Consider the following 55,491-nt stretch of genomic DNA (forward strand, 5'->3'; position numbering starts at 1 on the left):
ATTTGCTGGAATCCTCCAGGTCAAAACCACCACCAAACAAACCGCCGAGTCCTCCTTCTCCGCCAGCTTCCTCCTCCTCTGTAACGAGCACTGTCTTCAGGTTGCTGCATAGGCCGTTTTGCAGCTTAGTAAGACCTTCAACCATTTCAACAAGCTGCTCATGAACGTCGAGCGGGTCGGACAGCTGCTTCTCATGGTCATTATAGCTGCTCTCCGCCACATGATTCAGTATCCAGTTTCGGACCTTCTCAGCCTCTACCGCCTTAGCCTCAAGTATCATTGCCACATTCCACTGAATCTTGGCGGAAGCATCCAATATGTTCAGAAAAGCTTGTTCTCTGCTCATGACATCATTCCCCGCTTCTGTCGTTTCACTCTTCTTCTTGGCCCTTCAGTTCTTTGATCACAAGGCCCAAGTTTTCAGCCATTGCTTCCTGAAGATCAGCGATGGCGTTTAAATAAGAAACCACGCTTTTGTTAATGCGACCGGTATTATCCAGAATACCGGGTGCACCTGCAAAAGCGGGCTCGGCATCAGGGATGGCGTGCACGATTTGCGCCATACGTACCGCGACCTGGCGCTCGGCATCGATCACCCTCGCCATCTGCTGATGGGAGTGGGACATATGGACAATCATCTCCGTAATTTTCTGCTCCACCCTTGCTCCTCCTCTTCAATAGCTTTCCTTTTTGACCGGAACAGGGGCCCCCATCCGGTACCTCGCTTTAACATATGCCGAGTTGGATATGTGCGTTCCAGAAGAGCCGGCTACAAGTCTTCGCTGCGCAGCATCGGAGGAGGGAGAATGGGTAGTCCTATCGGAATATCCTGTACCTCCTCATAAGATATCAATTCCGGTCTAGGCTGCAGCCCCCATGAGCGGCAGGTATAGAGGGATACTATTTCTCGTCTTGTTCCCCGATCGATTTGATACATACGCCCATTCGTGCTGTGAACAACCTCTCCGTCTTGCAGCCTGCTTGCTGTGTCTGATGCAGATAAACGCTTGTCTTGGAGGGAGCGAGCGGGTCCGGAAGGAAGCTGGAGTAAATCCACGACCGACAGACGAGGCGGAGCTTGCTTTTGTCCATCGTTTGCCGTCCAAGTTCCATCAAGGGGGTGGCGTACGCCGTTCTCTAACCAATACATTTTTCCAGAGCCTGCCTGAACCCATGTATGGGTTGGAAAAAAGTCCGCTGCTCTTCGTCCTTTCAGAGGATCCGCACCGGATGCATGCAAGTCGGACATTTGCCGGTACAGCTCCTGCAACTCTCCCCATTTCTCCGAATAAAACTTCTCGTTTCGGGAATTGACTGCAGCGAACCCCTGCTCCCCCAGGCCTTTCATGGTCATGCTGCCGTAATGATGAACGAAAGTATCTCCGGCAATAACCATCATTTTTGCTTGTAAACGGAGGCGGGCAATCCAGTCGTCATCCTCAAAATTTCCAATTTCATACCCTTCGTCAAAATACCCCACCTGTTCGAATGTGTTGCGCGGCAGCAATAAACAAAACCCAACAAGCCGATTCGTCATCCGCCACTTTTCGGCATCTGCCTTATTATAGGCTGCGGCAAAGGAAGGCATATCCGTTACGTCTTCATAGGGCACATCGATTTGCTGCTCCCCGCTGATGTAATTCGTCACCGGGCCGACGGCCGCAGCTCCCGGGAAATGCCGGAGACAGTTCAGCATTTGGTCAAGCCACCGCTCCGTAACCAGTACATCATTGTTCAGCAGTACGATCGTACGCCCTTTCGCCATCAATAGCCCAGTATTGATTGCCCGTGCAAACCCTAGGTTTTGCGGATGTATCGCCAGCCTGACGGGCCCGCGGCGAAGCCGCAATAAATCCGCCGTACCGTCCGTCGAGCCGTTGTCCACCACGATGATTTCATAGGGGGGAGCGGTATGGGCTTCTATACTTTCTAAACATTGCTGCAGCAGGTCTTTCCTGTTATAGGTTGGGATAATAATGCTGGTTCCGTCAAAATCCTTCCCGAACGATTGCCTTCCCGCCTCCATACCGCGGGCATAGCCGGCTTCAAACCCGCGGTTGTAATCGAGAAGCCTGCGTTCCTCCCGCTCCGGGGTTAGGACTGCAGGGCGATTTTTACGTTTTTTTAGCGTCCTGCTTATTCTGGTCACCAATGATTTACACCTCCTGAACAGGCTGCAGCATCGCTTTGCCTATAATAAGTTGGTTGGCCAAATGGCCGAAATCTATGGCTACCTTGCCGTATTTTTCTGCAATCTGCGTGCAAAGGATAACTGCCGGTATGCCGGCAGCCACAAGGGCCAGGTCAAAGGATTTGCCCTGGGCCAGTTCCAAAATACGAGGAATGTCCTTTACCCCTTGAACCGGGGAGATGTAGCTTGTCGTTTCAAACCCTCGCTGCTGCAGCATCTTGGTGAGTTCAGCTGCATTATTACCTATAGCCAGTATGCAGCGGCCTTTAAGGAGCTTTCCTAAATATCCTTCCTCACTCAGTTCGTAGTTGATCGTGGATGTCGTTAACCGAAGACCCCGGTAATCGATTCCAAAGTGGCGAAGCACAGGAAATAGCAATCCCTGAAAAGAGGGGTGGCGTGATTGCGGGATTCCTACAATGTTCGCCGAACGAATGGCTGCCGCTAATGCCTCGCGAGAGGAGTGATCTGGAATGTTCACGCCGGAATGCGGCAGGAACGCCCCCCATTGCTTAACCTTCTCAGTGGGAAGAATGGTATCATGGGCTAAGGTAAGCATTTCACCGTCTCCAAGCCGAACGACCGAAAGCGGGCGCCCACTCTGAAGAGCCTGCTCGATTTCCCCATAAACCTCACCAGCCGAAAGCAAGGGATATAGCGAACCGGAGACGGCTTGAAAACCGGCAGCGATCACATCATCCACCGTCACCTCAGGCAGTATCATCCTCTGGGGAATGAGCCTTCCCAGCTTCGCCTCGCCCCCTTCAAAATAGCCCTCCCGGTATCCATCCTCATAAGCGGCGGCTGTCATTTTCTCGCTTGATGCTGTCTCAGCTGCACGATTCGCCGGTAGGTTTATGGCGGTTACTGCGTCAGAATCTGGAGAAACGGCTTTTTCAAGCGAATCCTCTGACTGTGTTTCCATCAAGGATGAATCGGCCATCGATGGCGAGGGTTTGCCCCCAAGAAGGGTTTTCCCACCAGATGAGCCGTTTGTCAGCCGTCCGCGGCCAAAACGGCGGCGTAAACGAATAGGCCGGCCATCCCGACGCAGCCTTCCAACCCGAGACCGGCGACCGCTGATCCCGCCTTTCGTTTTTCGTTTATACCGTCTTAAGTTGCCTGCCTTGGACATTACTGCCGCTTGGCGCGAACTCCGGGTCGAGCGGTTCTTTTTCGAGAGATGCTTCATATTTTCCCTCCCTCTGAATAACAACTGCCCGGGCCTAGCGGAAAGGAGAGCGGCCCAGGCAGATATATGCATAACTCAGTGACTTTTTGAGCAGGTATCTATTTATGAAAGCTGTTAGGGAAGTACCCCTTTCATATGAATCCCGGCCTCATGCAACGATTCGAGCGTCCCGGCATCTCCCCACCACAGCTTGAGAACATCATATTCAAGCTTTCCTTCTTTGGCATATTTATTGTTCACATCGGTAATCTCAAGCTCTCCGCGGGCGGAGCGGCTAATGCCGCGAATGACCTCAAAGACAGCATCATCGTACATATATATCCCGGTCACAGAATATTTCGACTTGGGCTTTTTCGGCTTTTCTTCGATATAGGCGATCAGTTCAGGGTCGTCATGGTCGAAAACCGGAACACCGTATCTTCTAGGATCGTCAACCGGCTTCAGCATCACCCGCGCACTGCCCGGAGGCTGCTGCTTGAATTTCTCTACATATGGGGTCAAGTCGTCTAAAAATAAATTGTCCCCGAGCAATACGACGAACTTCTCACCTGGACTGATAAAGCCTCCGGCAAGATCCAATGCTTCGGCGATCCCGCCTGCAGATTCTTGTATGCGGTAAGTGAGCTTCACGCCAAAGTTCTCACCGCTCCCGAGAAAATCTGTATATAAACCAGCTGATTGCTTGCCGATGACCATGAGAATGTCGGTGATTCCGGCTTGGCGCAGCCGTTCTATGCCGTAACAGACCATCGGATGACTCCCGACAGGAAGCAGATGCTTGTTGATCAATCGGGTCAGCGGGTATAGACGTGTTCCGGTGCCTCCCGCCAAAATCACACCTTTCATGAACTCTCCTCCCAAGTAAAATGCTGATATCTACATAAAAATCCAGGGATCAACTCCCCATTTCTCTATAAATTTGTTTCGGTTATCCTCAATAAGGCCATTCCAGCCTTCTGGATGGTTAGCTTTGAAGCTTGCGCTTCCCGCATGATATACCAGCGTATCCCCGCAAATCAGCAGCCGATAGCCGGACAGTCTCGCTCGGTAGCAAAAATCATCGTCTTCGTAATGCCCCGGTGAATAACGTTCATCCATAAGTCCAACCCTGCTCATCACCTCACGCTTAAAAAGCAAACACATGCCGACAAGCCGCTGAACATCCTGCCATTTTTCCGGATTGGACCGATTGAATTGTTCAGCAGCCTGCTCAAAGCTGTCTCCTCCCCCGTAAGGAATTTCAATCTGCTGGCGCCCGCTTGCATAATTCGTTACCGGGCCGACCAAACCAATCTCGTTTGCGCTCCCAAGCGCTAACAGCATATTAGACAGCCATCTAGGGGAAACGATGACATCGTTGTTCAAGAGCAGCAGCTGATCTCCGGAAGCAACCGACAGCCCTCGGTTGACGGCGAATGGAAAACCTTCGTTTTGTGGAAGGGCGACAAATATGAGCCGCTCACGAAGGCAGTACTGTGCGGTATTATCCGTCGAACCGTTGTCAACCACAATGATCTCATACGGCACCTCCGTATGGCGCCTGATGGCTTCGATACAGGGAGCGAGCAGGTGAACCCCGTTATAAGTAGGAATAATAATGCTGGTCAAACCGACTACGCTCAAAGGGCATTCCTCACTTTCGCCAATTCGCTGCGGGGGAGCGTCGTGTATCGCAGCCGGACGCCCTCCATCTTCATGACTTCGCCTAAAGCCTCTACATGGTCGCCGAGTATCAGCCCGGCTACCGCATTTCCCGTTCCGGTATTCCCGCCGCGTATCCGGTTTTTGCGGACCACATCCACCGAATGCGGCGCATTCACCGACAACCCGGAGGCAAGTGCCAGCGCCTGGGCCTTAGGAGGAACGATCAGTGCGTGCGGGCTCAATACGGTTAGAGCCCGGCGTGATAGGGCATGAGGTACGGCTGTCAGCGAGTTGGCCTTGAGATCAGGTCTACCCAGTGCCAGGTTCAAAAACGATTTACAGCGTGATACCTCATCCTGCTGTGGAAATGGAGGAAGATACGGCGATATGTCATTTAACGCCAGATCGCTCCCCCGATCTACCGCCAACAAGAAAGCGGCCAAGTCCTCCGCAGCCACACAAATGTCCCCATCGGTAAACAGCAGCGTATCGCCGGAAGCTGCTGCGGCTCCAACCGCCCGGCCAACATCATGCCCTAGTCGATCCGGAAAGCTAAGTATCATCATTTTCGAATCCCGCCTAACCGCAGTAAAGCTTCCATCACTGCAGCCGTTCAGGACAATGATGATTTCATGTAATGGCAGCTTCTGAAGCTCGGTGACTACCGCTGGCAGCGTCGTCTCTTCATTGCTGGCCGTTACGATGGCCGTGGCCTGCCCCTGAAGCGGCAGCGGTATCCACAGCTTTGACGGATCACCCTTAGCAGCAAATCCTCCGCGATAAGCTAAGGCAATCTGCAGCAGCGCAGGAAAAGGTAGATCATCCGGCGCGTTTTCCTTATACCAGCCTTGAAAGGACTGCTGCATTTGCTCTGAGGAAGACAGTCCGCTCACGGAGCCCTCTGCTGCTGCTAAAGCAACCCCTGCACCTGCTTTAGCAGCAGCAAGCTCAAGGTGCTTCCACTTCCATTGGCCCGCCCCTGCTGCTCTGGAGGTTTTGCCTTTCCTCCGAGCACCGAAACGAATTTTGGGTCGGCCGGGCCTTTTTCTCGTTTTTTTCGAGGATATGAACTTGCCAGATTTCCTGGTCTTCATGTGTATTTTAGTTCTCATTTCATCACCTTACCTTGCTGCGCTGCCGTCCCAGGTCACCGAATCCACCGCGCAGGCCTTGCCGAGAAATCAACCAGTGGACGGCCTCCAAATGATCGCCAACGACTAGAGTGGTAAGCGGATCATGGCGTTTCCCATTTTCTCTGCGTCTTCCTCTAACCGGGTTAAGTTTCCCCACTGGAACGGTATGGATAGCCCGCACGTTTAAGCCAAGGAGGATTGCCTTGACTTGTGCCAGCGGAGGGACCTCCAGCGCCTCCAGACCAATCTGCTCCGCTGCCTGCCTGCTCAAGGCATGAGGGACCGCGGTTAACGATGCCCCCGTAAGGTCAGACCGCGAGAGCAGAGCGTTCAGCGCATGCTTTGCCAACACAACGGGATGCGTATCCTTGAGATTTACCGGCCCGGAATAACCATTCAGCGCCACGTCAACCCCGGATAATACTGATTCGACAAAAGGGCGAAGCTCACGGGCCGGGATGATCATATCAGCATCCATAAACAGCAGCACCGAACCACGGGCTGCCTCCGCGCCAACGCGTCTGCCTACGTCATGCCCGAGCGGCTCTGCCGTGCGAATGACACGCGCCCCGCATTTTTCGGCCACCTCTGCCGTTCCGTCGGTTGATCCGTTCGCCACAACGATTGTCTCGCTGCGGGGATGCACCTGTCCTGCTTCACGTAGAACGCCTCGCAGCGTAGCTTTTTCATTCATGGCCGGGATGATGATGGACACAACAGGAGCAGGATGATTGACTAAACGCGGTATCATCGGCTTACGCTGAATGGTCTTACGATTCAGCCGGCCGCGGGATTTGCGTTTTCTGAACACATCTCTACCTCCCAGATCGTGATATACCGGAGCATATACCACAATGTATGTGGCACCCGGGGGGTTGCAACGGCAAACGTACAGCCCTTCAGCGTTTTGGATAAACGCCTGGACAACGGTCCGAACTTCGTTCAGATCCCGGTCGCTAAAAAGGCAAAAACCGTCCGAAAAAAATTTCGGACGGTCCTTTATGGTGGAACCCCGTGCGTTACGCATGGGGAGAGAAGAAGTAATGATGCTCCTAAATGACCAATTTGCCCTTGAAGGGATTATCCCAAAACCTCTTCAGAAACTTACTTCTCTTGGCATCTATCACTAAATGTACTTAGTACATCTATTTTCAAGCAAATTCTGGTTTTTGGGACTTTAACTGTATTTCATACATTTAAAATGGGATAATTTGGGCTCGATGGGGTTACTATGCTCCGATTAGCTGCATTTTCTGCATTTAAACGCCTAAGGCTCCAGACAAGGCGAAATTTAACTGTACAAAATGCATTTAGTAATCGCTATTGATCCGCCCCACGGGACAATACATAGTTTTTCTGCATCAGCTCGGCCCATCGATCTGCCGTATGCTGCCAGCGAAACTGGCTGCGGGCAAGCTCCCTGCCGGCACGCCCCATCGCCTTTCGTGCCTCCTCATTTTGCAGCAGCGATATAACGCGGTCCGCCATGCTTTGGGTCAGCCCCTCCATAGGCAGGAGAAAACCGGAATATCCGTCTACAACGATTTCGGGGATACCGCCCGATTTAGCGGCCACCACGGGAACGGCTGAAGCCATGGCCTCCACATTTACCAGGCCGAACGCCTCCTCATCCCCGGAAGGAACAACCAGGCAGTCAGCTAAATTGTACCAATCCGCTACTTTGGGATAAGGGGTAAACGGTAGAAATACGACCTTTTCTTTAAAGGGCTCCGCCATCGTTTTTAACCGTTTAACATACTCCGTCTCCCGATCAATGCCATAAAAGGAACTGCCCACAATGACCAGCAGCGCATCCTGCTCCTCACGGAGTATGGCTGGCAGTGCCGCCAGCAGGTGATGAACTCCTTTGGATGGCAGCAGACGGCCAACAAATAAAATAATTTTCCGATTCTCCCAACCGAACTCTGCTAGACGGGCTTGCCGAAGGGATTCCCCAGCCGGTGTCCAGCGAGGGACAAAATCCTCGAGACTTACCCCCAAAGGATTAACCCAGATAGGTGTGCTCAAGCTTGGGAAACGATTCAATAGCTCACCCTTTAAAAACTCACTGTTAACAATAAGGCCGTCTACACTCTCCAGCATCTGCGGCATACAGGCTTTCTGATGGTTCTTAGAGGAGGATACAAAGGTGGTGGAATGAAGGGTGAGCAGTACGCGTGTAAGCGGAAGCCTGCTCTTGAGCTGATGGGCCAGCAGCGGGCGATTGTGCACATCTACCGTATCCGGTCGCCATTTACGAAGATGGCGCAATATCGATGCCAAATAGAGTCGTCCCCCAGGCAGACGATAGCAGGGAACACTGCCGATCCAGCTTTGAGAGGGCAGATGACCGTCAGCCAGGCCGAAAATGCGGATATGGAGCTGATCAGCCGCAAGAGGTACCATTTTCTCAATAACGCGTTCTACTGAACTGCTCCTCCCTGAAGGAATCACAAAGGAGCCTGGTGTAATTACCGCTACCTTCTCCCGTTCCATGTATAAAACTCCTCCCCAGTGCATTTTACTATCCTAAATATACGATATGCGCCCGTTAAATGTGACTGTACCCTTGAGCCGTGAAAACAGGCTGCTGCCGCAGAACAGTCGTCCACTCTTTTTCAGAGAGGTTACATAGATTGAAGGAAGAAGCACGGGGAGGAGGAAACACGTTGAGGGAGAACTATGTGGGAATACTTCTGAATTCCAGCATGTACCGGGGCATTCCCCAGCGAAAAACCGGTCAGGAGTCGATATCCAATTACGAGGACGCAGCGCGGGAGTATGGACTGATTCCCTGCTTTCTACGGCTTGGTGATATCGTTCCGAAACAGGAGGCCTGTACGGCGTATGTATGGGATGGAACAGATTACCGAAAGATGGTCATACCCGTACCATCCGTCATTCATAATCGGGCGCTGTATCCGGAAGCAGCGGCTCACCGAAAAATACACAGTCTTATTTCCCAGGGAATCACCGTATTCAACGTCAACAATCGATATGGAAAAGACGTCATTCACCGCTTGCTGTGGAATGTCCCTCAACTGCGCGGTTACCTTCCCGTAGCTGCTCCCGTTAAGCCGGGTACGCTGCGAGCGATGATGTCGCGTTACCCCGACCTGATTCTAAAGCCAATCCGAGGTTCCGTCGGACACGGAATTATGCGACTGCAATATACAGACAATTGCTGGGAGCTCACGTATGCTTCTACAGTGGAAAAAAAGAGCTGGACCACCGTTAAGCTTCGCCGCGGGGAACTCCCGATTTGGACCCGCCGCAGGCTGCAGCGTACACCATACCTTGTACAAGAGCGTATCCCCCTGGCGGAATACGAAACACGCCCCCTGGATCTGCGCGTCACGGTGCAGCGAGGCTTGCTCGGAGAATGGGGGGTGACCGGGCTGTTTGTCAAGGCTGCTCCGCAAGGGGGCTTTGTGTGCAATATCGCCAAGGGTGGAGATGCCCATCCTGCTGCAGATTTGCTGGCTAAGGTGCTGCCCGCCCATCAAGTTCCGGCTGTAATCACCCATGTTGAGGCGCTTGCTCTCGCCATTGCACGCCATTTAAGCTCCTGCCTGCCTCTGCTTGCCGACCTAGGCCTTGATATCGGCCTGACCGCCACAGGGCAGCCTTACTTCATTGAATGCAACGGGCGCGATCAACGTTACGGTTTTCGCAAAGCGGAGCTGACTGAAATATGGAGAAACACATATCGCCAGCCGATGGCCTTCGCACGCTACCTGTTGGAGCATCCTGCCACACAGCTATAGCCCGGAGATAGTAGCGGACAATTCTGCAAGCTGTAGCGAGCCGAAGCCACAAAAAAAGAATAACGATAAACAGGATAGAAAAGTGAATGCGATGGCAATTGCCGTCGCAACGCTACTCGCTTTTAGTATGAAGCGCTCTCTATCCCGTAGGTTCGTTATTCTCCTGCTTCTATTTGAGTTAATGATTCTATGAATTCGACTTTTAGCGGTCAGGGTCTACCGATATCTTACGTCGGAAATGCCAAAAACCGGGTAAACCTGTGCCAAAGCAAACGCAACTGCCATCGCTCCGGCGAGTACAAGCAGCACCAGCAGGTCCACGCGTGAATACCCGGAGCGGTAATAATATGTCCGCGGCCGCCGGCTGTCAAATTTCTTCGCCTCCATGGCGACGGCTACCCGATGGGCTCTGCGGATGCTTTGCGAGAGCAGCGGCACGGCGTAAAGCTTAGCCTGCTTGGCCCAGCCGCGGATCCCTCTTGGCGCCCGAATCCCGCGAATCCGCAGCGCGTTCCGCCGGATTTGCAGCTCCTCCCAAACCATTGGGAGCAGCCGAACGGACGCCATAAAGCTGTACGCATATTTAGGAGCCAGCTTCGCCTGCTGCATCAATGCATAGAACAGCATGACTGATGATGTAGTCAGCACAAAGAGCAGCCCTTCCGCGGCAAAGGTGACGGACTTCAGCCCGATGTGGATGCCGCGGAAAAAGCTTTCCTCCGATATGCGGATCAAGCCCCACGACCACCAAATGTGATCGCCTTTTCCAAACAAAATCATTGTTGAAGCCGACGAGATGAACACAAGCAGGAAAGGCAGCACGAGCAGTGCGACTTTCCAAAATTCGTATCCGCTGAGTAGAAACAGCAGCACCGTAAATATGATTGCTTGGTAAAACATAAAATCCAGCCGATGCGTAAACAAGGTGATCAGAAAAAGCACCAATAACAGCAGCAGCTTGCATGCCGGGTTGGCCCGGTGCAACCATGTCCGCTTGCGTGGAGTCAGCAGCGTATTCATTCACCGGTTCCTCCTTGAACAGGACGGGCTGCAAAGGAGGCTTCCGCCACTTGGGCTCTCCGCTCCGTCTGACTTAATGATATGAGCCGGCCCTCCTCGACTTCCCATCGTTGCGTAGCAATCCGATCTGCGATCCAATCCTCGTGCGTAACCATCACGATCGCAGTGCCCTGCCTCCGCAGCTCTTCACAGAGCTCCAAAATAGCAAAGGTGTTCACCGCATCCTGACCGAACGTCGGCTCGTCCAGCAACAGCAGAGGCCGCTTCCGGATCGCGGCGCTAGCTACGCTTAGCCGCCGCTTCTGACCGAGGGATAGCTGGTAAGGATGGCGTCCTTCACACCCTTGAAGTCCAAATTGTTGCAAGGTCTGATCGATCCGCTCCCGAAGTTCTCCATCAGACAAGCCCTCTTCTCGCAGAGAAAAGGCAATTTCCTCTTTGACCTGGTCGGCTATAAACTGAAATTCAGGATTTTGAAACACAAATCCGATTTCCTCGGCTGCCAGCTCCATCTGCCGTTTGCGGACACGTCGTGAAAGCTTTTCTCCCCCTTGCATGTGGACGCCCTGCAGAACGTATTCTCCATCCGAGGGGAGAAGTCCCATCAAGCTCAGCAGCAGCGAGCTTTTGCCCGCTCCGTTGGGACCGGTGATCGCGATAAAATCTCCAGGCCTAACCGACGCGTGATCGACCTGAATGACGGGCTTGCCTTGTCTTAATCCGCGAAAATGTGATAACTCCACAACCGGAGCGGCTGCCGCATGATCCATGCTACAACTGGCCCCGATCGGCTCTGACAATTGGCTTCCTACCGGTCCGGCAAAAAAGTTCTCCCACACGCCGGGATACCAGATGCCAAACTCCTGTAGCTCCCGATTATATTCCCTAAACACCGTCTCTGGCGTTCCCTGTCCGAGCAGGCGCCCATCCGGTCCAAACAAGGCGACCCGATCAACAAGTCCAAGTGCAAGGATCTCTTCAATGCGGTGCTCAACAATAATTAGCGTCCGCTGCTGTGCAATCCGGCTAATGGACTGCCATATGAGCCGGCGTCCCTCTGGATCGAGCAGCGCGGAGGGCTCGTCGAGAAGCAGCACCTCCGGGTCGCTGAGCAGCACCGAAGCGAGCGCAAGCCGCTGCTTCATCCCTTGAGACAAGGAATTGATCGGTACGTGCAGCTCATGGAGCCGAAGACCTACTTTTTCCAGTACCTCCATCATTCGACCGGTCATATCCGTTTGAGGCACCCCTAAGTTTTCAAGGGCAAAAGCAAGCTCCTCATCGACATAAGGCATGCAAAACTGGGTGTCGGGATCCTGAAACAGAAAACCCCAGGAGTCTGGAATCTGTTTCGCCAAACAGCGCATTGGAACCTCCACCAGGTCGGGAATTATGCCGGATAACACCTGCAGCAGCGTCGATTTTCCGCTTCCGCTCGGTCCAAGCAGGAGTACTTTTTCCCCGCGACGGACCTGAAAAGAAAGATCCTTAAAGACAAACTGCGGTTCACCGGGAAATTTAAGTCTCAGGTCTTGGACTTGCGCGGCACAGGCTTGCGCAGACTCTGTTAGCCCCGCATCCAACGCTTCGCCCTCGATCCCCTCTGATGTAATCTCTGATACAGAGGCTTTCTCCCGTTCACTTTTCAAGGCGGATCGCAGTGCAATATGCTCCTTCATCGATTAATCGTCCAAAGCTGCATAGTCTTTGGATTCCACCGGACGAAGCAAGGATGTAACCCCGGTCGCTTCCACGGCTTTAGCCAGCCCGTATGCCAGATAACCTGCGATCAGAGCCGAGCTTACGATGCGCATCGCGTATTTTGCGATCAGCAACCAGGTCTCGTAATCCTGAACATACCCGTAATAAATATCCGGAATTATGGAACCGATGACGGCGCCGATGCCGGCAAGAGCGGCAACCGAGCCGGAAAACTTACGATAACGGAAGGCGGCAAATATCAATTCAGCGCCTAGGCCCTGAAGCACGCTGTACATCACTAACTGAATGCCCCACTCGCTTCCGAACAAAATTTCCACATGCGCGGCGGCAACTTCCGCAATGAGAGCTACACCCGGCTTGCGAATCAGCAGGAATACGAGCGTCGGAGCGATAAACCACATGCCATAAACGATTTCATCCGCCTCTGGGAACAGCGGTGAAAACAAATTGTAGACCGAGCTCCAGAAATGATACACCACGCCAAGCACAACCGATACGAGGACCGTGACCAACAGATCGCTTAGCTTTAAGCCGCGTCTGCTTGATTTTTTTGCTATGTTCTCCATTTATAACTCTCCCCTTTCGCCAAAAGACCATGACGGATTTTCATCGCATCGCCTAAGAACGTAAAAAAACCGACTGAATAAGCTCAGTCGATTTAAAATTTAGGAAATGCGGGCATCAAAAAAATCCTGGGCATTTCTGTTCTCTACGCTGGCATTATCCAGATCAGATTAACGGTCCGCAGCGGAATATACTGCTATCTCAGCCTGATTCACTCAAGCCCCCGTATCCTTATGCGATTATCTTTACCATACACCAATCATTCCCAAGCGATCAAGCATTAGATTAAAATTTTTTAAAGAAAACGCATACATGTTGATTTCATCCTTATTCTATGTCAATATTAGCGGAAGTGGACGTAAGTAACGTAGTGAATCAAAGAAGTAGGAGGATGCGATTTGGCGGCAACTTGGATGAAATGGATGACGGAACTGTCCTCGCGCAAATGGTTATCCCAGCTGATGGGAAAGTTCTCTCATTCGGGAATGAGCCGATTACTGATTCCTTATTTTGCAAAATCATACGGTATTCCGCTGGACGAAGCGGAGAAAGAACTCCGGGAATACCGCACGCTTAATGAATTTTTTACCCGTAAATTGAAACCGGGCATGCGGCCGATTCATACCGAAAAAGGCAGCTTGGTCAGTCCGGTAGATGGACTGATTACTTTTTCAGGAGAGATCAAATCCGGTACGATTCTCGGCGTCAAAGGGCAGGATTATACCGTGAAAGACCTGCTAAACGGCTCCCCCCGGGTAGAAACATATAACCACGGTCATGCCTTTGTCATTTATTTGAGCCCGACCGATTATCACCGTATTCATGCACCTGTATCCGGAAAAAAACTCGAGAGCGAGCACATTAAGGGGAAGGTCTATCCCGTCAATGACTTCAGCATGCGAAATATGAGATCCGTGCTATGCCGAAATGAGCGGCTCATAACGTATATTTCCCATGAATTCGGCGAAATCGCCCTCGTAAAGGTAGGGGCAATGAACGTCAGCAGCATCTGCTATTCCGACAAAGCCGCAAACCACTGGGAGCAGGGCGACGATCTTGCATATTTTGAGTTTGGCTCAACCGTCGTGCTGCTGACGCAAAACGGTACGTTCCAGCCGCTGCCGGACCTTGAGGTCGGAAGTAAAGTGCGGATGGGCGAACTATTGGGACGGTTTAATGGTACGGACAAACAATAAAGCCAAAAAAGCGCGAGCTGCATCGGCCAATCAGGCCTGCTCTCGCGCTTTTCATATCTATGGATTAATCTATCGTGATCGAACCGATCGATGTCGATAAAGATACGAGCGGTCCGCCGCCGTTCACATCGCTCTTCCCTTTCTCGGCCCCGGTAATTTTGCCAAGCTCACTCTTCGTATTCAAGGTGCAGGCCAGCGTTTTGGATAAAGTCGTCCGAATGCTGCCGACATCGGCAACCGCTTCGAGACTGCTCTCGTCGCTCATAGCAGCAATCCCGAGCTCCAGGCTTCCGGTAGAGGCTTTTACCGAGGACTTGCCGCTGATTTGCGCCCCGCTGATCTTCACCGTGCCGACATCTGAGGCCACCTGATAGGCTCCCTTCAAATCGGTCAATTTGATATCCCCAACGTCGTTTGAAATATGGAACTCCGTAATATTTGCAGGCAGCTCAACTTGATAGTCGATGCTGAATTCCGAGAAGCCCCACTGCTTCTTGGCCCATTTCCACAAATCCATCTGCGCATCGTCCTTCGGACTCGTGGTGATTTTTACCTGATCTCCATTTACAATCGTCCGCACCGTGCTTTGCTCAAACACCTTCTCCTGCTTTCCCTTGAACGATGGCCGATTAATCGACCAGATCGTCGCTTTCACCTTGATTTGATCGCCAGTCGTCGGCTTCACCTCAATGCTCCCTACCGCGTTGTCGAGAAAAACCGACTTGGCGCTGCCGGCGGATACCTCCGTCTTCAGCTCCTTGGACACGCCTTTATGGGCTAACTCTTCCTTCCATGTCGCGGCATCCTTGACCGCTTCACCAAAAGTATCCTTCGTTTTTCCGATTGCTTGTTCCACGTCGTTTTGCAATCCACCACACCCGGTCAACAAAATCAATGTGGCTGTCGTTATCCCGAGCCAAATCAATTTTAAACTTTTCATATTCAATCCTCCGTTTTCCTCCACTCTCTTGTTTTATTCTAGCTCTTACCCCAAGAGGAAAAAACTGGCTGAGGTCCGGCGGTGTCCTGGACTTAAGTCGGGTCTTGTCACCAGGTTTATCTTGCGGTTGCACCAACAAAAAAAGCAGTAAACCCATACCATGGGCTACTGCTTGTCCAAGAACTAGCGGATTTCCGAAGGACTTTTCCCCGTATATTGCTTGAATTGGCGGCTGAAAAAGAAGATGTCCCGGTAACCGAGTGCATCCGCCACCTCCGTCACATTCATGCCGGCATGCAGCAGCAAATGCTGGGCCCGGTCAATCCGTGACTTAATAATATATGACTGAACCGACATGCCGATAATTTCTTTGAATTTAATCGAAAAATAGCGTGGAGACAGCCCTGCGCGGGCGGCCAAATCCTGTACCTTATGGGGGAGACCCGGGTGCTGGAGCACAAAATTGGCGACCTCGTGAATGACCTCTGTCAATTGATTGCTGACCTTTTTCTCGATGGGAATCTCGCGTTCCTCGCGCAGCAAGTGAATCAAAAGCTGCTTCAGGATGAGTCTGGCCTCCTCCTCGGCGGCGTAGGCCTTCACGAGAAACAGGCGGACATAGCGGGCAAGCATGTATTCAAAGTCCAACGTTTCTACGAGCTGCCGATAAGGTCGAGGCACCTCCGTTACCGGCTCGGCCACATCGAAATGAATATAGGTAAGAACGAGGGGACGCTGCGGATTATGCGTTGCACTCGTATAATCTCCGCGGCGAAATAGAAAACAGCTGCCTTTGCTGACCGGAATCGGCTGGTCGTTCAGGACCACTGTGCCTTCACCGCTCCACACGTAGAACAGGTCGTAATTGTCCAGCGGCTTCTCGCGTTTATGCCACTTCCAACCTGGTTCACAAACAATTTTGGCAAATGCCGGCTTCAATACGAATGAGGACGGCGAAACGTGAAGCATGTCCTTCCCTCCCAAAAATTATTCTTAACCATGAATAACCTGCCTATATTATACCCTTAAACACGGGTCACTTGAATATCTTTCCACGCCTCTTTCAAGCGGGAAATTCCTTCGTAAAGCGCATTTTTGTCCAAATGGGCAAAGCCGAAGCAAGCTGCCGGCGGTCCCGGGGTCTGGCGGTAAATCTCCGCATTGCGAAATACGACACCACGAGCGTAAGCGGCCTCACGAAAAGCTTGAAATTCCTCTGGTGAACGCCGCCATAGCGCATAAACCAATAGTCCGCTATCTGCAGGCCGCAGCTCGAAAAGATCGCCGATTTCCTGCTCCAAGCCTTGGCGGAGTGCGGCCTGCATAGCGCCGTAGTGGCGCCGCATTCGGCGCAAATGGCGTTCATAGCCGCCGGTGAGCATGAACCGGGCCAGCGCCTGCTGCTCTTGATGGGCCGGGGGAGCCGGCTCGTAAAGAGCCTTGGCCAGCGTCACCGGCCGGATCAAGCTGCGCGGCAGCACGGCATAGCCGACCCTTAAGGCGGCGAACATCGTCTTGGAGAACGAGCCGATGTAGACGACGCGCTCGTCGCGGTCCAGCGCCTTCAGCGGCTCCAGCGGCCGCCCGCTCCAGCGGAACTCGCTGTCATAATCGTCCTCGACGATGACAGCATTCCGCCGCGCGGCCCAGGCGAGCAGCTCCCGCCGTCGCGCCGGGGACAACACAACGCCGGTCGGGAACTGCCTGCCCGGCGTCACAAACAGCAGCCGCGCCACAAAGTCGCGCGGCACCATGCCTTCGCCGTCCAGCTGCGCCGGGACGGCCACGCCTCCGCAGGCGGACACCGCCCGGGTGATCCCGTAGTAACACGGGTCCTCCAGCACGGCCGGCTCGCCCTCCCCCAGCAGCAGCTGGGTCAGCAGCGTAATCGCCTGCATCGAGCCGTTGAACAGGCAGATTTGCTCCGCATCTGCCGAAATGCCGCGGCTGCGCCGCAAATGCGCGGCGATGGCGGCGCGCAGCTCGCGGTCGCCGGCCGGGTCTGCGGCGGCAGCGGCGTGCGCGCCGTGCTTGCTGCGCGCTACCCAGGCGAGCGCGCTTTTCCACTCGGCGGAGGGGAAGAGCGCCTCCCGCGGCCCACTGTCGCGGAAGGAGATGAGCGCTTCCGCCGCCGCAGGCGCTGGAGTGTTCGCAAGCCCCTCCGCCGCATCGCCACTCTGCTGCATTGCCGCCACCATTCTGGATCCCCATGGCGACAGTGTCATCTGGGCAGTGGCTGCAGCAGATTCCGGCGCCTTGCCAAGCACGCCGGTGACAAACGTTCCACTCCCAACTGTAGTCCGAACGTAGCCTTCGGCGAGCAGCATCTCGTAAGCCTGGGATACGCTGCCGCGGGAGAGCCCGTACATTTCCGCAAGCTCCCGGGTAGACGGAAGACGCGTCCCCTCCGGCAGCGTCCCATCGTGAATAGCCGAACGAAGCGCATGGAAGAGCGCCAAATATTTGTAGCGATATTTTTCGGTATACGAAGACAGCGGTACCGTAAAATCCGGCATATCGATTAGACTCCTTCGTGGCAAACATTAGGAATTAATATCATCGGTAACACTCGTCCAAAATTGGACCAATATATTTACTTTAAATTGGTTCTTTTTTATTGTCAATTTTACCTTTAAGCTGGTAGAAAAAAAGGAGGCTGGAGACTAGCATGAGAAGAAAAGAATTTAATGTTGAAGAGGAAACTGAAATCCGCGAGTTCCTTCAGGAAATGAGTATCGGTTTTCTCGGAACCGCCCAAGAGGATGGATGGAGCCGCGTGACCCCGCTGAATTTTGTCTATGACGGAAGCTTTATTTATTTTCACGGCAGCTTGGCCGGTGAGAAAATGAAGCAAATGGCGCAAAATAACAAGGTTAGCTTCACGGTAGCCAAGGAGTATGCCGTCATTCCTTCGCATTTTACGGATCCGCGGCTGGCGTGCCCGGCATCCTCCTTTTTTAAGTCCGTGATGGTTCGCGGACGAGTAGAGAAGGTTGACGATCTTGATGAGAAAGCACACGTCCTGGCCCTCCTGATGACCAAGCTGCAGCCTGAAGGCGGGTATGATCCCATCCTCGCGTCTGACCCGGCGTATGCGGGGCATCTAAAAGCAGTAGCGGTATGCCGGATTGTCCCGGAAACGATGACCGCCAAATTCAAATTCGGCCAAAACCTGAACGAAACCAAATTTAGCGGAGTGGTGGACGGTCTCCAGGTGCGAAACCGTGAGCTTGATCTGGACACAATTGATCAGATGAAGAAATATTGTCCTTTTCACCGGGAAAAATAGATGCTGATGGCGGCATTTGACCGTGACTCGCCAAGATCGAAATGATATAATGTTAGGCAGTTTAAACCGGCACTGTCCTAAATTATCAAACCGATTTGGAAGGATGAATGTGATGAACCCACTTGTAGAGCAGTTAAACGAGAACATTAAATCCGGTAATATCCACGTACACGAGATGCTATCGACGCTGGGAAAAGAAATTTATTTCCCGAAGGAAGGAATTTTGAGCCAGTCGGCTGAAGCTTCCGCCAATGCGAAGAAATACAATGCGACGATCGGCATCGCCACGGAGAACGGTGGACCTATGCATTTAGCCGCCATTCAGGAGTCGCTTTCCGCTTTTAGCCCAAAGGATTTGTATCCTTACGCCCCGCCGGCAGGTAAACCTGAACTGCGCACCGTTTGGCGTGAGAAAATGGTCAAGGAAAATCCGGCCCTCGAAGGAAAGAGCCTCAGCAATCCGATCGTGACTAACGCGCTCACTCACGGACTTAGTATTGTTGCCGACCTGTTCGTAAATGAAGGCGACGCTGTCATCTACCCGGACAAGAACTGGGAGAACTATGAGTTGACCTTCGGCATTCGCCGCCACGCCCACATCGTCAACTATCCGCTGTTCACCGAGGATATGACCTTTAACAGTGCCGGCCTTCGCGAAGCGCTCCTGGCCCAGAAGACACAAGGCAAAGCGATCGTTATTTTGAACTTCCCGAATAACCCAACCGGGTACACGCCTGGGGCCAAGGAAGGCGAAGAAATCGTCGCTGCAATTTTGGCGGCTGCAGAGGAAGGGATCAATGTCGTCGTTGTTACCGATGACGCCTATTTCGGATTGTTCTTTGAAGATTCGTTTAAGGAATCGCTGTTCGGCAAATTGGCCGGATTGCATCCACGTATTTTACCTGTGAAGGTCGACGGAGCTACCAAAGAAGAATACGTTTGGGGCTTCCGCGTCGGGTTCATCACGTTCGCATCGGAAAGCAAAGAGGTTCTTGCTGCGCTCGAGCAAAAAACGCTCGGCATCATCCGCGCTACGATTTCCAGCGGACCGCATCCTTCCCAGACGTTTGTGCTTCAAGCCCTTAAATCGCCTGATTTTGCCGCCCAAAAGGAAGAAAAATTCAAGGTGATGAAAGGCCGTGCGAACAAAGTGAAGGCACTGCTCGATAGCGGAAAATACGGTGATGTGTGGGAGTATTACCCGTTTAATTCCGGTTATTTCATGTGTCTTAAACTGAAGAACGTCCATGCTGATGAGCTGAGGCAGCATCTGATTCACCAATACGGCGTTGGAACAATCGCACTCGGGGAAACCGATTTGCGAATCGCGTTCTCCTGCATTGCCGAAGAGTATCTGGAGGACCTGTTTGACCTGATTTATCAAGGCGTACAGGATTTGCAGTCCAAATAATAGGCAAAGTAAACGCTCCTGATCAGCACAATAGCCCAAGCACGCCCCCCTTTCGTTTCATACAATACGGTGTACGATCGCACTACTGATGATGGAAAGGGGAATGACAATGAGTGGTGTTGAAGAAGTAAGAGGCGGATACGGCGGCATGTTCACAAGCACAGCCGTAATTCTCGTTCTCTTCATTCTGTTGGTCATCGTAAGCCGCATGGTTCTCTACTAATATTAGCGGTTTTCACAAAAAGGACCGTCTCCCTAATTATTGGGAAGACGGTCTTTTTTTTCGATTAATTATGTTCCCGTCGATGATTTAATCTTCCAGCTCGTCATCCTCCCGCCACTTGCGAGTCCAGGTTCCACGCATGGCTAGAGCCAGCAGCAGGCCGGCGGCCAAACTGCCGAACGTTAGCAGGGCCCCTCCGCCAGGAACAATCACCATCGGCAGCCAAAGCAAAAGAACAAGCGCAAACAGCAGGCGAGAGGTTAGACCCAGCGTAGCCGCTTTACGCGCCCCGGCCGGGATCGGATAGTACGAGGCTACCGGGGAATCGCGGTGAACATGTCTTAACGTAGCAAGCTGGATCCCGGTTAAGAAAATAAACAGCAAATACAGCACAACGCCGAGCCACGATTTGTCATTCCAGGAGATGATCAGCATGCCAAGCAGCGTCAACCGACATACGATGCCAAGCAGTTCGCTGCGGATAAGCGTTTTGACGAGCAAATAACGGTAAGCTGCTGCGGAGTTCCAGGGGATCTTGTTCCCTACCCCGGACAACCAGCGTCGACGGATTACCTTTTGTCCTTCCGCCGGAACCTCCACGAACCAGCCCAGCATAAGCTGTACACGCGCAGCCCCTGACTTTTCCGCTGCAATCAGGTTATCCCAAGGCACAACGTGCTTCATTGGAAACCTTAATATAAGTACATAATTTAGACTAACCAATAGGGTAAACAGAGCGCTTTCCCAAATCGGCTGCCAAACCCATGCTGCCAGCATCAAGAGGAGAAAGCACCAGCGAAGCATACGATATCCGGTTCTAGCCCGGGTCGTCGTCATTCGCAGCTCCTGCCATGCCCCGTAGGCGCTTAAGCCTTTGAGCAGCAGCAGGACTAGCAGCATAACCCACAGTGGATGGTGCACGCCTTCGCTGCGCAAATACAGCGGCCAAACTAACAGCAGCAAAATATACAGTCCAATAAGCTTATAGATAACGCCGCTGCGGAAGGCCGGAGATAAATACGCCTTCATCCGATTTTCCTGCGGGAGCAGAAAGATGACGTCCGCCTGCTGCACATAAGTTCGAAATCCCGAATACACAGTGAGCGGTCCTAAAATGATCAGTATGATCCAGCGGATCGGCAGGCCAGGGGGCAAATTCTGCAGAAACGAAGTGTACCAGGCGGAAAAAGCGATGATGAGCAGGAGCAGCAAGACGGCGACGCCACTCTGGAACACATAGGGCAAATACGGGAGCACCTTGCCCCAGAATTCCGCTTTACGCTTGCTCCGCAGCGCTCGCAATTCCATCAGTTATTCTCCATCCTTCACTAAAGCATAAAAAATATTTTCTAGCGTACCGCCTGGCATTTTGGCTTGCTCCCCAATTTCCGCCAAAGATCCCTGAGCGATGACCCTCCCCTGGTGAAGGACAATAAAGCGATCGCAATAGTTTTCAATCGTCGATAAAATGTGCGAACTTAACAAAATCGACGAACCGCTTCGCTTAATTTCAAGCATGAAGTCCAGCAACGAGCGAATTCCAAGCGGATCGAGCCCCAGAAACGGCTCATCAATAATGTAAAGCGGTGGCCGCGCGACAAAAGCGCACATGATCATAACCTTCTGCTTCATCCCTTTGGAAAGATGCATCGACAAGCTATCGGCCTTCTCCTCCATTCGGAACAGCTTCAGCAGCCTGTCCGCTCTTTCCTGGTAAGCCTCAGGCTCTACACCGTAAGCTCGGGCTGCGAACTCCAGGTGCTCACGAACGGTTAACTCCTCATACAGCAAAGGAGATTCCGGTACGAAAGCCAGGGAAGACTGATAGGCTTCCGGTTCTTCCCCCCGCGATTTCCCGTTGATCCATATGCCCCCTTGGTGGGGTAGCATCAGTCCTAAAATATGCTTCATGGTGGTGCTTTTCCCTGCACCATTAAGTCCAATCAGCCCGATCATTTCCCCCGGCTTTACCTCGAAGCTAATGTCATGAAGCACCGGTCTGCCTACGCTATATCCACCGGTCAACTCATCCACTTGCAATACTGGCATTTCGCTCAAATCAAACTCCTCCCAACAACGCGATGCATGGCGCTTCGCTCCTCGTCCCTAGCCTTCTCTTCAACCAAACGAACATTGGCAAAACAATACTTGTGGCATTTCGTCGTAAATTTAATGGGTCTTATGCTTTTGGAGGTTTATTTTTCAGCCATTTTGGCGCCCCTTTATTTTTGCGGTCCAGCAAGCGATCCTTCTTCCGTTCACCGGCAGGAGCCGACTTGCGCTGGCCTGCTGCTTCGGCGTGGCCGAATGAGGATGTTTTCCCCTGACGCGCAGAGGTCCGAGCACCATCCTGGCGGCTTGTCTTCTCCGCAGTCCCACGCTCTCCAGCAGAATGCGACTTTTCTGACTTGCCTGCACCTGCACCTGCACCTGCGCCCTGCAAACGACCCATAGCGGGTTTCGGCGATCGCTTATCTCCGTTTACACTCCGGCCTCCCCGTGCCATCTGAGCATCCTGTGGGCCTACAATCTGACCGCCTGACAGCATTTTTTGCTCGATTTGAATGCCCAGCTCACGAGAGAATTTACGCATAATGAACTCTTCCTGCCGCGAAATAATCGATATGGCAAGACCCTGGCGGCCCATCCGCCCAGTCCGGCCCACCCGGTGCACGTAATGCTCCGAATCGATAGGCGGATCAAGATTGATTACCAGCGTTAAGTCCTCAATATCAAGTCCGCGCGCAGCTACATCGCTGGCGACAAGTACCCGATGTTTACCTTCACGAAAGCGTCTTAACGTCAGACTGCGTGCTGATTTATCAGCATCCCCGTACAAGGCTCCGGCACTTAAACCGACGTAATTCATCTTTGCCTCCACTTCGGCAATCTGATCTGTATTGTTAATGAATACGATCGCTCTGGACGGATCGTAGTGACGGACAATTCGGCGAAGCATGTCGATTTTGTCACGCTCATCGCAGACGAAATAGAGATGTTCCAGGCTTTTCGAGGTTCGCTGCTCCGGATCAATCCCGATTTCCACCGGGTTGTTCATCTCCCTGGAAGCCAGCTCACGAATCTCTGAATTGATCGTCGCCGACAGGAACATCAACTGCCGCTCCCGCAGCGTCCCTCGCAAAATATGCTCTACATCAGCCGTCCCGCCTAACTGGAACATCTGGTCAACCTCGTCCACCACCACGGTCCGCAGTGTATGCAGCTTCAGCTTACGAAGGGCGAGAATTTCCCGAATTCGGCCCGGTGTACCTACGACGATATGGGGATGCTGCTTCAGCCGCTCCAGCTGCCGCTTTATCGCCGCCCCTCCTATCAAGGCTTGGGACACGATTCCGAGCGTCTCCCCGTATTTCTCTGTTTCACGTAAAATTTGCATCGCCAACTCCTGTGTCGGAGCGAGAATCAGACCTTGCAGCGTTTTTTCCTCGGGGGTAATGGATTGCAGCAATGGCAGCAGATAGGCCAGCGTCTTTCCAGTGCCCGTCTGAGACTGCGCAAGTATATCTCGTCCCTCGAGCGCCGGAGGTATACATTCAATTTGTACAGGCGACGGCTCGGTAATTCCATAATCCGCCAGCTTGGTGACCAGCAGCTCTCCGACCCCTAGGCCGGCAAACGTATTCATCGTCATCTATTTTCACCTTTATCCCTTAAAGTACGTACATTCCAATGTTATTATTTTCATTATATGCGATAAACAACGGTCACAACAAATAGGCCACAATGGAGGTTATCTCCTACGATCAGGATGGCAGCGCATCGTCCCTGCGAAGCATCTCCATAAATACCTCCATCGTCTTGGTATAAAACGGGGTCGAGGACGTAATCAATGAAAATGTCCGGGTGAACGGAAATCCGTCGATGCTCAACACTTTCAGCGTACCGAGCGATAATTCCTTTCTTATTGCCCAGTGGGACAGCAGGCTGATCCCAAGCCCCGCCTCAACCGATTCCTTGATGATTTGCGTGCTGCCGAATTCCATGGTTTTGTCGGGAGTAATCCCGTGTATCGCAAACATTTTATCCGTCGCTTCCCGGGTTCCGGACCCAGGCTCTCGAACGATCCATGTTTCGCCGTGCAAATCGGCCAAATTCGTCTTCTCGTCCTTGGCCAAACGGTGGCCCACACCTACAATGATGGACATCCGGTCACTAGCAATCGGCTCCATGCGTAGCTTGTCGTGCTTCATTCCACCCTCGACCACTCCGATATCCAGCTGTTTCCCCGCTACCCGCTCCTCAATTTCCTGAGTGTTTCCGATCGTAATCGTCGGCTTGACTCCGGGGTATTGCTTCATAACCTCGGAAATAATATGCGGGAGCACGTATTCTCCGTAGGTGTAGCTTGCTCCGATGGAAATATCACCACTTGCCGAATGCCTCAAATCATCGACCAAATACTGCATCCGGTCATATAGTCCCAAAATTTCTTTGGCGTGGTGGTACACAATTTCTCCGGCCTTATTCAGTCGAACATATTTATTGCTGCGCTCCAAAAGCTTTGTTCCCACCGCTCGCTCCAGCGATTGAATGTACTGACTGACCGCCGGTTGGGTCATATGTAAAAATTCCGCAGCACGCGTGAAGTTTTCCTTTTCGGCAACAGCTACAAAAACACGCATAACCGGATCCATCTCATACCCCTCCTATTCACTCAAGGTATAATCACATTATCATATTAAATCACTTATCATAATAATCACAACCATTTATTTTACTTATTATAAAATGCGATTTATTCTGATAGTGCGCACGGAAGGAGGTGATTTTATGGCAGTTGCAGTCAATGACCGGGCGTGTCCATCCAGACAACCTGAACCTTATCCAAAGCAGCCGGTGAACCGGAAAACCGCTTTCTTCTCCTGGATCAAAGGAATATGCTTTACATTTATCATTGCTCTGCTTGGTTACGGTCTCGCTTTTGTACCGGGATTCAACCACGTTGGCCAGCTCGCTTGCTCTATTATTTTAGCGGTCCTGTATCGTCAGGTGTGGGGATACCCTGAACAGATTAGATCAGGCATCGAATTTTCCAGCAAAAAGCTGCTTCGTTTTGCAATCATTCTGTTCGGCTTGAAGCTGAACATAGACATCGTACTGCACCAGGGCTTGGGACTGCTCCTGCGCGATGCAGTTACGATCATCTTCGCCATAACCGTTACCTTACTTCTTGCCAAGTGGCTGAAGGCGGACCTCTCCCTATCCTTGCTGCTTGGCATAGGCACCGGCATCTGTGGTGCAGCGGCGATCGCAGCCGTCTCACCCATTCTCAAAGCCAAGGAAGAGGACACCGCTATGGGCGCAGGGATCATCGCCCTTATCGGCACGATCTTTTCGATCGTTTATACGATTCTCCGGCCGCTACTCCCATTATCCGAGCTTCAATACGGGATTTGGACGGGTGTGAGCCTCCACGAAATTGCTCATGTAGCGCTCGCAGCAGCACCTGCTGGGCAGGATGCTTTGGCTATAGCCTTGCTTGCGAAGCTGGGACGCGTTTTTTTGCTGGTTCCGCTCAGCTTTATTTTGCTCTATTTGCAAAACCTTAAGCGCAAACGTTCGGGCGAAGCTAATACGGGCACGAGGATCGTGTTTCCCTGGTTTTTGGTGGGCTTCATCGCAATGAGCTTTCTAGGCAGCTATATTTTAGGAAAATCCATTATCGTCCCGGCTTGGGCCATAAACGATATATCGTCCGTCACGACATTTTTTCTAACGATGGCGATGGTCGGGCTCGGCCTGCATGTCAATCTCAAGGAGCTACGCACCAAAGCACTGCGCCCGCTCATAGCCATGCTCATCACATCATTCCTGCTTTCTGGACTAACACTCGTTTCCCTTTAATGCTTATCTGATCGAATTATTCCCTATGCTAATGTGCTGCCTGGCTTTGATGCTATCCTTTCTTTCAGAGCCCAGCAAGCTGGGATAAGGGATATTTTGGGCCTTATTTTCTCCGGACATACAAAAGGGACTATCCCCCGAGCAGTAAAAAATACTACTTGCAGGATAGCCCCAGCCCATTCTATTTCTTATTCAGCATCCGATAGCTTAAGCGGTTCGCCAAACGTGGAAACATATGATACCACTTGGCGCCCACCCCGGCAATCCACGGAAGATTGATTTCTACTGGACCTTTCTCTACCGCGCGGACCATAGCTCTCGCTACCCGCTCCGGCTTCATCATAAACCACTTTACGTTGTTCACATACGTCCCGTCCGGATCCGCCACCGCAAAAAAAGGCGTATCGATCGGCCCGGGATTAATCGTCGAAACCGAAATTCCATATTCCCGCACTTCTTGGCGCAAAGCATCGCTAAATCCGATCACTGCATGTTTGGTGGCACTGTAGGCTGTCGACTTAGCCGTTCCGATCTTACCGGCGATGGAGGCCACGTTGACGATTCTCCCGGCACGTGCCTTCTTCATGTAAGGAAGCACCGCTTTGGTGCATCTTACCATGCCCATGTAATTCACATTCATCATTTCCGAGAACTCATTTAGCGGCATTTCATCGCAATACTCAAATTTCCCGTAACCGGCATTATTCAGGAGGCAGTCTATCCGCCCAAACTCGGCAAACACCTGCCTAAAAGCCGCCTCAGTCGAAGCATCGTTCCCGACGTCGAGTGCAAGCAGCTTATGGGGGCCCTTCATTCTTGCTCCAACAGCCTCCAGCTTGTCCATCGAACGGGCGGCAAGTATAACAGTCGCCCCTTGCTCCGACAGCATCTGGGCCGCCAAAGCACCAATGCCGCTAGAAGCCCCAGTAACGACAACAATCTGATTATTCATAGACATCGTCTATTCTTCCATCCCTTCAAGCTTCCATGTCCCTATCTTAAGAGACCATCACTTGAATGTCCAGTTCGCCGATGCCATCCATCAACAGGGGGATGCAAAGCGCAGTACGAGGAGTGATAATTCCGGACGTTTCTGTCTTAATAACCTGTGGAGGCGTAATATCCACCAAAATGCCTTGATTGGACAAAATCGTACTGGCATTTCCGCTGATCATATTGCCCAGCTCGGAAATCGCACTTTGCCCCATCTCATCCATTTCTGTCAGTATAAATCCGCCCATCATCGCGGACACGATCCGAAGAGCAACGGTTTCCTCCAAGCCAAAAACAACCATGCCGCTAAAATGTCCTGTCATTCCGATTTGAATCCATATCTGATCCTGTATGGGCATTACCTCTCTCACACCCATGCGCCCGGTAGAGGGCGAAACCTGAACAACTTGTTCGATAACCGTGCGCGCGGATTCAAGAAAAGGATTAATTACTTCTGCTTTCAATAATATGCGCCCCTTTTCACTAGGAGAATGCTTTATCAATACAAAAGACCCAACTTTTAGTTAAAACATATTATACTTTATTCCTACTAATAAGTCATTATAATTTGATTCTAAAGACATAGCGAACATAACATGTCAATGATTGCTCACCGGCGAGTCTTTCGCGAATCATTGATTTACCTGCAGAATATCACCTATAATTAATAAAATCATACTTTTGCTGCTCTAATTGCAGCTGCGAGAATCGACAAGGAAGAAAGGAGGATTCAGGTGAATATCAGCCAATTAGAAACATTGATTACGATTTCCAAAACGAAAAGTTTTCGCAAGGCGGGTGAACTCTTGAATTTGACGCAGCCTGCTGTCTCGGCTCAGATCAAAAGCCTTGAGGACGAATTTCGGACTGTTTTGGTCGACCGCAATCAGCCAGTAACCCTGACCGACCGCGGACAAGTATTTCTAGAGCAGGCGGAACGGATTTTGGATATCGTCGAAGAACTGAAGCAGAAGCTGTCCGATATGGAGCACACTCCGCAGGGGCACATCGTACTTGGAACGACGACTTCAATTGCTATTCAAATTTTACCGCGGATCTTGTCATACTTTCAGGACCAATTTCCTCTTATTAAGACAACGATTCAATCGATGCCTTCCTGTCTTATTTACCAAAACGTGGAGCAGGGGCTTGTCGATATCGGAATCGGTTATTTAATTGAGAATAATCCTCAGGTACTCTCTTCCGTTTTGTATTACGATACGTTTGAATTAGTGGTTTCTCCGCTACATCCTCTGGCCAACGATCCGTCTCCAACTCTTGAGTCGCTGCGGGAAGTTCCGCTTATTATGCTGTCTCCTGATACGGTTGGTCGGCGCTTTGTCGAGGAAGTCTTCAAGGAGCATGGGATCGAACCGCATATCGTAATGGAGTTATCCAGTAGCGAAGAAGTAAAACGGATGGTGGAAATTAATTTAGGCGCCGCCATTATTTCAAGGCAGTCGATCTTGCGTGAACTCAAGCAGGGAACATTGCAAATCGTTCCGATTCCTGAGCTAGAGGTAACTCACCCGGTCGGGGTCATTTATAAATCGAGCCGTTACATCAACTCTGCAATGCAGCAATTTCTAGGTGATCTCAAGGGAATGCCGGAAACCAAGTTTATCAGCTCGGAATAGCGGCAAACCTAAACCTAGAGAGGAAAGGAGCAGATATCCGTATGAAATTTGACCTTCATACTCATCATTTTCGCTGCGGTCATGCCGACGGAAATATTCGTGATTATATCGAAGCCGGGATTACGGCTGGTTTATCGGTTATTGGCATTAGCGACCACACCCCTTATTTCGGACGTTCCGAGGATCGCCCTTTTCCGAAAATTACTATGGGTAAACGGGAATTCGCTGGCTACGTTGAGGAAGTGCTGAAGCTTAAGCAAGAATATGAGGGAAAAATCGATGTGCTTCTTGGGATTGAGTCCGACTTCTTCCCGGAACATGCCGAAGTATACCGAAAAACACTAAACCAATATCCCTTCGATTATGTCATCGGCTCAGTCCATAGTGTTGGAAAGGTAAGTATCTTTAACAAAAACCGCTGGAAGAGTTTAAAAGAGTCGGAAAGAATTGCGACCAAGGAAGCATACTACGAGCTGATCCGCGAGTCCGCACGGAGCGGAATGTTTCAAATTCTTGGGCATATCGACGCGATGAAGGGCAACTACCCGGCCTTCTCCGATATCCCTACCGCGAAAGCCATCGACGATACGCTGCAAACGATCGCTGATAACGGCGTAGTCATTGAAATTAACACTTCGGGAAAAACAAAGCTCAGTGGTGGATGGTACCCATCCGATGCCATCCTTGAGCGGGCACTGCATTTTGGCGTTGACGTCACCTTTGGCTCCGATGCCCATACCCCGGAACGTGTCGGCGACGAATGGGATCTCGTTTTAACGCGGCTGAAGGAAATCGGGTTCACCGAGTGGGTATATTTCAAAAACAAGCAGAAAATTTCCGTTCCGCTTTAATGCACGAAGTGCTCCCCTTCCTGGGGGCATATCACGGCAAAAAAAGAGAACCCGAGCAACGTGCACCGAGTTCTTAGAAAAATATATATTCAAAAGGGGGTCATGTAATAAGCATACCCTCTAACTATTAGGTTAAGATCACAGGTATATTTCATTTGTGTAACAAATAAATCTGTGATTATTACTCGCCCTTTTCCCATTCTCTCCGGTACAATTTTACGGGAATTTCTTCCCCGTTCAAGCCCTTACTTGCGGGAAGATGACTGATATAGCACATTCCGCATTTCTGCAGGACATGCTCCGAGGCCGGATTATCGGCGCTGCAGCGAGCCTCAACTTTAGTTAATCCTAACGTATCATGTCCAAATTCAAACACAGTTTTCACCGCTTCCGTAGCCAGACCCTGATTCCAGTATAAAGGCGACACCATATAACCTAGACGTGCCTGTCCGCTGCTTGGCGTCCAGTACTGCAAGGAACAAAGCCCGATTAAATGATGCTCATGTTTATGTTCCAGTACAAAATGCAAATCGCGCAAGCTCCGGTACGCTTCTTCAAAATAACGATATAGGCGATCGGGAAACAGCAGCTTAGCCGGTCCGACCGCTGTATGCCGAAGCACGGCCGGATCAGTCATGCAGCTGTACAAAGCTTCGATATCTCCTGGTTCCAGACGGCGCAATATGAGTCGTTCACTTTCCAAAACGGGAAACTGACTTTTCAGCCATTGCTTGATGTCCGCCATATTTCCCCCCCCTTTTTCCCATTATGCTTATTTACTAAGCGATGACGTTTGCATCCTCATAACTACCCCGAACCCATACAGCACTAAATAGTTGAATAGTGTGATCATAAATACCCACTTACAAAACGCAAATGCATGCATAAGTTGACCTGGCTCCATAAAATAAGCTATAGTCTCATTCAGCACAAACCGGGGATGCAGCAGGTCCCAACTGTTCCAACGCATAAATCGGCCCAAATAAATGCCGAAGCTGCTTAATAGCAGCACTAAAATCGAGAAAGCCCAGCCCGCCCAGCTTCCCCAGCGACGTTGCACCAAACGATGAACGGAAGCCAGCGATATCATTGCTATCGCCAGGCCGATCAAGGCAGCAAAAAACATCGTAAACAGGTGGTCCCAGAACGCATTCTCCAGCCAAAAGCGGTTGTTGTCTACAATCTTATATCTGGCAAACGGATGCAGTAGATCCGTGATAATATACGCGGCATTCGGGTAAAAAAACAGCCAGAGGAGGCCGACGGGAATCGTAATCAGAAGCTTCACGACATTCTGACGAAGCAAGCTAATCAAATCCAAAGCGATCGCCAGCCCTAGAGGGATCCAGGCTAGGAACGCATTCCAAAGCAGAAATAAATAGGGATGCCCCCCACTTGGTAGCTTGATTTCCATCGCATATTTCATGCCGATAACCGTTCCGGCAAACAAAACGATACATACGTATAGCTTTGCCGGATAACCTAATTCTTTAAGCCGCTGCTTCATGCCACAACTCCTATCGCAGGTATCCTTTAACCTATACACGAATGACTGTGACAAATTGTTACGAAGCCGCCATCAACCGGCTATTCCATCGCTTCGTTTCTTAGTACCATGTGAATATGGTCCTCCCATATCCCGTTGATAAAGAGGTATTTTAACGCCAAGCCTTCCTGATAAAAACCGCACTTTTCAACAACCCGGAATGAAGCTTCATTGCGCGGCATAATATTAGCTTCAATTCGGTGAAGCCCTAATTCGTGAAAGGCGAAATTGGCAACTGTCCGAACTGCCTCCGTCATATACCCGTTATTCCGCTCGTCCTGATCCATTCGATAGCCTAAATGGCATGACAAGAAAACCCCGCGTACAATATTGCTTAAGGCGATGGAGCCAATCACCCGCTCCGGATCATCCGCCCGGAATATCCACCATGTGCATAGGTGTCCGTTTCGGATATTCTTTGATTCCTCCTCAAGCAGCGCCTGTTGGTAGGACAATGTGTAATATTCCGGTTCCTTTATTTTCTCCCATTGCTCCAGAAAGCTCTGATTGCGCTGTAAAAAAAGCAAAACAGCATCTGCATCCTCTGCGCCCAGCTCTTTCAAAATTAGCCGTTCGGAGGTTAAAATAGATTTCATATAACTTACCTCAATTCTATGAAAAAATAAAATGATGATCAGTTCAGAAACGGAAGGAGTTCGGATTTATGCAGCCCTTCACAGCCCGAACAATAGATATTATATCCCAGATTCCCGAGGGAAAAGTGATGACGTATGGCCAAATCGCTGCCGCAGCCGGCAGCCCCCGCGCCGCTAGGCAAGTCGTCCGCATTCTGCACAGCATGAGCCGGAAGTACGGACTACCCTGGCACCGCGTAGTAAACAGCAAGGGGGAAATCGCTCTGCAGGATGAAGAAGGCTTCCACCAGCAGCAATGGAGCCTTGAGGCGGAAAATGTAGTCGTTATGCCTGGCGGACGGATCGATCTCGTCCGCTACCAATTTGAACCAGAGACACCCAGGCATCAAGCGGAACCTTAAATTTTACTAAATACCCACCTGTTTCGCATTCATTCGCAAAAAAAGAAGGGGGTTCAAAACTATACCCCCTGCTTCCATTTTTTCTCCGCGACGTTAGGAACAAAATGCTCCATAAGTGAGATCAATTCGGAAGGTTCAGCAGATATGTTAATCAGCGACAGATGGCCTTGATTCACAAATCCGGCAGCGATACAGGATTCCACCAGTCCGATGAGCGGATCGTAATACCCGTTAATATTAAGCACACCGACCGGCTTTTGATGAATCCCTATCTGCAGCCAGCAGAGCACCTCAAACAGTTCCTCCAGCGTTCCGAATCCGCCAGGTAGTGCAATGAAACCATCGGCCATCTCGCCCATTTTAGCTTTCCGGGTATGCATATCCTCGACTTCTAAAAACTGCGTTAATCCTGGGTGGGCCAGCTCTCCGTTCATCAATCCCGTAGGCATGACCCCAATGACCTCACCGCCCGCACTAAGGGCCGCATCCGCCATAGCACCCATGAGTCCGAATTTCGAACCGCCATATATGATTCGGTATCCTTGCTTGGCCAAGGTACCACCAAGTTGTTCAGCCTTTTTCCGATACTGCTCATCCTCCCCAAAGCGGGAACCGGCAAATACACATATCGATTTCATCTTTTCACTCTCCCCTCCGTGATTCTCTTCTCCCTAATCGCTCGCAAATATCTTACTGTCCCGATTCACCGGCCACGTTCCAACGATGGCGGTATTTCTCCAGGCGAGGGTGAAGCTGGGAAGGTGATGCCGATAGCAGCAGCCGGACTTTGACGATCCATTCCTCAAAAGAGGAAAATGAGGCAAATTGGTTAGCCATTTCCGGGGACAGATAGACGAAATGAGGAGCTGGATATTTATCTGCCATATGCCGGAGTGCCGTGTCCATCGGTGTATATTTTTTTCTCTTCCCTTCCCAGCTTTCAATTGTCACCGCTGACGCTCGCCCTTGCTCGCTTTTCCATTGATGCAGCCGATCCTCCCTCTGATAAAAGGGACTAGCCCCATTCTTCGAGATTCGTTTGACCGTCTCCTCATGCAGCGGGTAGAGCACAAGCTTGGCAAAAGCCCGATTGGAGGCTTCCTTTGCCGCCAGGTCCAATTCTTCATCTGATGTGTGCTCAAAAGAATCATAGTAGATCATCGTACCTTTTCGGCTTTCTACCGGCGGTTCATAACCGAAAGGCACTTGGATGTTTTGTCTCACGTTGTCTCCTCCATAGATGTGAAATGTAATTGGGATATATGCCTAGGTTTTGCTTTTTTTACGAAAAATAAAGAAGAGATTAGCGAATTCCCCGTCCTATAAAGTTTGGAGAAATCGGCGCTAGGCCAAGCTCCCGTGACCACACCGAAAGTTGCCCAATATGGTGGATTTCATGAGCAATGACATGCCGTAAAATTTCGCCTGCCGTATACTCCTTTTGATCGGAAGGATTAATGATGCGTGTACCGTCCATCTCGTCAGTCCAGGTAGATAGAAACAGTTCCACTTCCCCATGGAATGAGGCGGACAATTCTTTGATTCGTTCCAAGGACATGTACTCCTCAAAGGGCACCGGATCATCCGGCTTCCCTTGAATGATTTGAATCCAGCTCCATTCCACGTCAATAATATGATACAACGTCCTTAAAATGCTCCCCACGCCGCCGCTTCGCTGCCGCAGCAGCTCTTCAGCAGATATTTGTTCGCACCACGCGAACCACTCTTCCCGAATTTGCCAATTGTATTGGAGCATTTTCAGCATATGCAAAATCCCTTCTCCCTAAAGGTCTTTTAATTCCCTTAAACTCTCAGTAACCTGATTTTACCATAAGACAATGTTTTGAATTAAGACATGAAATGTAAAACCTAAGTCATTCACCATGATCGTCGCCCTTTGTAATGATCCGCGAGGGCCATGCTACTCCTATCAATACAGTCAGCCCCACCAAAAAAGGATAAACGACGATCAAACCGAGAATGAGCAGTCCCGCTCCATAATTATCGGAGTCCACCGGATTCGGATTAGGGAACAACCACCCGAAACCAGCAACAATAGCAATCGCATAAGGAAACCATAGCAGCACCGACCAAAATACGAACGGCCGAGCTTTCATCCATTTATGAACCAAATAAATACAGCCGCACGCTAAAACCATGGCTATAAATAACGTTCCCCATGATACCATCCGCTCTGTCGCAGAATAGCTGTACCCAGTCATGGCCTGAACGCGGCCGATATTGGTTATTCCTTCTGTAATGACGACAAAAATAAGAGCATACAAGGCGCTAATCGCGTTGATTTTGCCAAAACTTTTGAGCATGTTATACTCTGCACCACCTGGAGAAATTATGAAAACAAAGGAGAAGCCTTGTCGACTTCTCCATAAATTCGTTATATTGCTAATTCGTTCCGATTACTGATTGATCTGCTGATCCGTCTTTCCCTGCAAATTAACCAGTTTCATAATGACGGACGCTATGTCCGCTTTGGACACGGTCTGCTGCGGATTGAATTTACCGTTTTGCCCTTCCAGAAGGCCCAGCTTGACAGTGAGGGCTACCGCACCCGGCTCTTTAATCGATTTAGCATCGCTAAATTGACTCACGGCCGTGTCCTGACCGAGGAAAGTAGCTAGCTTGCTGTATTTAAGCACAATTGTAAGCATGACAGCGAGCTGCTCACGTGTCAGCTTCGCATCCACCTGAAGGCTGGCATCCTCCTGTACCCAATGACGGGTTACTGCGTATCTAACGGCTTGATAATAAGGGCTCTCGGGAGCTACCCCGAAAAAGATCTTCTTGCCATTCTCATCCCCAAAATAGTATTGCTCATAGTTCGGATTTTCTGCTTTACCCATTATCTTAAGCCAGTCGCCCATCGTAACCGCCTCATCAGGCTTCAGGTTACCGTCCTGATCCGGCGTCAAAACCTGATAATCCACAAGCGTGGTCAGCTCTTTTTCGGCTTTATGGCCTTTTATATCCTTAGGAGTCGGTACTTTTCCGGAAAGCATAAAGTTGTCATAGGTGGCCACCCATTTTCCCGAGACCGCATCCAGCACCATGCTATCTCTTTCCGGATTTACGGCGTTAGGAGCATATACGAGTCGGGCAACCGGTTCGGAGTATTCTCCATCAATATAATGCCCACCAAAACTTTGGTACTGGAGCTTCGGCTTATATTCCTGCCGATATAACCCAAGCGCTTTTTCCTCTGTAATTGTAGCTGTATTCCCAGCCGGAACACTAGCAGGCATCTCCCGATCACTCACATTGTAGAACAGCAGTCTGCCATACGCATCGATCGTCAAGGACACTGCGCCATCTCGAATAGGAAGGCCTTGATAAAAGCGGGTAAACTGATAGCTGTACCGATCTTCATTTTTCTTCTCACTCGTATCTGCTTCTTGGTTCACAAGCTTTAAATTGCTGTCGGCCTTCGGATATAAAAGATTAATGTAATCTATAGCCCGCTTTTTCGCCGTTTCCTTCGTTAATTTTACGGCCCCCTTAGGTACTGGCAGCGGCTTTTGCAGCTTTCCAGTACTGTACTCCTCAATGCTGAACTGTACAATTTGCCCGGTTAAAGCATCGACCTCCGCAGAGGTTTGCATAGGGAAAGGCATCCTTAGGTCGTTATCTCCTCCCCAGATTAGTCGCCACACCTGTCGATTTGAATCTCTATAATCATTTGACAAAAATTTCGAATTTAGTGTTCGCCCTTCAGGAATTTGAGCTACCTGTTGAATCGCTTTAACTGCTTCATCCTCGGTCATCTCCACAGTAGAGGTTCTAGGTATAAATGCTTTCTTTCCCGCCGGTATTGCGTCGTATGAGGTAGATTCTGATGGAAGCTCCACCCCTCTAAAGTTAATTTTCTTCCCCGATTTCGCATCGATAGGACTGACTGCACTTTCCGATGCCCCCCAGGCCAATACCCAACTCGAAATTTCTCCATTTTTACGGATCGGAAAATACCCTAGCTCCACTTTAAATTGCTCATTAAATAGCTTCTCCGCTGCGGCTTGTGTAATGGAAGGGACCGCCGAAGGATGCTCGAGCCTATCTGAAGGTTTGGAGAATTGCGTAATGTTTCCATCTCCATCCATCCCTACACTGATTCCACCGCCTGCCGAGGGCAAACCATTGATCAGGACATCAAAGTAAAAATTGTATTGAACAGGTCCGAACAGTGATTTAGTACCTATATACCTGTAGTCCTCCTTTAGTTGGAGGTCCTTGGCGGAGTAAGAAGGAGCTGCTTTGGCGATAAACGCCTTTGCTATCTCCAAAGCTTTTTCCTCCGTTACACCCGGAGGATAAAAGCTTTTGCCTTCTGTCTCAGGCATGCTGAGGTAGATATTCACCAGTTCCCCTGTTATGGCATCCACTCTGCTGCTGAAGCTGTGACTCATATTGCCTTCCCGGAACTCCCAGGAAATATCCCAGATCATCTGGTTTTTTGGAGCAGGGAACTCATTGGTGATGCCGAGCTGAACGCTTGTTGCTTTGGCTTTGGCTAGCTGCGGAAACAACTCCTTAACCTTGGCGAGCACCTGCTCCTTTGAAAACTTGGCCTTGGAAGGGTCGGGAGTTTTAGCCTCAGAGGTGTTTGGGATAACTGCTGAGCTTCCTGAAGCGGATCCAGAATTAGTACCGCTGGATGACGCCCCTAGCACCACACCCTGCGGAAGCAATAATGAAAGCGCAATCAAACTAGTCATTGCCACCTTACCAGACCATTTTGGAAACTTAGCTGCTCCGGAATTCTCGATAATTTTAAAATGACGGCTCAAATATTTCATCCTTCCCATTACTACATTTTCCTCTAATTGTAATGGAAATTTCATTATTTTTCCAATGTCAGAGAGTAAAAATATTTGCCCTGCTCAAAATTCATCACTAAATGTATTTTGTACATTTATTTTCAGGCCAAACGCCGACTTTTGGATTTTAACTGTATTTTGTACATTTAAATCGGGGTAATTAGGATTAGAAGAGGAATTTCACTCATTTTAGCTGCACTTTCAGCATCTAAATGTCCAACATTTCTCTTAAGGCTATGATTAACTGTACAAAATACATTAAGTAAGTTCTGCAGGTACAAGTAACCTCTGGTATGGTTAAAATGGTCTCGCTCCGCTACAAATTTTTTTAAAAAGACAGCCTGCCAGTAGCCCAGCATGCTGTCTTCCCTTCACATAATCACTTTTTCAATGGCACTCGCTCGGCCAAAAGCCGCTCCACTGTTACCGTCGCCTCATCAAGCGATTGGGCCTGGATCGGAATAATCTCCGCTTCCGTATACTGTCCCTCCGTAAAAGAGTAACGTGGATCATAATAGTGCAGGAGCAGTAGCTCCACCGCGCGATCGTAACGTCCATTTTTGAGACTTTGATCGATTTCTGCCGCAATCGGGACATGAATTCTCGATTTAATTTTTTGAAATGCCAGAATGCATTCCTCGGGATATTCCCACGGTTTATAATCGTTCAAAATGATCTCCACACGCGCCTCTACAGGAAGCTCCAGGCGAAAATGCTGCCCGTATCCTTTTCTGGCCACGATAAAATCAGGAATGACCACTTTGCCAACCCGCTTGCTTTCCGCCTCCATCAACACATAAGGTTTGTCTTGATAGTGTAGAAGTTCCTCAAGCAGCAGTGAATCGAACATTTTTTGATTATGCGCCTGAAGTCCAATGTGCCCGAACACCGAACCCCGATGCCCGGCCATCTGTTCCAAATCGAGTACGGGATGGCCTTTTTCCTGCAGCTTTTTAAGCAGAGCCGTCTTGCCGGTTCCCGTATTTCCGTGGATTACGATCATTTCCGGTTCAAAGCTCATCTTCTCGAGCGTCTCGACAACAAAGTGGCGGTATGCCCGGTAGCCCCCGTCCAGTCGGTAGGCATGAATATCCATCAAGGACAGCAGCGTTGCCGTCGTTCTACTGCGCATTCCGCCACGCCAACAAAACACCGCTTTCCTGCCCGGTATATCGGCAAATTGCTTGATAAACGTCGGCAGCTTGGCTGAGACGATCTCCAGTCCTCGCTGCTTTGCCGCATCTACGCTAACCTGCTTATAGAGCGTTCCGATTTCCGCCCGCTCCTGATCATCGAACAGCGGGATGTTGACGCTGCCCGGTATGGTGGATTCTCTGAATTCAGAGGGGGATCGCACATCGATCAGGGCGAGCCCTTTCTGTCGCTGCTCCAGCCATTCTTCAATCGTTAAGTCTTGAAACGTCATATAAAGACCCCTTCTGTTAAGTTCATCCAAGCTGTAAAATTTAAGATTCAACCACAATACGGCCCGTGTTACTGTCAGTTACTTCGCCGATGAGGCTTGCCTCGACACCCGCCTTCACCAGCTTCTCAAGCATTTCATCTGCTTGACTCGGATCAACGGAAATGAGCAATCCGCCCGAGGTTACCGCATCGCACAATATCCAGCGATCGATTTGATCGAGGCTGTCCGGGAAGGTGATGTCCTTCTCCACATGGGCGAAGTTGTTCTTCGTGCCACCCGGGACAAACCCCTGCTCCGCCAGCTCACGAACGCGCGGCAGCACCGGAACCGAGCTGCGGCGGATCGTGATGCCCACGCCGCTGCCTTTCGCCATCTCCAGGGTATGCCCCATCAGGCCAAAGCCCGTCACGTCGGTACAAGCATGCACATCATAAGGCTCCATCGTTTCCGCGGCGGTTTTGTTAAGCGTAGCCATCACGCGGGTAACCCGCTCCGTCTCTGCTTCGGTGAGCTGATCCTTCTTGATCGAGGTCGTCATGATGCCGACGCCGATCGGCTTTGTCAGGATCAGCTTGTCGCCCGGCTTCGCCCCGGCGTTCGTTCTCACCTTGTCCGGATGAACAAGCCCGGTAACGGCGAGGCCAAATTTAGGCTCCTTATCGTCAATAGAATGTCCGCCGACGAGCGTTGCACCCGCTTCCCTCACTTTATCGGCCGCACCGCGCAAAATGTCGGCCAGGACGCTTTTTTCCAGGGTGGAGATCGGGAAAGCTACTATATTAAGCACTGTGAGCGGTTTGCCGCCCATCGCATAAATATCGCTGATCGCATTGGCTGCGGCTATCTGTCCAAACGAATACGGATCGTTAACAATCGGGGTAAAAAAATCGACCGTCTGTACCAGCGCCAAATCGTCGCTAAGCCGATACACTCCGGCATCATCACTTGTATCGAGTCCGACGAGCAGATCCGGATTCGGCTCTGACTGCGGTAGACTCCGAATGACCTGCATCAAATCGGCGGGTCCGATTTTGCAGCCGCAGCCTCCTTTGCTGGATAGAGACGTTAATTTCACAGGTTCAGCTGTTGACATACATCGTCACGTTCCTTCCTCATGCTTAGCTAGGCCAAGCTCAATTTATCCTATTTAGATGGTACTCCAATAACAGCAAAATGCGCAAATCCAATAACACTTGGGAGATTACTCACATAAAATGACTTCATCTATGGGTAGAAACATCAACCAACCTCATGCTCAAAACAGCCGGAAGACGGTATTCTCCGTCATCCTGTTTATCATCATCGCCATCGCCGGGCTAACTTATGTCAAATGGTGGCACTATTACGAAAAAGCGCTCAAGAGTGCAACCAGTCATTCCATCGGATCATCCATTTTAGGCTCTGCTCTGACACCGGCGCCGCCCCATCCTGGAGCGCTGCGCTGCATTATACCGCTGTATACTTCAAAGCCGTCTGGAAGGCGGCCGTACTCGGAATTCTCCCCGGCTCGCTCGTTCAGGTGCTGCTGCCTGCGCAGTGGCTTTATAAGGTGCTAGGCTAGGAAGCAGCCTGGCCTTCTGGATCAGGAATCCGGTATTAAACCCGGCTACGCTGATCTTCATGACCTTTGTGCTGTCCTGGAAATTCACGCTGCTGCGGGTCGTATTCGGAATTCTGATGACCTTTGGGGTCAGCTATATGGCAAATGCTGATGGTATCCCGCTCTTTTCCGCGGAAGGTGCTGTTGTTCGTCTTCGTTTCGGTGGTTGCGATCGGCATCGTCAGTGGATTAATCGGGGCATGGGTGCTGTAAACAAGCAATCCGGCATCATTCAAAAAGCGCGAGCTGCATCGGCTGCAAAGCCCTGCACTCGCGCTTTTTTATGAGGATAATTACATAATAGCCGTTTACTGTTATGCCAGCGCCTTCAGGCACAGGGATACTTCTTTACCGCCAGTCGCCAAAGCTATTTCCGCCGCAACGACCCAGTTCACTGCCAAGGTTTGCTTCAAGCGTTCAAGCTGGGCGTCCGTGAGGTGCAGCCCGTCGATACGCCCTTCGCCGACGACAAAGTCGGTTTCCGAATTCAAACGGAAGGCTTCCTCCAACCAGATTTTGAGCCCGTTTCGAGTGTTGAACGTCATTCGGTACCCGTCCGTAAGCGCCTGCTCAAATTTCTCTCCATGCTCCTGCGCATAGGTAAATAAATCGCCGTACTCGTAATCTTCGTTCTCGAGAGCCTGAAATACGGCTGCATCCCGAGAGGCAACCGCCTGCTGCAGCTGCTCCTCGGTAATGCCTTCTTTTCTGGCATGCTCCAGCAAAATGGCGGTATGTTGAGAGAGCTTCACTTGTTCCATCACCATCAACTCCTTTACTGATTCTCTTCACACAAATGACAAGCTGCAAAATGCTCTGGGCCGACTTCGATCCATTTCGGCTCTTCCTGTTTACAGCGCTCCGTGGCAAATGGACACCGGGAAGCGAATTTGCAGCCGGTCCCGGCGCTGGATAAGCTCGGCATTTCCGCCTGCCCATCCGGTGCAGTAATGTTCCGCACTTTAGGGTCTGGAACCGGTATGGCCGCGAGCAAGGCCTGCGTGTAAGGATGGGCCGGATGGTCATAGAGCTCGTCGCTTGGAGCCACCTCGACCAGCTTCCCGAGATACATCACGCCAATGCGGTCGGAGATGTGCCGAACCATGGATAAGTCATGAGCAATAAACAAATAGGTCAGTCCGTATTCTTCCTGCAAATCCTCCAGCATATTGACTACCTGCGCCTGTACGGAAACATCGAGTGCAGAGATCGGCTCGTCGCAAATAATAAACTCCGGTTTCACGGAAAGAGCTCTGGCAATGCTGATCCGTTGACGCTGACCGCCGCTGAATTCATGCGGATAACGATCCGCGTGCTCCGGCTTCAAGCCTACCTTTTCCAGCAGCTCCAGCACCTTTTCACGGTTTTCCTTCTTGTTCTTGAACCCTTGAATGCCCAGTGGCTCGCTGATGAGCTGAGCGACATTCATGCCGGGATTCAGCGAGGAATACGGATCCTGAAAAATCGTCTGCATTCTTTTACGGAACGGCTTCAGCTCCCGTTCATTCATTTTCGCCAAATCCTGCCCGTCGAACAAAATAGAGCCGTCCGTTACATCGTACAATCTGGAGATCGTACGGCCCGTCGTTGACTTCCCGCACCCGGATTCTCCAACGAGCCCAAAGGTTTCCCCTTTAAGAATATGAAAGCTGACGTCGTCTACTGCCTTAACAATGCGTTTATTGCCATCTTCCCCTTTGCCGCGTGCGGGAAAATATTTTTTCAGTCCCTTCACTTCCAGCAAAACTTTATCGTCCACCCTTAATCCTCCTTCCGCGGCTTGGTGTCATTGCCCTGTACGTCCTGGCCGATCCAGCAGAGCGAACGATGACCTGTTTCGGTCTGCCGGTAAGTCGGCATCTTTGAGCAGATGCTTCCGGCAAACGGACACCGCTCCATGAACGGACAGCCGGAAGGCGGAGCCAGCATATCGGGCGGCGTACCTTCGATCGCTTCGAGTCGTTCTCTAGTCCCCGTCACCGATTTTGGAATTGATTTCAGGAGCCCTTGTGTGTACGGATGGAGCGGGTTTTCGAAAATTTCTTCTACCGCCCCCTCCTCCATAATAAGTCCACCGTACATGACGACGACTTTGCTGCAAACTTGAGCTACCACGCCTAAGTCATGCGTAATCAGCATAATGGCTGTATTCGTATGTTTTTGAAGTTGCTGCATCAGCTTTAAAATTTGCGCTTGAATTGTAACGTCAAGCGCCGTAGTAGGTTCGTCAGCGATCAACAGCTCCGGCTTGCATGAAAGCGCCATGGCGATCATCACCCGTTGGCGCATCCCGCCGCTAAATTCATGCGGGTATTGGTCGATCCGCTCCTCGGGAGAGGGGATGCCGACGTCGCGAAGCAGCTGTATGGCCTGCTTGCGTGCTTCGCTTTTGCCGACCTTTTGGTGCCGCATGATTACTTCCGTTAATTGCTTGCCGACTCGGATTACCGGGTTCAAGGAGGTCATCGGGTCCTGGAAAATCATAGAAATCCGGTTCCCGCGGATTTTCCGCAGTTCTTTTTCCGGTATGCTCAGCAGGTCCGTGTCATGAAAAAGCACTTGTCCATCCATGATCCGTCCCGGCGGCTGAATCAGCCCCATGATCGATTTGGCAGTAACGCTCTTGCCGCTGCCGGATTCACCAACCAGCCCGATCACTTCACCTTGCTGGATCGCAAAATCGACTCCCCGTACCGATTGAACCTCTCCCTGTCCGGTCATATATGAAGTTTTCAGGTTTTTGACGGTTAATAACGTGGTCAAAGGTTTCACCCCGGTTTCTATCAAGTAATTCCTGTTCTTTCGGCGAAAGCTATATAACTTGAACTAATAATTGTACGGATAGAGGCCCTCTCGCCTGTTTTTCGCACTTTCTTTAGTTCAATCTATATAGATGACACCTAACGCTTGTTCACTTTCGGTTCAAACGCCGTTCGGAGAATATCGCCGAGAAAATTGAACGATAATACGGTGATCAATATTAATAACCCCGGAAATATAGCCATATAGGGCGCATCACTAATGAAGCCCTGCGCATCGTTCAGCATGCTGCCCCATGAGGAGTTCGGCTGCTTGACGCCGAGTCCCAGGAAGCTGAGCGACGATTCCATCAGGATCGCCGATGCGATATTCATCGTAGCCGACACGATAATCGTAGGCATAATGCTTGGAATAATGTGTTTCATAATAATACCAAAGGTACTCTGCCCGGATACTTTGGCATACAGCACATATTCGCGCTCTTTGACGGATAACGTCTCGGCCCGGACAATTCTTGAGATGTTCATCCAACTTAAAATACCGATAATTAAAACGATCGTACCAATGCCCGGTCTAAGGTAAGCGTTCAGGATCAGCATCAGGAAAAATGACGGAATGGACATCAGAATATCCACTATACGCATGAGCAGATTGTCGATTTTCCCTCCGAAATAGCCGCTGATCGTCCCGACGGCCGTACCTAGCGTCACGGATATAATCATCGAGAGAAAGCCGACGCTGAGCGAAACTCTTCCCCCGTATAAAGCTCTGGCAAAATAATCGCGGCCATAATCGTCCGTCCCAAACCAATGAGCCGCGCTAGGTGGCTTCAACCTGTCCATGACGACAAGCTTGTTCGGATCGTGAGGCGACAGGAATGCGAATACGGACGCGAGCACAAATATGGCCAATATGATCAAGGCAACAAGCCCGGTTTTTTGCTGTTTGAATTGGGCGACCATCAAACGCCAACGCAAATGATTCATCGCTAAGTTCACCCCGCTGTCTTAATGCGCGGATCAACCACGCCGTATAGTATATCAGCCACTAGATTACCGATGACGAGCATGACGGATGTAAGCATGGTAATCCCCATAATGACCGGATAGTCCAGCCCTGTTACCGCCGTAATCCCGAGCGAGCCCATCCCCGGCCAGGAAAATACCGATTCGGTAATAAAAGCACCGGCAATGAGGTCGGGAAGCGACATGCCGAGAATCGTGACAACCGGAAGCAGCACGTTGCGAAATACATGGCGCCACAGGATCGTATTTTTCGTAGATCCGTAAGCATATTGAATTTGCACATAATCCTCTTCCAGCTCGCTGATGGTACTGGACCGTATGTAGCGCATGTACATCGATATATTAATGAAGCTAAGCACGATCACCGGAAGAATTCCGTGCTTCATGATGTCCCATGCGGAATTGATGCCAACGGTACGCATTCCCATGCTCGGCAGCCAGTGCATTTTGAAGGAAAACCAGAAAATCAGCAAAATTCCAAACCAAAACGCTGGAATGGAAATGCCAATATAGGAAAATAGGCTTAGAATCCGGTCTACTGCGCTATTTTTTCGCGAACCGGCATATAAGCTGAGCGGAATGGCAACAATCAGCGATAAGACCAGGGCCGAGCCCATCAAGCCGATGGTAGCCGGAATGCGTTCGGCAATTAGCGTCAGCACCGGACGATGGTTTACGAGCGAATAGCCGAAATCGCCCATCAGTACATTTTTAAGCCAGATAAAATATTGCACGTATACCGGCTCGTTCAGCCCAAGGCTTTTCCTGATCCGCTCCACATCTTCCGGGTCCATATTCGGCGTCACAAAGGAGAGCACCGGATCCCCAGGCGACAGCTTGATCAGGGCAAAGGAGACGATAGATATGAAAAAAAGCAGAGGAACGGCCTGCAGGACCCGCCGTAGGATGTAGCTGTTCAAGAAGTATCCCTCCCAAATCAACGCCGGCCTGACACGGCCGGCGTTTAGAATCATATGTTACTATTATTTTTTGTAAATTTTGGACAAATCCTCCAACATAACGACTGGTTTAGGAATAGCTTCCTTAATCCCGCCGTAACTGTTGTCAATGGCTACAACCGCTTGCGTATAGGCGATCGGGTAAACCGTCATTTGTTTCGCCACCGTTTGCTGAATTTGTTTATACAAATCCGCTCTCTTCGTCTCGTCGACTTCCACAGCTGCCTTATTCCACAATTCATCAAATTTCGGATCTTTGTAATGGGAATAGTTATAGGCTTCGTTACTCAAGAATAGGGACTTGTAGGCATCCGGTTCAAAGCCCATGATGTACCCGCCGAAGTTAAGCTCGAAGTCCTTGTTGTTCATATCCAGCGTTTTGTTGCCATAGGCGGTTACGTCCATCGGCAGAAGTTCAACCTCAATGCCGGCATCCTTCAGCTTCTGCTGAACATATAGCGCTTGGCTTTCCTGCGCTTTATTCGAGTTGGCATACGCGAGGCGGATCTTCAGGTTGCTAACGCCCGCTTCACTAAGCAATTGCTTCGCTTTGTCCAGATTATAGTCGTATTTCTCCACATCTGCGGTTTGATACAGCGTGTCCGGCGTCAGGATCGAAGGAGCCGGTTCCGCAAATTCCGAAGAGGAATACGAGGCGGTGATCATTTCATTTTTATCAAGTGCATATGCGATCGCCTGACGAACCTTCACATCCTGCATCGAAGGGACATTCAAGTTGAACACCATGTATTGAAGTCTTCCTTCCGGATAAACCAGCAGGTTGAATTTTCCGGTATCTTTCAGTTTCTTGTAATCCTGCGTATCTACCATACGCATATTGATTTCACCGTTTTGCAGAGCGAGATTCGCAGCATTCGGATCCTTGGCAATTCGGTAGGTTACGGAATCCAAATGAGCCTTGCCGGCGAAATAATCGTCAAAACGATCCAACGTTACGTATTCGCCCGGACGGTATTCCTTGAATTTGAACGGACCCGAGCCGACCGGGTTGTTGTTTTTGGCGCTCTTTTCAATGTTGGCTTCACCCTTGAAGACATGCTCAGGAATCGGGGACAGTTGAACAAGTGCCCCGTCAAACGCTGCGGACACTTCCGGGAGAACGATGTTCACCGTCAAGTCGTCCACCTTGCTTACTTTAGCTGGCTTGCCATTAAAGACATAGTAGCTGCGGAACGGATTGTTTTGTTTTTCATCCAAAATGCTGTTAATCGAGAAGACCAGGTCGTCCGCCGTGATCGGTTGTCCATCATGCCATTTCAAGCCGCTGCGCAGTTTGATCGTATACGTCTTATGGTCCGGCGATACTGTCTCGCTTTCGGCGAGAACAAATGTCTTCTTGCCATTATCAATGTTAAATAACGGCGCGTAAAGGGCCTGATTAATCGTCAAGGTCACTCGGTCCCCGGCATAAAGCGGGTTTAGCGCTTTGGGATCGTCTGACACCGCAATAATAAGGGAGCCCCCGTCTTTCGGCTGGCCGTTGTCTGCAGCAGGCGCAGAGCTTTTATTGGTAGAATCGGAGGAAGCTGCAGAATTGTTGCTGCTGCCTCCGCATGCGCTCAGTACCATAATGATAGATATGAGAAGCGCGAAAAGTGCAAAATACTTATGTTTCATCGTGATATGTACCCCCCATATGGTTAGTGTAAGTCTTAGTATATCAAAGGGGACGGGAATTTCAATCCTTTTTTCTGACTTTTTCTATCGGGATTTACAACTTTCAAATGATTGCTATAGTTTAGCGTCTGTTAACGCCTATTACAGGTTCATTCTTGACCTTAAGCTCGTGATGTGAGCGACATGGTGGTTCCCATGCCAAGCGTAAATGCCGAGGTTGTAGCCCAGGCTAGTCGTTGCACCTGACTCGGGATGATAGAACGTTCTCTGGTAATCCGCTTCACTTAAGGATCTCAGCAAAATCGCCCATCGTTGATGCAGCGCCTCGAGCAAGGCAAGTGAAACTTGAATCTCCGACTTCGAATCCGCCAGCTCCGCCCACCGATCCTCAAAATAAGGCCGAATCGTCGGCGTTTCTTCGGTAAGCGCCAGCTTAAACCTCGTATAGCTGTTAATATGGCTATCGGCGATATGGTGAACAACCTGCCGGAGCGTCCATCCTCCCTCCCGATAGGGAAGATTCAGCTGATCCCCGCTAAGTCCAGCTACCGCTTCCTTCAGCTTAGCCGGTAGCGTTTCGATTTCCCGAATCCATTGCTCCCGCTGAGCCGCGGTAATTTCGCCCGCAAATTCAAACTTGCCGATCGGATACCTTAAGTCCATATGTGGTTGTCCCTCCTTTACCGTTTGATCCATATTACTCCATCCTGTAGTCTCTGTCGAACCAAATTTTGGGGGAATGACTGAAAGAAATTAGTGCTTGATATTTCTGCAAGATTTTAGTGCGAGACTTTAGCTCATTAGCGCAAGGCTTTAGTGCTCATTAGCGCAAGACTTTAGTTCAAATTAGCGCAAGACATAAGTGCTTACTGTAGACTTCGCTGTAAAACATGAGCACTAGACTTTACTTTTAGACACGACGAATAGACCTCTGGACTTGGCAGTAGACTTCGCTACTAGACTTGGCGATAGACTTGCCAGTATGACATGCTACTGGGCTAGTCAATTCATGCGTATCGGCTAACGAACTCATTAAGCGCTATTTGGGGCATATTCGTGTTTTGAGAATTCTAACGAACTCCAGTAACGCTATTTGCCACTTTTCACAGCATTTCCACCAATTTTTTGCCAAATAAGGACGCTAGGGTTCGTTAGATTCCAAATAGCGCGATTTTCCCGGAATTAAGCACTATTCAGTTCGTTAGAGCTAAGAAGAGGGGACGCCTGTGGAGACAAATGTACAAACAACGGCTAACGAATCCATTAAGCACTTCTTGGGGCATATTTGTGTTTGGAGCATTGTAACGAACTCATTAAGCACTATTTGGGACATATTCGTGTTTTGAGAATTCTAACGAACTCCAGTAACGCTATTTGCCACTTTTCACAGCATTTCCACCGATTTTGTGCCAAATAAGGATGCTGGGGTTCGTTAGATTCCAAATAACGCGATTTTCCCGGAATTAAGCGCTATTCAGTTCGTTAGAGCTGGAAGGGGCGCATTGTGCAGCACAAAACTATACAATAGGGGGGGACTATTCGACCTTATTAGAGCAAAATAACCCATTCAGGCAAAAACAAAGAAAATCACATTTTTGTAAGTGTAAAAGAGTGTTATTTTTCAAAATTGGACATCAGAAAACCACAGAGGATTTCCCCCTGTGGTCATACCGATCACAAGCGACACCATCCTCTCTCATAACGCTTACGAGGTTAGCTGCCGGATTCGGGCGGTGAGAGTCGCCCTACCTTAGCGGTACTAGTCACTTTTCGTCCCAGTGCACCACCAAGGATTCACCCCTGACTGTACGCCGGCACTCACACGGCCGCAGTCGTTGGTTCCCCCGTTTTCCTTTCGGAAACTCAGCGAATCAGAATGTCTCATTAATTCCACCGCTAATAATGTTTTCATGCGATGAAAAACTCGTTTCTCTTCAAAAAGCTCTTACTAAACGCATACCATACTTGCTTAAATATCGCTCACCGGTGTCATCCCATGCAGCCAGTTCAGCTCGCTGTCCTCCATAAACCGGGCAGGCCAGCTGAGATCATCGATTTTCCAATCCGTAAATTGTTTTAGCGATTGATAGAATTGTTCGATATGATCTTCTGAAGGATCCTCAAGCACCCGGTCGATCAGCTCCATGAAACGCTCCGGCTTCTTCGGAGTTCGATCCAGCACCTTCAAGAACCATTTATGATAAGGGTACAAAATTTCATTGTAAGCCAGAATCATCCGCCCACCGAATAGGACCAGTTGATTGACCGAATGCTGCAGCAGATAGCGGTTTTCATGCTTTTTCGCCTCCGTGCAGTACCATCTCCAGGCTTCAAGCTGCCCAAAAAAGCGCGTTAAATTGTCCTGCTTGCGTTCAGCAGGGTAACGGACGATTCGGGCGATCAGTTCATCCAGATGGTCGATCCTGGAGAAGGCGATGATCGCTCCCTCGAAGGCAAAACGCGCCGGCTCGCTCCCGATTTCCGCCACCTTTTCCATAAAGGAATAGGAAATGTATTTTCCGTCGACATAGCCAGATTCATAATTCGTCGATTCGTTCTCCCAATAGTGAATGTCCCCGGTACTCAGCCGCTGGGCATAATCCTCCTCCGATACGACGATCATAATATCCACGTCCGAGGACGGCTTGGCAAACCCGTGAGCGATAGAGCCCGAGATGAGCAGAGCCAGTACATCTTCCCGCTGGCTGAGCTTAGCTGTAAGTTTTTCTATGGATTCCGCATGATGTGTAAAAATAATAAACATCTCCTTCAAGTCGCGCTATAGCTATATAAGTTTGAAATGATTAGGCATGCACCCGGTCATTCCGCGTATTTGGCGTGGAAGTCACGATAAATTCCAGGTCTTCGGCCGACTTGTTAAACACCTGATGTGGCTTGGTCGGCAAAACCTCGATCCCTTCATGAGGGGTCACCGTATATTCGGTCCCTTCGATTTCTATGGTCATTTGCCCGGACAACACGAAAAAAAACTGGCTGGATTTCTCATGATAGTGCCTCGCTTCATAGGTTCCCGGGAGCATCCGCTCGTGAATAATGCTTCGTTCCTCCCTGTCTACAAGCCGCCAACCGTCGCAATTTTGTCCCCAAACATAATGCTCCGCATTAATTTTACTCATTACTTTGTTGTTCTCCATGCAATCCTTCCTTTGCTAAAAAATTGTTTAGCCTCTCATCTTCCCATTCTGCCATCTCCAGCAGTGCAGCGTACGGATCTCCGTCAAGTCCCAGCCAATCCGCAAATGCCGGTTCCGTCTTTCGTCCTTGTTGCTTTCGTTTTCGGATTTCCTGCTTAGCTTTAGGTCCCGCGAACTGTAAAATTCGGTACTCGATGACCATATGCTTATACGCATTTTGCTCGATGACCGGTACAGGCTGGCCAAAAAGCTCAAAAAGAAAGCCTTTATACGAAAAGTTCACTACGATTTGCAATACGTTACTTACCATTTTCCTCTTGCATGTAAAATCGGGATTTTTGCCATAATGCTGCACCACATCCCGTTCAAACGCCACAGAATCATAAACCTCGCAAATGATATCCAGGTCGCTACCCGGAACATCGATATCAAGGGGGAACGTTCCCGCCAAGACAGGGTAATACGGAGCGAGCGCCTCGAGGATTCCTAATTCTATCATCACGCAATAGGCTCTCTTTTGGCGTTCATTTCCTTCTCTTAAATAGGCTATTTCCTGAAAATCCGGCATTTCTTCATTCCATTCTTCGAACTGTATTTGGAAAACCATCTCCTTAGCTCCCGTTCACGTCGTTATCCGCCTTTTCAAAACACAGGTTGACGGTTCGGCCGCGGGATCGGGTCCGATGCAGCACATTAGCTTTTACCGTATAAATATCCCCTGGCAACAAGGATACCGTTCTATCTTCGAAATCGATGAGCAATTCTCCTTCTAGTACGAGAAAAAGCTCGTCGCAAAACTCATGCTTGTGCCAATGGAATTCACCGTCAATGACAGCCGCCCGCACCACATGATCATTCACTTCTCCAACTACGAAGTTTGTGTATTGCTGAATGTCTTTTATCGCCTCGAAGATATTTAATTTTTCAGCTTTCATGCACGGCACCTCTTTCCAGGGAAAATCGCTTCCATTATACCATTTTATGCCACAATGACCACAATCCTAGAACACAAAAACGTAAGAGGCTTTAAACCCATATATTAAAATAATTACTATAAATATCAAAATATTTTATTTTAATAAAACTTTACATAAATATAGATATTTTATTTTTTTGGTGGTAGAATCTTCTTAAATTTTTTCCTATTTTTTCAAGGAATAGTTGAAAGGAGTTGAATGATAGAGAAGCAGGGGAGCTATGAAGGGAAGGTGTTTACGTCTTTTCTTCGTGTAGAAAATAGCGCATCGATTAAAAAAAGTTATCTAGTGGAGGAGATGTTTTCTTGAGAGGTAGTAGATTCTTATCCCGTAAATTGCCTGTCATTACGCTTACCGTAGGCCTGATTGTCGGGGCCTTTCCTGGAGTAAGCACCGCGTCCAGTCCTACACCGTTTGAGTCGTCGAAACAACGTGCGCTATTGCCAGCAGATTCAACTTCCGGCACTTATATTTCACCCAAAATCAACACCCAATCGAGCCGCTCCGTTCGGGTTATCGTTCAATTAGACGGACAGCCCGCTGCCGTAGGCAAATACGCTGCCAAAATGGGCATTCGCTCATTAGCCGCTACAGCTACGGAATCGGCGGTTAATAGCGAGCAAAAGGAAGTCCTCGATCAGGCTGAAGACAAAGGCATCGATCTTGATGTCAATTACAAGTACAACACCGTCATCAACGGTTTTGAAGTAACGATCCCGGCGGATGAAATTCCGGAGCTTGCAGAGATTCCTGGCGTCAAATCGATTCAGGAAAACAGCACCTGGTATCCGATTCCGCTGGAAACGACCCCGCTTGATTCCGATCCATCGTTCGACATTAATCCGATAAAGCAGATCGGAGCAGATCAGGCTTGGGCCAAAGGCCTAACCGGAAAAGGCATGAAGGTTGGCGTCATCGATACCGGCGTGGATTACACTCACCCGGATATCGCCCCGGCTTATAAAGGGGGATGGGATTCGATTTACAATGACAATGATCCGTATGAGGAACCGCCGATTCCTAAGGATAAAGATCCCAAAGGAACTGGCTACGAAGGAACCTCTCACGGCACCCACGTCGCCGGGACGATTGTCGGCCAGGCCGGAAATACGAAAAGCGATATCGTGCAAAAAGGGATTGCGTATAACGCAGAACTATATGCGTATAAGGTGCTTGGACGTTCGGCTTTAGAACCATTAAAAACCAACGGTTCCTCCGCTCAAGTGATCGACGGCATTGAGCGGGCCGTCAAGGATGGCATGGACGTGATCAACCTGTCGCTTGGGTCTGATTCCGAAAAAGACGTCAATTCCCCGGATTCCATTGCGATTAATAACGCCGTGTTGTCAGGAGTCGTGGCTGTCATTGCCAACGGAAACAATGGCGAAGCTGGTTACTACTCGATGGGTACGCCGGCTTCATCACAGCTGGCTATTTCCGTAGGTGCGGTGGATTCCGATAGCCTGCATGTTTCCGGAAATCTGAAACCTGAGCTTATTGCTCCAACTCTGGATACAGCAACCAGCGCGACTTACGCAACATACGGCTTCAACGTTATGGCTTGGAGGTCAGGAACTAACCCAGCAATTGATTTTCCAAGTTCACTAATTGGAACAGAGCCGCTGGAAGTCGAGTACGTCGACCTAGGTGCTGGGTCCGATTATATTAACAAAAGTGTAGCCGGCAAAGCGGTTTTGGTATCTCGCGGTACGCTCGCCTTTGTGGATAAGATCGCCATTGCCAAAGAATACGGCGCTAAAGCGATCATTATTTTTAACGGTCAAGCCAATGGGGAAAATGCCGATTTGAGCAATTCAATTCCAGGGAAAAATGATTATATCGGCCACAACCTGGGAGACAGCTTGGATTATATTCCGACGTTTGACCTTCGCGGTGTTGATGGACGGTCTCTAGCTAGAGCAGTGTTAGAAAACCCTAATCTTAAGCTTAAGTTTACCTTCGGCAATGAATATTCATCGGAAACGATTCCTGGAGATCATATAGCTTACTTCAGCTCACTAGGGCCAAATGGTGATACAAATTTAAGCATTAAACCAGATATTGTTGCCCCAGGCGTCAACGTGATGTCCAGCTATCCGGCTTACGGCAAGCTGGTAGAAGGGGCCTCTTATGACAAGGCATATGCCCGCAGTAGCGGTACAAGTATGGCGACGCCGCATGTCGCCGCACTTGCGCTTCTTCTAAAGGAAAAGCACCCAAGCTGGACACCTTTTGATATTCGTGCAGCGCTCGCCAATACATCTCAAGTTCTAGTCGATGAGAAGGGCTCCCTTTATGATGTTTATCAGCAAGGATCCGGACGTGTGAACGTAGCCGAAGCTATGAATACTCCGGCAGTACTGCAAGCTTTGGAGCCAATTACGATACTTGATCCGAAATACAACCCCAAAAATGTAATTAACTATAACTCATCCGCAGGCTTCGGCGTTGTAGCTCCAGGAGCCAACATAATTAAAACGTTGCAGCTTAAAAACACTTCAAATCAGGATATCAGCTATAATGCGACGGTCGAATGGCATAGTGAAAATAAGGGCATAGGGGCTACATTGGATAAAACTACAGTTGCTTCGGAAGCCGGCAAGGTTTCAACTTTCCAGTTGATCTTGAATGTGAATAAAGACACCCCCGAAGGCTGGTATGAAGGGCACGTGAACTTGACAAGTAAAGGACTGCCGACCCTCCACTTACCATTTTCTGTTTATGTAGGCAAGGAGCTACCTGACAGTGGGTTAGGTATTCAAGAAGTTAAGTTGACAAATACTGTAATATACCCTAGGCGTAATACGCAAAATTCAACTGATCTTATTTTTAAGTTAACAGCGAACGATACGAACTATTATGCTGTTTGGGTTTATGACATTAAGGATCAACTTCTTGGTATGTTAGCAATGGGTTTGACTGAAACTGAGGAAAAACGCTTCGAGCCAGGAGTTTATATTGAACGAGGAATCAGCAATGCGTATCACCCGATTGATCCTGAAACTCAAGAACTTATTACTGATGCTCAAGGTAACACTGTAACACGCTATCTTGAGGACGGCATTTACAAAATTGAGGTTGCTGCTCCAAAGCTTACAGAAACCGGGGATTATGTTATGAGATATTCAGCCGTAACCTCCTACCGCATCGATAACTCCACCGAAGGTGGAGGCAGTAATGGCGGCGACACCGGCGGAGGCACTGGTGGTGGTACCGGAGGAGGCAGTGGTGGCGGAAGCCCGGCTCCAACACCGACAACACCTAGTCAACCGACCAGCAATACGAATCCTTCAACGGGCAGCGTAGTCGATCCTGGCATCAAACAGCTTCCACTTGCCGCTAAAACTAGCGCAGCTGAGGGTGTCACGACCGCTACGGTGAGTGACAGCGATGTTAAGACAGCCGTTCAATCGGCTGGAACTAGCGCCCCGGCTGCCATCGTACTGAATTTGCCTTCCGGAAGCGGAACTACGACGACTGGCACCGTCAAAGCTCAATTGACCGCGGAGCAAGTGAAGCAACTGGCAGCGATTCACCCGCAAAGCGTGATTGTCCTAACCTATTCGGGTCAGGCAGTTTCCTTCCCGGTATCGCTGCTGGCCAAAGCTCCGGCGAATTCCAGCCTCCAGCTGGTCATTGCCCAAGCGGAAGCGAAAAAATCAGTCTTTACCGCAAAATCGCCAAGTACTACCGTGATCGGAAATCCGGTAGCTTTTGAAGCCAACTGGGTAACCACGGAAGGAACCAGCACACCGGTTCAAGTTCCTAACAACACCTTCATTAAGCGTTCTTTTACCGTACCTGGCAAGATTCAACCGAAAACCGCGGGAGTGTTCTTCGAGGAAAATGGTACCGTGAATCCGGTAGCTTCGAGCTTCAAGCCTCAGGAGAACGGAACGACGATCGTCACGGTGAACAGACCCGGATTTTCCGTTTATGCGGCTGTAAGCCGTACGGCAGAGTTTAAGGATATCACCGATTCGCCGGCTGCTGCCTATATCACGGCTTTAGCCAATAAAGGGATTATTGAAGGAACATCCGCAACTCAATTCTCACCTAAGAACAACTTAACCCGTGCGGAATTCACCTCTCTCCTCGTGAGAGCACTCGGACTTAAAGCAGGAGAGAGTAAAACCCAATTTACCGATGTAAAAGCGTCCGATTGGTATGCAAGTGATATCGCCGCCGCATATGAAGTTGGCTTAATCCAAGGCACAAGCAGCAGCACTTTTGCTCCTGGTGCCAAGGTCACTCGCCAAGAGCTGACCTCGATCCTCGCCAGAGCCATCAAACTGACGGGTGCTAAGCTCAATCCGGCAACACCGTCAGCCGTTAGCTTTGCGGATGAATCCAAAATCGCAAGTTACGCCAAGGAGAGCGTTATCGCATTGGCGGCGGCAGGAATTATCGGCGGTGAGGCAGCGTCAGGCGGTACTAACTTCAATCCGACCGCGGCGGCAACCCGCGAAACCGCGGCATCCGCGCTATACCTTCTGCTTAGCCAGACTGGATTGTCTGAATAAGCAGGTGGAGAAGGCCGAGCTAAGAGTTAAGAACCACCTTTTGCTTTTCAATGAATCAACATGAAAAAGAGGATACGACGCTCCCTCTGAAGGGAGCACGTCGTATCCTCTTTTTTTGCTGCTTTTCTTTACAGTTCCAAACTTGAAGTAGATGCATTACATACATCTATTTGAGACTTATCTTGGGCACCCTTGAATCTAGTTGCATAAAGTGCATTTAAAACCGGCCCACCCGGTGTTTTTTTTCGAATTCGGCTAATTTAGCTGCACTTTTTGTACGTCTGTTGATTTACCAAAAAAAGGGTAGCAAAAAGGCCCCACATTCGGTAAAGTGTTTGTACCCCTACAAACCATCCGAAACGAGGCGGCCTCATGAAAAAGTCTACTTCATTATCAAACATTCTGCAATCCGTGATTT

54 protein-coding genes, 1 pseudogene and 1 riboswitch (2 of these 56 running past the window's edge) are annotated in these 55,491 nt (G+C 50.1%); of the genes and pseudogenes, 11 read left to right on the plus strand and 44 right to left on the minus strand.

Annotated elements, in window-relative coordinates; genetic code table 11:
• Positions 1–2, minus strand: partial view of a hypothetical protein gene (locus ACFQ3W_RS18600; RefSeq protein WP_379320731.1) — a 2-nt sliver only. The gene continues 301 nt to the left of window position 1, outside the view; a 2-nt sliver of its 303-nt coding sequence is all that appears in the window; the start codon is cut by the window's left edge — 2 of its three bases fall inside, at positions 1–2; its stop codon lies off the left edge, out of view.
• A protein-coding gene (locus ACFQ3W_RS18605) for a restriction endonuclease subunit S (RefSeq protein ID WP_379320732.1) crosses the window boundary here: on the minus strand, positions 1–346 show its 5' portion. 2 nt of this gene lie to the left of the window's left edge; the window shows 346 of its 348 coding nt (coding positions 1–346); its start codon is at positions 344–346; only part of the stop codon is in view: it crosses the left edge, with 1 base visible at position 1. Before ACFQ3W_RS18605 ends, ACFQ3W_RS18600 begins: the two co-directional genes overlap by 4 nt.
• A gap of 25 nt (positions 347–371) precedes the next feature.
• The gene (locus ACFQ3W_RS18610; RefSeq protein WP_379320733.1) at positions 372–659 is read right to left on the minus strand and encodes a nucleoside-diphosphate sugar epimerase; all 288 of its coding nucleotides are present in this window, start codon (positions 657–659) and stop codon (positions 372–374) included.
• A gap of 110 nt (positions 660–769) precedes the next feature.
• The gene (locus ACFQ3W_RS18615) at positions 770–2,149 is read right to left on the minus strand and encodes a glycosyltransferase family 2 protein (RefSeq protein WP_379320785.1); all 1,380 of its coding nucleotides are present in this window, start codon (positions 2,147–2,149) and stop codon (positions 770–772) included.
• Between the two features lie 7 nt (positions 2,150–2,156).
• Positions 2,157–3,383 carry a GT-D fold domain-containing protein gene (locus tag ACFQ3W_RS18620; RefSeq protein ID WP_379320734.1) on the minus strand — a complete coding sequence of 409 codons (1,227 nt, stop codon included), beginning with the start codon at positions 3,381–3,383 and terminating at the stop codon, positions 2,157–2,159.
• A gap of 114 nt (positions 3,384–3,497) precedes the next feature.
• Positions 3,498–4,229 carry a sugar phosphate nucleotidyltransferase gene (locus tag ACFQ3W_RS18625; protein ID WP_379320735.1) on the minus strand — a complete coding sequence of 244 codons (732 nt, stop codon included), beginning with the start codon at positions 4,227–4,229 and terminating at the stop codon, positions 3,498–3,500.
• A gap of 30 nt (positions 4,230–4,259) precedes the next feature.
• Positions 4,260–5,006 (minus strand): glycosyltransferase family 2 protein, encoded by a 747-nt coding sequence (locus tag ACFQ3W_RS18630; protein ID WP_379320736.1) that lies wholly within the window; start codon positions 5,004–5,006, stop codon positions 4,260–4,262.
• Positions 5,003–6,121, minus strand: a complete 1,119-nt coding sequence (locus ACFQ3W_RS18635; RefSeq protein WP_379320737.1) for a glycosyltransferase — start codon at positions 6,119–6,121, stop codon at positions 5,003–5,005. The genes ACFQ3W_RS18630 and ACFQ3W_RS18635 overlap by 4 nt, the downstream gene beginning before the upstream one ends.
• A gap of 22 nt (positions 6,122–6,143) precedes the next feature.
• Positions 6,144–7,187 carry a glycosyltransferase family 2 protein gene (locus ACFQ3W_RS18640; protein ID WP_379320738.1) on the minus strand — a complete coding sequence of 348 codons (1,044 nt, stop codon included), beginning with the start codon at positions 7,185–7,187 and terminating at the stop codon, positions 6,144–6,146.
• A 293-nt stretch (positions 7,188–7,480) separates the two neighbouring features.
• Complete coding sequence (locus ACFQ3W_RS18645; protein WP_379320739.1) at positions 7,481–8,656, minus strand: glycosyltransferase family 4 protein; 1,176 nt, start codon at positions 8,654–8,656, stop codon at positions 7,481–7,483.
• 173 nt (positions 8,657–8,829) lie between these two features.
• Between ACFQ3W_RS18645 and ACFQ3W_RS18650 the strand changes: the two genes are divergently transcribed.
• Positions 8,830–9,927 carry a YheC/YheD family endospore coat-associated protein gene (locus ACFQ3W_RS18650; protein ID WP_379320740.1) on the plus strand — a complete coding sequence of 366 codons (1,098 nt, stop codon included), beginning with the start codon at positions 8,830–8,832 and terminating at the stop codon, positions 9,925–9,927.
• Positions 9,928–10,143: 216 nt separating this feature from the next.
• Here ACFQ3W_RS18650 and ACFQ3W_RS18655 read toward each other — a convergent pair whose 3' ends face one another.
• Genes ACFQ3W_RS18655 through ACFQ3W_RS18665 form a run of 3 tightly spaced genes read right to left on the minus strand, consistent with a single transcriptional unit; the run spans position 10,144 to position 13,235 of the window.
• A complete protein-coding gene (locus ACFQ3W_RS18655) occupies positions 10,144–10,947 on the minus strand; it encodes an energy-coupling factor transporter transmembrane component T family protein (protein ID WP_379320741.1) in 804 nt (267 codons plus the stop codon).
• Positions 10,944–12,626 (minus strand): ABC transporter ATP-binding protein, encoded by a 1,683-nt coding sequence (locus tag ACFQ3W_RS18660; protein ID WP_379320742.1) that lies wholly within the window; start codon positions 12,624–12,626, stop codon positions 10,944–10,946. Before ACFQ3W_RS18660 ends, ACFQ3W_RS18655 begins: the two co-directional genes overlap by 4 nt.
• Before the next feature lie 3 nt (positions 12,627–12,629).
• Positions 12,630–13,235, minus strand: a complete 606-nt coding sequence (locus ACFQ3W_RS18665; protein WP_379320743.1) for an ECF transporter S component — start codon at positions 13,233–13,235, stop codon at positions 12,630–12,632.
• 396 nt (positions 13,236–13,631) lie between these two features.
• Here ACFQ3W_RS18665 and asd point away from each other — a divergent pair, with 396 nt between their 5' ends.
• Positions 13,632–14,429, plus strand: a complete 798-nt coding sequence (asd, locus tag ACFQ3W_RS18670; RefSeq protein WP_379320744.1) for an archaetidylserine decarboxylase — start codon at positions 13,632–13,634, stop codon at positions 14,427–14,429.
• A gap of 64 nt (positions 14,430–14,493) precedes the next feature.
• Here asd and ACFQ3W_RS18675 read toward each other — a convergent pair whose 3' ends face one another.
• The 3 genes from ACFQ3W_RS18675 to pdxR form a co-directional block, all read right to left on the minus strand.
• Positions 14,494–15,369, minus strand: a complete 876-nt coding sequence (locus tag ACFQ3W_RS18675) for a hypothetical protein (RefSeq protein ID WP_379320745.1) — start codon at positions 15,367–15,369, stop codon at positions 14,494–14,496.
• Positions 15,370–15,552: 183 nt separating this feature from the next.
• Positions 15,553–16,338, minus strand: coding sequence for a helix-turn-helix domain-containing protein (locus tag ACFQ3W_RS18680; RefSeq protein WP_379320746.1), 786 nt, complete (start codon positions 16,336–16,338; stop codon positions 15,553–15,555).
• A gap of 56 nt (positions 16,339–16,394) precedes the next feature.
• On the minus strand, positions 16,395–17,885 hold the full coding sequence (pdxR, locus tag ACFQ3W_RS18685) for a MocR-like pyridoxine biosynthesis transcription factor PdxR (protein ID WP_379320747.1): 1,491 nt from the start codon (positions 17,883–17,885) through the stop codon (positions 16,395–16,397).
• Between the two features lie 152 nt (positions 17,886–18,037).
• Between pdxR and ACFQ3W_RS18690 the strand changes: the two genes are divergently transcribed.
• The 3 genes from ACFQ3W_RS18690 to ACFQ3W_RS18700 all read left to right on the plus strand — a co-directional run bounded on the left by ACFQ3W_RS18690 (position 18,038) and on the right by ACFQ3W_RS18700 (position 20,292).
• Entirely contained in the window at positions 18,038–18,658 is a 621-nt protein-coding gene (locus tag ACFQ3W_RS18690; protein ID WP_379320748.1) for a pyridoxamine 5'-phosphate oxidase family protein, read from the plus strand.
• Between the two features lie 112 nt (positions 18,659–18,770).
• Positions 18,771–20,069: an aminotransferase class I/II-fold pyridoxal phosphate-dependent enzyme gene (locus ACFQ3W_RS18695; protein WP_379320749.1), complete on the plus strand. Its 1,299-nt coding sequence runs from the start codon at positions 18,771–18,773 to the stop codon at positions 20,067–20,069.
• Positions 20,070–20,178: 109 nt separating this feature from the next.
• Entirely contained in the window at positions 20,179–20,292 is a 114-nt protein-coding gene (locus ACFQ3W_RS18700; RefSeq protein WP_379320750.1) for a sporulation protein YjcZ, read from the plus strand.
• Positions 20,293–20,379: 87 nt separating this feature from the next.
• Here the strand turns inward: ACFQ3W_RS18700 and ACFQ3W_RS18705 are convergent, their stop codons facing one another.
• The 4 genes from ACFQ3W_RS18705 to ACFQ3W_RS18720 form a co-directional block, all read right to left on the minus strand.
• The gene (locus ACFQ3W_RS18705; RefSeq protein ID WP_379320751.1) at positions 20,380–21,600 is read right to left on the minus strand and encodes an ABC transporter permease; all 1,221 of its coding nucleotides are present in this window, start codon (positions 21,598–21,600) and stop codon (positions 20,380–20,382) included.
• Between the two features lie 3 nt (positions 21,601–21,603).
• The gene (locus tag ACFQ3W_RS18710) at positions 21,604–22,350 is read right to left on the minus strand and encodes an ABC transporter ATP-binding protein (RefSeq protein WP_379320752.1); all 747 of its coding nucleotides are present in this window, start codon (positions 22,348–22,350) and stop codon (positions 21,604–21,606) included.
• 121 nt (positions 22,351–22,471) lie between these two features.
• Positions 22,472–23,944: a DEAD/DEAH box helicase gene (locus tag ACFQ3W_RS18715; protein WP_379320753.1), complete on the minus strand. Its 1,473-nt coding sequence runs from the start codon at positions 23,942–23,944 to the stop codon at positions 22,472–22,474.
• Between the two features lie 112 nt (positions 23,945–24,056).
• Entirely contained in the window at positions 24,057–24,947 is an 891-nt protein-coding gene (locus tag ACFQ3W_RS18720; protein ID WP_379320754.1) for a LysR family transcriptional regulator, read from the minus strand.
• Positions 24,948–25,083: 136 nt separating this feature from the next.
• Here ACFQ3W_RS18720 and ACFQ3W_RS18725 point away from each other — a divergent pair, with 136 nt between their 5' ends.
• On the plus strand, positions 25,084–26,157 hold the full coding sequence (locus ACFQ3W_RS18725) for a YeiH family protein (RefSeq protein ID WP_379320755.1): 1,074 nt from the start codon (positions 25,084–25,086) through the stop codon (positions 26,155–26,157).
• Between the two features lie 181 nt (positions 26,158–26,338).
• On the opposite strand, the gene ACFQ3W_RS18730 is transcribed toward ACFQ3W_RS18725, so the two are convergent.
• Together ACFQ3W_RS18730 and ACFQ3W_RS18735 are read right to left on the minus strand one after the other, a co-directional pair.
• Positions 26,339–27,115, minus strand: coding sequence for an SDR family NAD(P)-dependent oxidoreductase (locus tag ACFQ3W_RS18730; protein WP_379320756.1), 777 nt, complete (start codon positions 27,113–27,115; stop codon positions 26,339–26,341).
• Positions 27,116–27,155: 40 nt separating this feature from the next.
• Positions 27,156–27,614, minus strand: a complete 459-nt coding sequence (locus tag ACFQ3W_RS18735) for a chemotaxis protein CheX (protein ID WP_379320757.1) — start codon at positions 27,612–27,614, stop codon at positions 27,156–27,158.
• Positions 27,615–27,884: 270 nt separating this feature from the next.
• On the opposite strand from ACFQ3W_RS18735, the gene ACFQ3W_RS18740 reads away from it, so the two are divergent.
• Positions 27,885–28,787 (plus strand): LysR family transcriptional regulator, encoded by a 903-nt coding sequence (locus ACFQ3W_RS18740; RefSeq protein WP_379320758.1) that lies wholly within the window; start codon positions 27,885–27,887, stop codon positions 28,785–28,787.
• A gap of 41 nt (positions 28,788–28,828) precedes the next feature.
• Positions 28,829–29,638 (plus strand): histidinol-phosphatase, encoded by an 810-nt coding sequence (locus tag ACFQ3W_RS18745; protein WP_379320759.1) that lies wholly within the window; start codon positions 28,829–28,831, stop codon positions 29,636–29,638.
• A gap of 181 nt (positions 29,639–29,819) precedes the next feature.
• Here the strand turns inward: ACFQ3W_RS18745 and ACFQ3W_RS18750 are convergent, their stop codons facing one another.
• From ACFQ3W_RS18750 to ACFQ3W_RS18760, 3 genes are all read right to left on the minus strand, one after another.
• Positions 29,820–30,383, minus strand: a complete 564-nt coding sequence (locus ACFQ3W_RS18750; protein WP_379320760.1) for a GNAT family N-acetyltransferase — start codon at positions 30,381–30,383, stop codon at positions 29,820–29,822.
• Positions 30,384–30,410: 27 nt separating this feature from the next.
• The gene (locus tag ACFQ3W_RS18755; protein WP_379320761.1) at positions 30,411–31,145 is read right to left on the minus strand and encodes a DUF1361 domain-containing protein; all 735 of its coding nucleotides are present in this window, start codon (positions 31,143–31,145) and stop codon (positions 30,411–30,413) included.
• A gap of 80 nt (positions 31,146–31,225) precedes the next feature.
• Complete coding sequence (locus ACFQ3W_RS18760; protein WP_379320762.1) at positions 31,226–31,780, minus strand: GNAT family N-acetyltransferase; 555 nt, start codon at positions 31,778–31,780, stop codon at positions 31,226–31,228.
• 68 nt (positions 31,781–31,848) lie between these two features.
• Between ACFQ3W_RS18760 and ACFQ3W_RS18765 the strand changes: the two genes are divergently transcribed.
• Positions 31,849–32,181 (plus strand): MGMT family protein, encoded by a 333-nt coding sequence (locus tag ACFQ3W_RS18765; RefSeq protein ID WP_379320763.1) that lies wholly within the window; start codon positions 31,849–31,851, stop codon positions 32,179–32,181.
• 59 nt (positions 32,182–32,240) lie between these two features.
• Here the strand turns inward: ACFQ3W_RS18765 and ACFQ3W_RS18770 are convergent, their stop codons facing one another.
• The 7 genes from ACFQ3W_RS18770 to selD all read right to left on the minus strand — a co-directional run bounded on the left by ACFQ3W_RS18770 (position 32,241) and on the right by selD (position 39,529).
• Positions 32,241–32,819, minus strand: coding sequence for an LOG family protein (locus ACFQ3W_RS18770; protein WP_379320764.1), 579 nt, complete (start codon positions 32,817–32,819; stop codon positions 32,241–32,243).
• A gap of 52 nt (positions 32,820–32,871) precedes the next feature.
• Positions 32,872–33,405 (minus strand): hypothetical protein, encoded by a 534-nt coding sequence (locus tag ACFQ3W_RS18775; RefSeq protein ID WP_379320765.1) that lies wholly within the window; start codon positions 33,403–33,405, stop codon positions 32,872–32,874.
• A 79-nt stretch (positions 33,406–33,484) separates the two neighbouring features.
• Complete coding sequence (locus ACFQ3W_RS18780) at positions 33,485–33,946, minus strand: DinB family protein (RefSeq protein ID WP_379320766.1); 462 nt, start codon at positions 33,944–33,946, stop codon at positions 33,485–33,487.
• A 109-nt stretch (positions 33,947–34,055) separates the two neighbouring features.
• Positions 34,056–34,505 (minus strand): hypothetical protein, encoded by a 450-nt coding sequence (locus ACFQ3W_RS18785; protein ID WP_379320767.1) that lies wholly within the window; start codon positions 34,503–34,505, stop codon positions 34,056–34,058.
• Between the two features lie 93 nt (positions 34,506–34,598).
• Positions 34,599–36,998, minus strand: a complete 2,400-nt coding sequence (locus ACFQ3W_RS18790; protein ID WP_379320768.1) for a YcdB/YcdC domain-containing protein — start codon at positions 36,996–36,998, stop codon at positions 34,599–34,601.
• 391 nt (positions 36,999–37,389) lie between these two features.
• On the minus strand, positions 37,390–38,436 hold the full coding sequence (gene mnmH / locus ACFQ3W_RS18795) for a tRNA 2-selenouridine(34) synthase MnmH (protein ID WP_379320769.1): 1,047 nt from the start codon (positions 38,434–38,436) through the stop codon (positions 37,390–37,392).
• A 40-nt stretch (positions 38,437–38,476) separates the two neighbouring features.
• A complete protein-coding gene (gene selD / locus ACFQ3W_RS18800; RefSeq protein ID WP_379320770.1) occupies positions 38,477–39,529 on the minus strand; it encodes a selenide, water dikinase SelD in 1,053 nt (350 codons plus the stop codon).
• A 133-nt stretch (positions 39,530–39,662) separates the two neighbouring features.
• On the opposite strand from selD, the pseudogene ACFQ3W_RS18805 reads away from it, so the two are divergent.
• Positions 39,663–40,143 (plus strand): annotated as a pseudogene (locus tag ACFQ3W_RS18805) (permease); the annotation flags it as partial.
• Here ACFQ3W_RS18805 and ACFQ3W_RS18810 read toward each other — a convergent pair.
• From ACFQ3W_RS18810 to ACFQ3W_RS18865, 12 genes are all read right to left on the minus strand, one after another.
• Positions 40,033–40,272 carry a hypothetical protein gene (locus ACFQ3W_RS18810; RefSeq protein WP_379320788.1) on the minus strand — a complete coding sequence of 80 codons (240 nt, stop codon included), beginning with the start codon at positions 40,270–40,272 and terminating at the stop codon, positions 40,033–40,035. The pseudogene ACFQ3W_RS18805 and the gene ACFQ3W_RS18810 overlap by 111 nt on opposite strands.
• A 78-nt stretch (positions 40,273–40,350) precedes the next feature.
• Positions 40,351–40,797, minus strand: a complete 447-nt coding sequence (locus tag ACFQ3W_RS18815; protein WP_379320771.1) for a hypothetical protein — start codon at positions 40,795–40,797, stop codon at positions 40,351–40,353.
• A 14-nt stretch (positions 40,798–40,811) separates the two neighbouring features.
• Positions 40,812–41,795: an ABC transporter ATP-binding protein gene (locus tag ACFQ3W_RS18820; RefSeq protein ID WP_379320772.1), complete on the minus strand. Its 984-nt coding sequence runs from the start codon at positions 41,793–41,795 to the stop codon at positions 40,812–40,814.
• A gap of 2 nt (positions 41,796–41,797) precedes the next feature.
• On the minus strand, positions 41,798–42,799 hold the full coding sequence (locus tag ACFQ3W_RS18825) for an ABC transporter ATP-binding protein (RefSeq protein WP_379320786.1): 1,002 nt from the start codon (positions 42,797–42,799) through the stop codon (positions 41,798–41,800).
• 137 nt (positions 42,800–42,936) lie between these two features.
• Positions 42,937–43,782, minus strand: coding sequence for an ABC transporter permease (locus tag ACFQ3W_RS18830; protein WP_379320773.1), 846 nt, complete (start codon positions 43,780–43,782; stop codon positions 42,937–42,939).
• An 8-nt stretch (positions 43,783–43,790) separates the two neighbouring features.
• Entirely contained in the window at positions 43,791–44,741 is a 951-nt protein-coding gene (locus ACFQ3W_RS18835) for an ABC transporter permease (RefSeq protein ID WP_379320774.1), read from the minus strand.
• Positions 44,742–44,804: 63 nt separating this feature from the next.
• Entirely contained in the window at positions 44,805–46,418 is a 1,614-nt protein-coding gene (locus ACFQ3W_RS18840; RefSeq protein WP_379320775.1) for an ABC transporter substrate-binding protein, read from the minus strand.
• A 141-nt stretch (positions 46,419–46,559) separates the two neighbouring features.
• A complete protein-coding gene (locus tag ACFQ3W_RS18845) occupies positions 46,560–47,081 on the minus strand; it encodes a YfiT family bacillithiol transferase (RefSeq protein ID WP_379320776.1) in 522 nt (173 codons plus the stop codon).
• A 1,023-nt stretch (positions 47,082–48,104) separates the two neighbouring features.
• Positions 48,105–48,297, minus strand: a riboswitch (cyclic di-AMP (ydaO/yuaA leader).
• A 90-nt stretch (positions 48,298–48,387) separates the two neighbouring features.
• A complete protein-coding gene (locus ACFQ3W_RS18850) occupies positions 48,388–49,182 on the minus strand; it encodes a nucleotidyltransferase domain-containing protein (protein WP_379320787.1) in 795 nt (264 codons plus the stop codon).
• Positions 49,183–49,222: 40 nt separating this feature from the next.
• Positions 49,223–49,555 carry a cupin domain-containing protein gene (locus ACFQ3W_RS18855; protein WP_379320777.1) on the minus strand — a complete coding sequence of 111 codons (333 nt, stop codon included), beginning with the start codon at positions 49,553–49,555 and terminating at the stop codon, positions 49,223–49,225.
• Entirely contained in the window at positions 49,548–50,180 is a 633-nt protein-coding gene (locus ACFQ3W_RS18860) for a DUF4269 domain-containing protein (protein WP_379320778.1), read from the minus strand. The genes ACFQ3W_RS18855 and ACFQ3W_RS18860 overlap by 8 nt, the downstream gene beginning before the upstream one ends.
• 4 nt (positions 50,181–50,184) lie before the next feature.
• Positions 50,185–50,508 (minus strand): cupin domain-containing protein, encoded by a 324-nt coding sequence (locus ACFQ3W_RS18865; protein WP_379320779.1) that lies wholly within the window; start codon positions 50,506–50,508, stop codon positions 50,185–50,187.
• Between the two features lie 347 nt (positions 50,509–50,855).
• Here ACFQ3W_RS18865 and ACFQ3W_RS18870 point away from each other — a divergent pair, with 347 nt between their 5' ends.
• Positions 50,856–55,073: a S8 family serine peptidase gene (locus ACFQ3W_RS18870; RefSeq protein WP_379320780.1), complete on the plus strand. Its 4,218-nt coding sequence runs from the start codon at positions 50,856–50,858 to the stop codon at positions 55,071–55,073.
• Positions 55,074–55,491: the final 418 nt, after the last annotated feature.

It is taken from the genome of Paenibacillus puldeungensis, from assembly GCF_042678945.1.
GTDB lineage: Bacteria > Bacillota > Bacilli > Paenibacillales > Paenibacillaceae > Fontibacillus > Fontibacillus puldeungensis.

What these genes read in the sequence shown, in the direction of transcription:
- ACFQ3W_RS18840 (WP_379320775.1), bottom strand. Translation starts at nt 46,418, where the DNA reads ATGAAACATAAGTATTTTGCACTTTTCGCGCTTCTCATATCTATCATT.
- ACFQ3W_RS18640 (WP_379320738.1), bottom strand. Translation starts at nt 7,187, where the DNA reads ATGCGTAACGCACGGGGTTCCACCATAAAGGACCGTCCGAAATTTTTT.
- ACFQ3W_RS18715 (WP_379320753.1), bottom strand. Translation starts at nt 23,944, where the DNA reads ATGACGATGAATACGTTTGCCGGCCTAGGGGTCGGAGAGCTGCTGGTC.
- pdxR (WP_379320747.1), bottom strand. Translation starts at nt 17,885, where the DNA reads ATGCCGGATTTTACGGTACCGCTGTCTTCGTATACCGAAAAATATCGC.
- ACFQ3W_RS18765 (WP_379320763.1), top strand. Translation starts at nt 31,849, where the DNA reads ATGCAGCCCTTCACAGCCCGAACAATAGATATTATATCCCAGATTCCC.
- ACFQ3W_RS18755 (WP_379320761.1), bottom strand. Translation starts at nt 31,145, where the DNA reads ATGAAGCAGCGGCTTAAAGAATTAGGTTATCCGGCAAAGCTATACGTA.
- ACFQ3W_RS18855 (WP_379320777.1), bottom strand. Translation starts at nt 49,555, where the DNA reads ATGAGTAAAATTAATGCGGAGCATTATGTTTGGGGACAAAATTGCGAC.
- ACFQ3W_RS18680 (WP_379320746.1), bottom strand. Translation starts at nt 16,338, where the DNA reads ATGCTTCACGTTTCGCCGTCCTCATTCGTATTGAAGCCGGCATTTGCC.
- ACFQ3W_RS18780 (WP_379320766.1), bottom strand. Translation starts at nt 33,946, where the DNA reads ATGCTGAAAATGCTCCAATACAATTGGCAAATTCGGGAAGAGTGGTTC.
- ACFQ3W_RS18815 (WP_379320771.1), bottom strand. Translation starts at nt 40,797, where the DNA reads ATGGAACAAGTGAAGCTCTCTCAACATACCGCCATTTTGCTGGAGCAT.
- ACFQ3W_RS18850 (WP_379320787.1), bottom strand. Translation starts at nt 49,182, where the DNA reads ATGTTTATTATTTTTACACATCATGCGGAATCCATAGAAAAACTTACA.
- ACFQ3W_RS18860 (WP_379320778.1), bottom strand. Translation starts at nt 50,180, where the DNA reads ATGGTTTTCCAAATACAGTTCGAAGAATGGAATGAAGAAATGCCGGAT.
- ACFQ3W_RS18730 (WP_379320756.1), bottom strand. Translation starts at nt 27,115, where the DNA reads ATGTCTATGAATAATCAGATTGTTGTCGTTACTGGGGCTTCTAGCGGC.
- ACFQ3W_RS18620 (WP_379320734.1), bottom strand. Translation starts at nt 3,383, where the DNA reads ATGAAGCATCTCTCGAAAAAGAACCGCTCGACCCGGAGTTCGCGCCAA.
- ACFQ3W_RS18645 (WP_379320739.1), bottom strand. Translation starts at nt 8,656, where the DNA reads ATGGAACGGGAGAAGGTAGCGGTAATTACACCAGGCTCCTTTGTGATT.
- selD (WP_379320770.1), bottom strand. Translation starts at nt 39,529, where the DNA reads ATGTCAACAGCTGAACCTGTGAAATTAACGTCTCTATCCAGCAAAGGA.
- mnmH (WP_379320769.1), bottom strand. Translation starts at nt 38,436, where the DNA reads ATGACGTTTCAAGACTTAACGATTGAAGAATGGCTGGAGCAGCGACAG.
- ACFQ3W_RS18700 (WP_379320750.1), top strand. Translation starts at nt 20,179, where the DNA reads ATGAGTGGTGTTGAAGAAGTAAGAGGCGGATACGGCGGCATGTTCACA.
- ACFQ3W_RS18785 (WP_379320767.1), bottom strand. Translation starts at nt 34,505, where the DNA reads ATGCTCAAAAGTTTTGGCAAAATCAACGCGATTAGCGCCTTGTATGCT.
- ACFQ3W_RS18865 (WP_379320779.1), bottom strand. Translation starts at nt 50,508, where the DNA reads ATGAAAGCTGAAAAATTAAATATCTTCGAGGCGATAAAAGACATTCAG.
- ACFQ3W_RS18760 (WP_379320762.1), bottom strand. Translation starts at nt 31,780, where the DNA reads ATGAAATCTATTTTAACCTCCGAACGGCTAATTTTGAAAGAGCTGGGC.
- ACFQ3W_RS18750 (WP_379320760.1), bottom strand. Translation starts at nt 30,383, where the DNA reads ATGGCGGACATCAAGCAATGGCTGAAAAGTCAGTTTCCCGTTTTGGAA.
- ACFQ3W_RS18635 (WP_379320737.1), bottom strand. Translation starts at nt 6,121, where the DNA reads ATGAAGACCAGGAAATCTGGCAAGTTCATATCCTCGAAAAAAACGAGA.
- ACFQ3W_RS18845 (WP_379320776.1), bottom strand. Translation starts at nt 47,081, where the DNA reads ATGGACTTAAGGTATCCGATCGGCAAGTTTGAATTTGCGGGCGAAATT.
- ACFQ3W_RS18660 (WP_379320742.1), bottom strand. Translation starts at nt 12,626, where the DNA reads ATGAAGGAGCATATTGCACTGCGATCCGCCTTGAAAAGTGAACGGGAG.
- ACFQ3W_RS18675 (WP_379320745.1), bottom strand. Translation starts at nt 15,369, where the DNA reads ATGAAAAGTTTAAAATTGATTTGGCTCGGGATAACGACAGCCACATTG.
- ACFQ3W_RS18625 (WP_379320735.1), bottom strand. Translation starts at nt 4,229, where the DNA reads ATGAAAGGTGTGATTTTGGCGGGAGGCACCGGAACACGTCTATACCCG.
- ACFQ3W_RS18720 (WP_379320754.1), bottom strand. Translation starts at nt 24,947, where the DNA reads ATGGATCCGGTTATGCGTGTTTTTGTAGCTGTTGCCGAAAAGGAAAAC.
- ACFQ3W_RS18690 (WP_379320748.1), top strand. Translation starts at nt 18,038, where the DNA reads ATGAGAAGAAAAGAATTTAATGTTGAAGAGGAAACTGAAATCCGCGAG.
- ACFQ3W_RS18665 (WP_379320743.1), bottom strand. Translation starts at nt 13,235, where the DNA reads ATGGAGAACATAGCAAAAAAATCAAGCAGACGCGGCTTAAAGCTAAGC.
- ACFQ3W_RS18655 (WP_379320741.1), bottom strand. Translation starts at nt 10,947, where the DNA reads ATGAATACGCTGCTGACTCCACGCAAGCGGACATGGTTGCACCGGGCC.
- ACFQ3W_RS18695 (WP_379320749.1), top strand. Translation starts at nt 18,771, where the DNA reads ATGAACCCACTTGTAGAGCAGTTAAACGAGAACATTAAATCCGGTAAT.
- ACFQ3W_RS18770 (WP_379320764.1), bottom strand. Translation starts at nt 32,819, where the DNA reads ATGAAATCGATATGTGTATTTGCCGGTTCCCGCTTTGGGGAGGATGAG.
- ACFQ3W_RS18705 (WP_379320751.1), bottom strand. Translation starts at nt 21,600, where the DNA reads ATGGAATTGCGAGCGCTGCGGAGCAAGCGTAAAGCGGAATTCTGGGGC.
- ACFQ3W_RS18725 (WP_379320755.1), top strand. Translation starts at nt 25,084, where the DNA reads ATGGCAGTTGCAGTCAATGACCGGGCGTGTCCATCCAGACAACCTGAA.
- ACFQ3W_RS18830 (WP_379320773.1), bottom strand. Translation starts at nt 43,782, where the DNA reads ATGAATCATTTGCGTTGGCGTTTGATGGTCGCCCAATTCAAACAGCAA.
- ACFQ3W_RS18790 (WP_379320768.1), bottom strand. Translation starts at nt 36,998, where the DNA reads ATGGGAAGGATGAAATATTTGAGCCGTCATTTTAAAATTATCGAGAAT.
- ACFQ3W_RS18745 (WP_379320759.1), top strand. Translation starts at nt 28,829, where the DNA reads ATGAAATTTGACCTTCATACTCATCATTTTCGCTGCGGTCATGCCGAC.